Raw genomic sequence first — 55,562 nt, forward strand, 5'->3', positions numbered from 1 at the left:
GGCGACCTTGTCCTCGACCTCGGCCACCCGCTCAGGCAGCTTGTCCGCGCCGGTGGTCTCGGCCAGGTCGGGCAGCTGCGGCACCATCCGCGCCGCCTCCGGCAGCCGCTCGCCGGGGTTGCCCGGCAGGCCCGGCACGTCGGGGAACTCGGCCAGCTGGGAGACGTCGGCCAGGCCGCTGGGCACGCGGGCGGCGTTCGCCAGGCTGGTCGGCACCTCGGACGGCAGCGCCGGCGCGCCGGCGCCCGCGGCCACGCCGCCCAGGTCGGCCACGCTCAGCACCGCGCTGCTGCGCGCCAGGCCGGGCAGGCCCGCCCGCTGCGCCAGCACCTCGGCCGTACGGAACACGGGGCTGTTGGCGGGCGCCGACATCTTCCCGCCGTAGGTGCCCGCCGCGCGGACGTCGGTGACGTCCTCGCAGAGCGAGACGACCGTGGTGGGCGCCTGCAGCAGGGCCGCGCGGCCGGGCTTGCACTCGTCGGTGGCGAAGGCGGCGCCCGTGACCATGCACGTCACTCCCGCCGTCAACGTGGCAACTGCGAGAATGCTACGGATCTTCACTGCACGTCCCCCTGATCGTGTTCGGCGATCTGACGAACGTTGAAGCTAGTGACGACACACGGGGTGCGGGGCCGCCTTGCCCGAAGGCTGGGCGAGTCCTTACCGAACAGGCCGGACGGTCAACTCGTCATCACCCAGATCGACCAGAATGCGGTCGCCGTCGATGATCTCGCCGGAGAGCACCGCGCGGGCCAGCTGGTCGCCGATCGCCGACTGCACGAGCCGCCGCAGCGGGCGCGCGCCGTAGAGCGGGTCGTAGCCGGTGAGCACGAGCCAGTCGCGGGCGGCCGGGGTGACCTCCATCGTGAGCCGCCGGTCGGCCAGCCGCTTGGCCAGCCGCTCCACCTGCAGGTCGACGATCCTGGTGAGCTCCTCGGTGCCGAGCGCGTCGAAGATCAGCACGTCGTCGAGCCGGTTGAGGAACTCGGGCTTGAAGGTCTTGCGCACCACGCCCATCACCGCGTCGCGGTCGGGCAGGAGCTGCGAGCCCAAGTTGGAGGTGAGGATCAGGATCGTGTTGCGGAAGTCGACCGTACGGCCCTGCCCGTCGGTCAGCCGCCCGTCGTCGAGCACCTGGAGCAGGATGTCGAAGACCTCAGGATGGGCCTTCTCCACCTCGTCCAGCAGCACCACGGTGTACGGCCGGCGGCGCACGGCCTCGGTGAGCTGGCCGCCCTCCTCGTAGCCGACGTAGCCGGGAGGCGCGCCGACCAGCCGGGCGACGCTGTGCTTCTCGGAGTACTCGCTCATGTCGATGCGGGTCATCGCCCGCTCGTCGTCGAACAGGAACTCCGCCAGCGCCTTGGCCAGCTCGGTCTTGCCGACACCGGTGGGGCCGAGGAACAGGAACGAGCCGGTGGGGCGGTCGGGGTCGGCGATGCCGGCGCGGCTGCGCCGTACCGCGTCGGAGACCGCGCGCACGGCCTCGCGCTGCCCGATGAGGCGGCGGCCCAGCTCGTCCTCCATGCGGAGCAGCTTGGTCGTCTCGGCCTCCAGCAGCCGGCCGGCCGGGATGCCGGTCCAGGAGGAGATGACCTCGGCGATGTCGTCGGCGCCGACCTCCTCCTTGACCATCGGCGCGGACTCGGCCTCCTGGGCGGCGCGGGTGGCCGCCTCCAGCTCCTTCTCCAGGCGCGGGACCTCGTCGTAGAGCAGCCGGGAGGCCTCGCCGTAGTTGCCGTCGCGCTGGAAGCGCTCGGCGGTGCTGCGCGCCTCGTCGAGCTGCTTCTTCAGGTCGCCGACCCGGTTGAGGCCGGCCTTCTCCCGCTCCCAGCGGCCGACCAGGCCGTTGAGCTCCTCCTGGCGGTCGGCCAGCTCCTTGCGCAGGCGCTCCAGCCGGTGCAGGGAGCCCTCGTCGGTCTCCTTGGCGAGCGCGAGCTCCTCCATCTTGAGCCGGTCGACGTTCCGCTGGAGCTGGTCGATCTCGACCGGGCGGGAGTCGATCTCCATGCGCAGCCGGCTGGCCGCCTCGTCGACGAGGTCGATGGCCTTGTCCGGCAGGAAGCGGTTGGTGATGTAGCGGTCGGACAGCGCTGCGGCGGCCACCAGCGCGCTGTCGGCGATCTGGACCTGGTGGTGCGCCTCGTAGCGGCCCTTGAGGCCACGCAGGATCGCGATGGTGTCCTCGACCGTCGGCTCGCCCACGTACACCTGCTGGAAGCGGCGCTCCAGCGCCGGGTCCTTCTCGATGCGCTCGCGGTACTCGTCGAGCGTGGTCGCGCCGATCATGCGCAGCTCGCCGCGGGCCAGCATCGGCTTGAGCATGTTGCCCGCGTCCATCGCGCCCTCGGCCGCGCCGGCGCCCACGACGGTGTGGAGCTCGTCGATGAAGGTGACGATCTGGCCGTTGCTCTCCTTGATCTCGGAGAGCACCGCCTTGAGCCGCTCCTCGAACTCGCCGCGGTATTTCGCGCCCGCGACCATCGCGCCCAGGTCGAGCGACATCAGCCGCTTGCCGCGCAGCGACTCGGGCACGTCACCGGCCACGATCCGCTGGGCCAGGCCCTCGACCACGGCGGTCTTGCCCACGCCGGGCTCACCGATCAGGACCGGGTTGTTCTTGGTACGGCGGGACAGAACCTGCACCACGCGGCGGATCTCGCCGTCCCGGCCGATCACCGGATCGAGCTTGCCGGACCTGGCCCGCTCGGTCAGGTCGACGGCGAACTTCTCCAGCGCCTTGTAGGTGTCCTCGGGGGTCTCGCTGGTCACCCGGGCGTTGCCGCGGACCTTCTCGAAGGCGTCGAGCAGCGCGTCACGGGTGGCGCCGACGCCCTTCAGCAGGTCGGCCACCTGGCCGCCGTCCGTGGCCAGGCCGACCAGCAGGTGCTCGGTGGAGACGTACTCGTCCTCCAGGCGCTTGGCGGTGTGGGCCGCGGTGTTGAGCACCGTCAGGAGCTGGCGGGAGCTGCTCGGCGCGGCGACGGTGGCGCCCTGCGCCTTCGGCAGCGCGGCCAGGAGCTGCTCGCTGCGGGAGCGGACGGCCTTCCAGTCGGCGCCCACCGCGTCGAGCAGGGGCACCGCCGTACCGCCGGTCTGGGTCAGCAGCGTGGAGAGCAGGTGCGCCGGTGAGATCTCGGGATTGCCCTCGGCCGCGGCCCGGCGCATCGCGCCGGACAGGGCTTCCTGGCTCTTCTGGGTGAGCTTGTAGTCCATATGTCTATGCCCCCGGAGGCAGCTCGTATCTGATCAAAGCCTTGATCATCGAGATCTCGGCGCGCAGGCGATGCACCTCCTCGCGCAGGCGCAACCCCTCGTTCTCCAGCTCCAGGATGCGCTTGATCCCGGCGAGGTTGATGCCCTCCTCCTGGGACAGGCGCTGCACCTCGCGGAGCTGGAGGATGTCGCGAGTGGAGTACAGGCGCCCGCGGCCGGCGGCCCGCCCGGGGCTGACCAGCCCCAGGCGGTCGTACTGCCGCAGCGTCTGCGGGTGCAGACCGGAGAGCTGGGCCGCCACCGAGATCACGTAGACGGGTGTGTCGTCGGAGAGATCGAAGTATCTGGCGTCCATGGCTCTGGGTTCCTTCGGTTGGCAGGCAGGCGGGCCTGCACTTACTCGCTTCTGGCCTTCTCGATGAGATCTGCCCGCGGGTCGTCGCCCGCGGTCGCCTCGCGGAACTCGGTCAGGAGCTCGCGAGCCTTGTCGTCCAGTTGCTTCGGCACGACGACCTCGAAGGTGACCAGCAGGTCGCCCTTGGTGCCGTCCTTGCGTGCCACACCTCGCCCGCGCGCCCGCTGGACCTGGCCGTTGCGCGTGCCCGGCGCGATGCGCACGGTCACCGGCATGCCCTTGAGCGTCGGCACCTTGATCTCCGCGCCCAGCGCCGCCTCGGTGAAGGTGACGGGGACGGTGATCGTCAGGTTGTCACCCGACCGGCCGAACACCGGGTGCGGCTTGACGTGGGTCAGGATGTACAGATCGCCGGCCGGCCCGCCGTTCTCGCCCGGCGCGCCCTTGGCCTTCAGCTTGACCCGCTTGCCGTCGTCGACCCCGGCCGGGATGCGCGCCTGGATCGTCCGGGTGCTCTTGGCCCGCCCGCTGCCCTCGCACACCGGGCACGGGTCGTCCACCAGCAGCCCGCGGCCCTTGCAGTCGCGGCACGGCTCGGAGAAGGCGAAGTTGCCCAGGTTGCGGCTGGCCGCGCCGGTCCCCTCGCACGTGGGGCAGACCCGCGGCGTGGTGCCGGCCTTCGCCCCGGTGCCCGAGCAGGCCCCGCAGGCGTTGGAACTGGTCAGCCGGAGCGAGACCGTGGTGCCCAGCACCGCCTCGGTGAAGGACAGGCTCACCTCGGACTCGATGTCCTGCCCGCGCCGCGCGCGGGTCGTGCCCGTGCCCGTGGTACGGCCGGCGCCGCCGCCCCGGTTGAACAACCCGCCGAACAGGTCGCCGAACCGGTCGGAGGCGCTGCCGCCCTGCTGCTGTCCCGAGCCGCCGAACAGGTCACCGAGGTCGAAGGGGAAGCCCCCGCCGGCCGCACCGCCCGGCCGGGCGCCACCCACGCCCGAGCCGAACAACGTGCGAGCCTCGTCGTACTCCTTGCGCCGCTTGGTGTCGGAGAGCACGTCGTACGCCTCGGAGATCTCCTTGAACTTGGCCTCTTTCTCCGTGCTGCCCTGGTTGGCGTCGGGGTGGTTCTCCCGGGCCAGCTTCCGGTAGGCCTTCTTGATCTCTTCGGCGGTGGCGGACTTGGGCACACCAAGGACCTTGTAGTAGTCCTTTTCCAGGTAGTCCTTGGTGCTCATAACCTCATTCCTCGGTTTCTGGCTCTGCCACGGCGACCCGCGCCGGGCGCAGCACGCGCTCGCCCATCCGGTAGCCCGGCTGGAGGACCTCGATGCAGGTCGGCTCGGTGACGTCCGGCGAGTAGCTGTGCATCAGCGCCTCGTGGACGGTTGGGTCGAAGGGGTCGCCCTTCTGCCCGAAGGAGCTCAGCCCCAGCTTGGCGACGGCGGCCTCCAGCGACTCGGCGACCTTGGCGAAACCGCCGGTCAGCTCGCCGTGGTCGCGGGCGCGGCCGATGTCGTCGAGCACGGGCAGCAGTTCGGTGAGCGCGCCGGCCACGGCCTGCTCCTTCACCACCACCCGGTCACGCTCGACGCGCCGCCGGTAGTTGGTGTACTCCGCCTGGACCCGCTGCAGGTCGGCGGTCCGCTCCAGCAGGAGGTCCGCCTCGGCGCCGCTGAGGATCTGGCTCACCTGCTCCTGCTCCTCCTGCGCCTGCTGCGGCTCCTCCGGCTCGGGGCGCCGGACCTCGCCCGTCTCCGGGTCGATCTTGCGGTTGTCTCGGATCACTGGTTCCTCAGCGTTTTCCGCCACGGTCAGGAGTCCTTCTTCGGCTGCTCGTCGTCCACGATCTCGGCCTCGACGACGTCGTCGTCCGCCTTGGCCTGCTGCTGGCCGTCACCCGCGGGGCCGCCGTCCTCCGGCTGCTGGGCCGCGCCCTGCGACTGGGCGTAGATCGCGGAACCCATCTGCTGGCTGACCGTGGCGAGCTTCTCCGCGCTGTTGCGGATGGCGTCGGTGTCGGTGCCCTCCAGGGCCTTGCGCACGTCGGCGACCGCGTCGTTGACCTGCTGCTTGATGTCGTCCGGGATCTTGTCCTCGTTCTCGCGGACGAACTTCTCGGTCTGGTACACCAGGCCGTCGGCGTTGTTGCGGACCTCGGCCTCGTCGCGGCGCTTGCGGTCCTCCTCGGCGTAGGACTCGGCTTCGCGCATCATGCGCTCGATGTCGTCCTTGCCCAGCGCGGAGCCGCCGGTGATGGTCATCGTCTGCTCCTTGCCGGTGCCGAGGTCCTTGGCGGAGACGTTGACGATGCCGTTGGCGTCGATGTCGAAGGTGACCTCGATCTGCGGGATGCCGCGCGGCGCCGGCGCGATGCCGGTCAGCTCGAAGGTGGCCAGCTTCTTGTTGTAGGCCGCGATCTCGCGCTCGCCCTGGTAGACCTGGATCTGCACCGACGGCTGGTTGTCCTCGGCCGTGGTGAAGACCTCGGAGCGCTTGGTCGGGATCGTGGTGTTGCGCTCGATGATCTTGGTGAAGATGCCGCCCTTGGTCTCGATGCCCAGCGACAGCGGGGTCACGTCGAGCAGCAGGACGTCCTTGACCTCGCCCTTGAGCACGCCGGCCTGGAGCGCCGCGCCGATGGCGACGACCTCGTCCGGGTTCACGCCCTTGTTGGGCTCCTGGCCGCCGGTGAGCTCCTTGACCAGCTCGGAGACGGCGGGCATCCGGGTCGAGCCGCCGACGAGCACCACGTGGGCGATGTCGGAGACCTTGATGCCGGCGTCCTTGATGACCTGGTTGAACGGGCCCTTGGTCCGCTCGAGCAGGTCGGCGGTCAGCCGCTGGAACTCGCTGCGGGTGAGCTTCTCGTCCAGGTGGAGCGGGCCCTCGGAGGAGGCGGTGATGTAGGGCAGGTTGATGGAGGTCTCCATCTGGCTGGAGAGCTCGATCTTGGCCTTCTCGGCCGCCTCGCGCAGGCGCTGCAGGGCCATCTTGTCCTTGGCCAGGTCGACGCCGTGCGCGTTCTGGAAGCGCTTGACCAGCTCGTCCACGACGCGCTGGTCCCAGTCGTCGCCGCCGAGGTGGTTGTCACCGGAGGTCGCCTTGACCTCGACGAAGCCGTGGCCGTCCTCCTGGCCGACGTCGAGCAGGGACACGTCGAAGGTGCCGCCGCCGAGGTCGAAGACCAGGATCGTCTGGTCCTTGTCCTTGTCGAGGCCGTAGGCCAGGGCGGCCGCGGTCGGCTCGTTGATGATCCGGAGCACGTTGAGGCCCGCGATGGTGCCGGCTTCCTTGGTGGCCTGACGCTGGGCGTCGTTGAAGTAGGCCGGGACGGTGATCACCGCGTCGGTGATCTTCTCACCCAGGTACGCCTCGGCGTCCTGCTTGAGCTTCTGCAGGACGAAGGCGCTGATCTGCTGCGGCGAGAACTTCTTGCCGTCGATCTCCTGCGACCAGTTGGTGCCCATCTCGCGCTTGACCGAGCGGATCGTCCGGTCCACGTTGGTGACGGCCTGCCGCTTGGCGACCTCACCGACGAGAACCTCGCCGTTCTTCGCGAAGGCCACCACGGACGGGGTCGTCCGCGAGCCCTGCGCGTTGGCGATGACCGTGGGCTCGCCGCCCTCGAGAATCGAGACGACAGAGTTGGTCGTCCCCAGGTCGATACCTACCGCACGTGCCATGAGTTCGTCCTTGTGGTCAAAGTTGAGTTGGCTTGACTCAACCTATGAATGCCTGGCGTCTTTGTCAAACGTCTTGAGCCTACCCCACTCAACCTTCTTTGCTCGGGGAGCATTCCCGGCTCCGCGCGAGCGACGGCGTGGAGACCGCCGGGGTGGGCGGCGTCGGGCGTTGCGCTCCTTCGAGAGGCCCGCACATGGGTGTGTCACCGAGGTCCGGGGTGGACCTCGGTGACACGGTGGAGTCTCGTCGGCCGGTTCACGCGGCGTCGAGCGCTCCGGTGATCTTGCGGATCATGTCGGCCACGACGGGGCCGGGGCGGTTGTGGTGGGTGCCGGCGGCGGCCTCGACGGCGGTCAGGACGGTGGCCCGGTAGTCGGCGGCCAGGGTCGGGTCCTGGGTGTCGAGGAGGCGGACGGCCTGGGTGAGGGCGGGCAGGACGTGGTCGGCGAGGGCGGCGGCCGATCGGCCGGACAGGTCGAGGTCGTTGGTCTTCGCGGCGAGCACGTGCCCGATCGGGCCGGTGGCGGCGGCCAGGGTGAGCGAGCCGCGGGTGGCGGCCTTGTGCGGCTTGCCCGCAGCGTCCGCGGCGGCGATCAGGGAGACGGCGCCGTAGGCGGCGCTGCGGAGGGTGCTCTTGTCCTGGGCGGTGAGGGCGAGGGTGACGGACATGGTGGTGGCTCCTGTCGGGTTCAAGGGGGTCTGAAGGGAGGAGGGAAGGGGCTGAACGGAGTGGGGCAGGACGAAAGGGGTCTGAAGGCGGTCTGAGGGAGTGGGGTCAGGCGTCGAGGGACTGGTAGACGGTGGTCCAGAAGTCGTGGATCAGGCGGGTCGAGTCCGGCACGGTCATGCCGACCTGGGTGAGCAGGAAGCCGGTGAGCTGGTTGGCGGGGTCGGCGTGGGCGGTGGTGCCGCTGCCGCCGTCCCAGCCGAACTGGCCGACCGGGGCGTAGTCGCCGCGGTAGGTGCGGACGGCCATGCCCAGGCCCCAGCCGCCGTGCTGGCCCTGGCCGAAGGACAGGTGGACGTTCTGGGTGGCCATGGCGTTGCGGGCGGCGTTCTGCTCGGGGGTGAGGCGGTTGGTGGTCATGAGCTCGACGGCCGGCCGGGAGAGGATCCGCTCGCCCTGGTGCACCCCGCCGTTGAGCAGCATGCGGAAGTAGGCGTTGAAGTCGTCCACGGTCGAGACCAGCCCGCCGCCACCGCCCTGGAACGCCGGGGGCTTGCTGTGCCGTCCGCCCTCGGCCTCGTCCCAGATGTGGAACTCGCCGGTCGCGGCGTCGGGGGCGTAGAGCGGGGGCAGCCGGTCGATCTTGTCGGCGGGCACGTCGAAGCCGGTGTCCCGCATGCCCAGCGGCTCGAAGAGGCGCTCGCGCAGGAAGGACTCGAACGACTGCCCGGTCACCCGGGCGACCAGCACGCCGAGCAGGTCGTTGCTGATGTGGTACTGCCAGCGCTCGCCCGGCTGGGCCATCAGCGGCAGCTCGCCGAGGCGGCGCATCCACTCGTCGGGCTCGGGCATCGGCGTCGGCCCGTCGGGGGTGAGGCCGCGCTCGAAGATCGCGCCCATGATCGGGGCGCCCAGCGAGGTGATGTCCATGCCGAGGCCGAAAGTGGAGGTCAGCACGTCCCGGACGGTGATCGGCCGGCGGGCCGGGACGGTGTCGTCCAGCGGGCTGTCGATCCGGCGCAGCACCTGGCGGTCGGCGAGCTCGGGCAGCCACGGGTCGACCGGGTCGTCCAGGCGCAGCCGGCACTCGTCGAGCAGGATCATCCCCGCCGCCATCGTCACCGGCTTGGAGGTCGAGGCCATACGGAAGATGGTGTCGCGGCTCATCGGGGCGCCGCCCTCGTGGCGCATGGTGCCGAGCGCCGCCACGTGGGTCTGGTCACCGCGGCCGACCAGGGCGACCACTCCGGGGATCCTGCCGGAGTCGACGGCCCGGGCCAGCACGTCGTACACCTTGTCGAGGCCGTTGCCGGTGAAGTCGTTCACGTTCTGTCGCATGAGGAAAGCTCCTGAGTAGTCGGTTCGCCGGCCGTTTGCCGTCGGCCGGTGCTGCATGTCGACTACTGTCGCCGCCCGTCCTGACACCGGGCCGTCGCCGGGCTGACACGGCGCCTGATACGGGGCCTGACTCGGGATCAGGCGGGGCGGGCGGTGCTTCCGCGGGAGGTCAGGCGGGCGGCGGGGGCCTCGACGTGCGTGGCGTGCTCGCCGGAGACGAGGGCCAGGAGGGTGCGGGCGGCTTGCATGCCGTACGCGGGGATGTCGCGGCTGAGGGCGGTCAGCGGCGGGCGGACGACCCGGCACAGCGGCGAGTCGTCCCAGGCGACGAGGGACAGCTCGCCGGGCACGTCGAGCGGGATCTCCTGGGCCACGGAGAGCCCGGCGACGGCCATGATGTCGTTGTCGTACACGATGGCGGTCGGCCGCCGGGGCGTGGTGAGCAGGCGGCGGGTGGCGCGCGCGCCTTCCTCGCCGGTGTAGTCGGTGTGGACGACGACGGGCTCGTCGAGGCCCAGCGCCGCGCAGGTCTCGGCGAAGGCGCGGTCGCGCTGCCGGGTGTGGACGAGCAGGGGCAGCCCGGCCACCCGGCCGAGGCGGCGATGGCCGAGGGCGGCGAGATGGTGGACGGTCTCGCGGATGGCGGCGCGGTCGTCGGACCAGACGGCGGTGAGGGAGCCGGAGGCCGACGGGTGGCCGATGACGACCGCGGGCAGGTGCAGCGCCTCGACGACCGGGACGCGCGGGTCGTCCGCGCTGAGGTCGACGAGGATCGCGCCGTCGATGCGGCCCTCGCCCCACCAGCGGCGATACAGCTCGATCTCCTCGTCGTGGTCGCGGGCGACCTGGAGGAGCAGCGCGTGGGAGCGGGCGGAGAGCTCGTCCTCGATGCCGCTGATCAGCTCCATGAAGAACGGCTCCACGCCGAGCGTGCGCGCCGGGCGGCGCAGGACCAGGCCGAGGGCGCCGGCGCGGTTGTCGTTGAGCGCGCGGGCGGCGCTGTTGGGCCGCCAGCCGATCTCGCCGGCGATGGCGAGGATGCGGGCGCGGGTCGACGCGGAGACGCCCGGCCGCCCGTTGAGCGCGTAGGAGACCGCCACCTTGGACACGCCGGCGTGCCGGGCGATGTCGGCGATCGTGGGTCGCTTCACCTGGCCCCTCCGTCGAGTCGAGCGTGGCCTTATCGTAGGGGCTACTCGCTTATCCGGTTAAGTAACGTAGGAGAGCCACGTTGAGCACTCACCGTCCGCTGCACGACGGCTGGACCCTCTCGGCCGTCTCGGAGGACGTCCGGATCACCGGCGTGCCCGCCGCCGTACCCGGCTGCGTGCACACCGACCTGCTGGCCGCGGGGCTGATCGAGGACCCCTACCTCGACGACAACGAGAGCCGGCTGGGCTGGATCGGCCGCACGGACTGGCTCTACCGGACCGAGTTCACCTGGACCGGCGACGAGCACGAGCACACCGACCTGGTCTGCGCCGGGCTCGACACCGTGGCCACGATCACGCTCAACGGCGTCAAGGTGGGCGGCACGGCCAACCAGCACCGCTCCTACCGCTTCCCGGTGCGGCACCTGCTCGCCGAGGGGGTCAACACGCTTGAGGTGCGGTTCGCCTCGCCGTACGGCTATGCCGAGGCGAGGCGGGCCGAGCTGGGCGAGCGGCCGGGTGCGTATGCCGAGCCGTACCAGTTCATCAGGAAGATGGCCTGCAACTTCGGCTGGGACTGGGGACCCACGCTGGTCACCTCGGGCATCTGGCAGCCGATCGGGCTGGAGAGCTGGAGCGGGGCGCGGCTGGCGCAGGTCCGGCCGCTGGTGCACGGCGACGGCCGGGTCGAGGTGCACGTCGTCGTGGCGGGCGCGGGCACGGTCACCGCCGAGGTGGCCGGGGTCACGGTCTCCGCCGAGGTCGCGGGGGAGGGCGTGCTCCGGCTCCAGGTGCCCGAGCCGCGGCTGTGGTGGCCCCGCGGGTACGGCGAGCCGTACCGCTACGACCTGACCGTGCGCCTGGGCGAGCAGGTCGAGCACCGGCGGATCGGCTTCCGCGACGTGCGCCTCGACCAGACCGGCGGCGCGTTCACGATCGTGGTCAACGGCACGCCGGTCGCGGTGCGCGGCGTCAACTGGATCCCCGACGACTGCTTCCCCTCCCGGCTGACCCGCGAGCGGCTGGCGACCCGGCTGTCCCAGGCCACCGAGGCCAACGTCAACCTGGTGCGCGTCTGGGGCGGCGGCCGTTACGAGAGCGACGACTTCTACGACCTGACCGACGAGCTCGGCCTGCTGGTCTGGCAGGACTTCCCGTTCGCCTGCGCGGCCTACCCGGAGGAGGAGCCGTTCGCGAGCGAGGTCGAGGCCGAGGCGCGCGAGCAGGTGGCGCGGCTCAGCGCCCGGCCCAGCCTGGTGCTGTGGTGCGGCAACAACGAGAACATCGAGGGCCACGCGGACTGGGGCTGGAAGGAGACGCTGGGCGAGCGGTCCTGGGGCGCAGGCTTCTACTTCGACCTGCTGCCCAAGGTGGTCGCCGAGCTCGACCCGACCCGCCCGTACTGGCCGGGCAGCCCCTACTCGGGTGCGCCGGACCTGCCGCCGAACGACCCGGCTCGCGGAACGATCCACATCTGGGACGTCTGGAACCGCGAGGACTACACCCGCTACGCCGCCTACCGGCCGCGCTTCGTCGCCGAGTTCGGCTTCCAGGGCCCGCCCACGCACGCGACCCTGCGCGAGGGCAGCTCGCAGGAGCCGCCGGTAGGACACCAGAAGGCGGTCGACGGCGAGCAGAAGTTGCTGCGCGGCCTGGGCGAGCACCTGCCGCAGCCGCGCGACTTCGACGACTGGCACTACCTCACCCAGGTCAACCAGGCGCGTGCGGTCGCCTTCGGCATCGAGCACTTCCGCGCCCAACTGCCCGCGTGCACGGGCACGATCGTGTGGCAGCTCAACGACTGCTGGCCGGTCGTGTCGTGGGCGGCGGTGGACGGGGGCGGGCGGCGCAAGCCGCTGTGGTACGCGTTGCGCCGCGTCTACGCCGACCGGCTGCTCACCGTGCGTGAGGGCGAGGTCGTCGTGGTCAACGACTCGCCCGAGGTGTGGTCCGGCGAGCTGGAGCAGCGAAGGCTGACCGTCGGCGGCGAGACGCTGGCCGAGGGCAGGGTGGCCGTCGAGGTGCCGGCGCGCTCCACGGCCGTGGTCCCGCTGCTCGACGGGCCGGACGCCGGCCTGGTGGCGATCACCCTGGGTGAGCACCGCCGGCTGCACTTCCTCGCCGAGGACCCCCAGGCGGGCCTGCCGGTCGCCGCCTACGACACGCGCGTGACGGCGGAGCCGGGCGGGGTGGCGGTCACCGTCACCGCCCGGACCCTGCTGCGGGAGCTGGCGCTCTTCCCCGACCGGCTCGACCCGGCGGCCACCGTGGACGAGCAGCTCGTCACGCTGCTACCCGGCGAGTCGGTCACCTTCCACGTGGCCACAGAACGCGAGCTGGACCCGGCCGCCCTGATCGGCCACCCGGTCCTGCGCTGCGTCAACGAAGCCAGGCCGTGACGGGGCTCAGGGCTTGGCGCCGTCCACGATCTTCCGGTTCCCGAGCGGCTTCTTGAGCTTCACGGTGTAGGTCTTCTCCACCGCGATCATGATGCAGCTCGTGTTCTTCGCCTTGCGGGCCGGTCCCTCGTAGAGGGTGATCGTCACCCGCTTGGCCGTCTCCTTGACCGTCACCCGGTCGAGCACGGAACAGGGCGCGACGCCCGACCACCACACCAGCCGCACCGCCTTGCCGCCCGAGACGGGCTTGGCGGTGGTGAAGGGGATCTTGCGGGGGTTGATCGTGTCGCCCACGGGCTTGACCGGTTCGGGTTTGCCGGTCGGGACCTGGCCGCTGGCCCCGGCGGTGGTGCTCACCGCGGTGTCGGGCGAGGTGGGCGATCCGGTGTCGGCGGCGGAGGTGGCCGGCGCCGCGGAGGAGGCGCCCCCGGGCGTCGTGCCGCATCCGACGGCCAGCATCAGACATCCGGCGAGAAGCGTTGCTCTGCGCATATCTCCTAGGACGGATCCGGATGTCGCCCGGTTCATCGGCCAGAACCGCCGGTTATGGTGAGCCTGTGTCCTCTGTGCTGCGGCAGGTCCTGCTGGCCGTCTCGCGCGACGAGCGGGCCGAGCGGATGCTCAAGAGTTCGCCCCTGACCCGCGGCGTGGTGCGCCGCTACGTGGCCGACGACGTCGGCGCCGTGGTGCGCGAGCTGATGGACCGCGGCCTGGAGGTCACCGTCGACCACCTGGGCGAGGAGGTGCGCGACCGGGTCGAGGCCGAGCGCGAGGTCCGCGCCTACCTGACCCTGCTGGAGCGGCTGGAGCCCGGCTCCGACGTGTCGGTCAAGCTCACCGCCCTCGGCCTGCGGCTGTCCGAGCAGCTCTCGCTCGACAACGCCGCCTCCGTGTGCGAGGCCGCCGCCGCGCACGGCATCACCGTCACCCTCGACGCCGAGGAGCACGACACGATCGAGGCCCAGGCGTCGGTGCACTCGACCCTGCGCAAGGAGCACCCGTCGGTCGGCATCGTCGTCCAGGCGTACCTGCCGGGCGCGGCCGAGCTGTGCGCGCGGGTCGAAGGGGCGCGGGTAAGGCTCTGCAAGGGCGCCTACGAGGCCCCCGGCGGCCTCCGCAGGCCCGCCGACATCGACCGCTCCTTCGTGCGCTGCATGCGCGTGCTCATGGCCGGGTCCGGCTACCCCATGATCGCCACGCACGACCCGCGCCTCATCGAACTGGCCGCGACGCTCGCCGTCCTGCACGGCCGCGACCAGACCGGCTTCGAGTACCAGATGTTGTACGGCGTGCGTCCCGACGAGCAGGTACGGCTCGCGCGCCAGGGCACGAAGATGCGCGTCTACGTCCCCTACGGCGACGACTGGTACGCCTACCTCATGCGCAGGATCGCCGAACGCCCCGCCAACCTGCGCTTCTTCCTCCGCTCCCTGCTGACGCGCGGCTGAGCGCCGCACACGCCGCCGCTATGCTGCGGACATGATTGCGATCCTCGGAACCGGCAAGATGGGCGAGGCCCTGCTCTCCGGTCTGCTGCGCGCGGGGTTCAAGCCGGGCGACATCCTGGCCACGGCCCGCCGGCAGGAACGGGCGCAGGCGCTGCACGAGACGTACGGCGTGCGCGTGGTGCCCAACACCGAGGCGGCCAAGAGCGCCGACACGCTGATCCTGGCGGTCAAGCCGCAGGACATGGCGGCCCTGCTGGCCGAGATCGCGCCCTACGTCCCCGCCGGCCGGCTGGTCGTCTCCGCGGCGGCGGGCATCACCACCGCCTTCGTCGAGCAGGCGCTCGGCGCGGAGGTGCCGGTGGTGCGGGTCATGTCGAACACGCCGATCCGCTTCGACGAGGCGATGAGCGTCATCTCGGCGGGGGCGCACGCCGGGGAGGAGCACCTGCGGCTCACCGAGGCGCTGCTCAAGCCGGTGGGCAAGGTGCTGCGGATCCCCGAGTCGCAGCAGGATGCGGCGACGGCGTTGTCGGGGAGTGGGCCGGCGTACTTCTTCTACCTGGTCGAGGCGATGGTCGACGCGGGGATCCTGTTGGGGATGCCGCGGGCGGCGGCGTTGGACATGGTCACGCAGTCGATCGTGGGGGCGGCGATCATGCTTCGGGACTCGGGGGAGCATCCGGTCATCCTTCGGGAGGCGGTCACCTCGCCTGGGGGGACGACCATCGCGGCCATTGCCGAGCTTGAGCGGCACAGTGTTCGGGCGGCGTTTCTGGCGGCCATCGAGGCGGCTCGGGATCGGGGGCGGGAGCTCGCCAGCGGGTGAGCCGGCGTCTGGGCAGGGGCATGGTCCGCCGTACGGGGTGCTCGCCGCATGGATGAGGGGGGCGCTGTCCACCGTGGCTCCCGCCGGCCGGTGGTACGGGCGGGACTTTTAGTAAGGTTTACTATCAGTCCCCATGTGGACCAGGGATTTCCGGCTGTTCTTCGCCGCCCGGACCGTCTCCATGCTGGGCAGTGCGATGGTCCCGGTGGCGACGGCGCTGGGGATGGACGCGGCGGGGTACGGCGCGACCGGGGTGGGGCTGGCGCTGGCGGCGTGGATGCTGCCGGTGGCCGGGCTGATCCTGTTCGGCGGGGTCTTCGCCGACCGGTTCACCCCGCGCAGGATGATGGTCGGCGCGGACGTGGCCCGGACGCTGACCCAGGCGGCGATCGCCACCCTGTTCCTGACCGGCCACCCGGTGCTGTGGCAGGTCCTGGTGCTCACCGCGATCTCGGGAGCCGCCGCCGCGATGTACACCCCGGGCGTGGCTGGAACGATCCCGCGCATCACCGGCGACGTGCAACGCGCCAACGCCGCGCTCAAGGTCGCCGAGTCGATCATGCAGCTCGCCGGACCGGGTCTGGCCGGGTTGCTGGTGAGCCTGGCGGGCGCGGGCGTGGTGTTCGGCATCGAGGCGGCCGGGTTCGCGGCCAGCGCGCTGTGCCTGCTGCTCATGCGCGCCCGCGTGCGGGTCACCGGCGAGGAGCCGGTGCTGGTACGGCTGCGCGAGGGCTGGCAGGAGTTCAAGTCACGCACCTGGATGTGGGCCGTCATCCTGATCTGGGCGATCTTCGGGATCACCCTGTTCGGCCCGCTCATCCCGCTCGGCGTCGAGCTGGTCAAGGGCGCCTACGGGCAGACGGCCTACGGCCTGGTGCTGTCCGCGGGCGGCGCCGGGACGATCATCGGCGGCCTGATCGCGCTCCGGGTGCGGCCGGCCCGGCCCCTGGCGGCGGGGGCCGCCGGGATGTTGCTGTTCGCGCTGCAACCGCTGAGCATGGCCGTGCAGGCGCCGCTGTGGGTCATCATGGCCGGGCACGTGCTCGGCGGGGTGGGCTTGGCGTTCTGGTCGGTGATGTGGGCGACCAGCATCCAGACGCAGGTGCCGCCTGAGGCGCTCAACCGGGTCAGCGCCTTCGAGATCGCCGGCTCGATCGTGTCGATGCCGATCGGGCAGGCGCTGGCGGGTCCGGTGGGCGGGATCTTCGGGGCCGCGCAGGTCATGGCCTTCTCCTCGGCCGTGGCGCTCGTGGGGTGCGTGGTGCTGCTGGCCGTACCGCAGATCCGGCGGCTGGCGCGAGTGCCCGCCTGAACGGGCGACCGGCGAACCGGGCTCCTACGATGAGGTCGTGATCCGACGCCGGGTGTTGACCGCCGTGTTGTTAGCCGCGCTGGCCGGTTGCTCCGCGGAGGAGCAGCCGCAGATCCAGGTGGCGGAGGTGGGCCGGGGCGACGTGCTGGAGGTGGTCGAGGCGCCGGCCACCATCGGCGCCCGGGCGACGGCGGCCTTACGCTCGCCGGCGCAGGGCACGCTCACCAAGCTGTACGTCCAGGAGGGCGACCGGGTCCGCAAGGGCCAGATCCTGGCGAAGATCAGCTCTCCGCAGGCCACCGAGCAGCTCAAGCAGGCCCGCCGCGCGGCCAGGCCGCCCCGCGTGCCGTCCGTGGCCGCACCCGCGGCGATCAAGGTGCCTTCCTTCGGCGGGCACGTCTCCCGGCACTTCGCCAAGGCCCGCGCCGAGGCGGGCAAGATCAAGGACACCCGGGTGCGCCGCCAGCTCCTGGCCGCGATCCGGCTGGCCGAGGCGCAGCACCGGGCCCAGACCCGGGCGCTCGACCGCATCATGGCCGATCTCAACCGCAGCATCGGCGGCCTCGTCACCCAGGTCAGCGGCGGGTTCGCCACCTCGATGCGCTCGTTGCAGGCCGCCTCGACCGCGCAGGCCAGGTCCGCGGTGAAGCTGGCCGAGCAGACCGTCGCGGGGCTGACCATCAAGGCGCCCTTCTCCGGCGTGGTCACGCTGGGCAGCAGCTCCGGTGGCTCGTCGGGGGCGCCGAGCGCGCTCAGCAGCCTGCTCGGCCAGCAACTGCCCGCCGTACCGTCCAGCGGGGGCGGCGGGGCGCCGGTGGCGACCGGGGTCCCGGTGTCGGCGGGCGACACGATCGTCACGGTCACCGACATCTCCGAGCTGACCCTGGCCGCCGACATCGACGAGACCGACGTGCTGCTGGTGAAGCCGGGCGTGCGGGCCGAGGTCGAGCTCGACGCGGTGCAGGGGGCGACCTACACCGCGCAGGTGCAGGCCGTGGGGGTCACGCCCGAGCAGAACACCACCGGCGGGGTGAGCTACCCGGTCCGGCTCGCCCTGGGTGAGGGCGTCTTCGACGACGGCTCGGCCGCGCCGGTCCCCAAGCCGGGGATGAGCGCGGTGACGCAGATCCCGGTGCGGGAGGCGCGCGGCGCGGTCGCCGTCCCGGCCTCCGCGATCGTCACCAGCGGGCGGGACAGCGTGGTCTGGGCCGTGCGCGACGGCCGGGCCGAGCGCCGGGTCGTCAAGCTGGGCGCGCAGGGGGACACCCTGGTCGAGGTGATCAGCGGGCTGACCGCGGGCGAGCGCGTGGTGGTCAAGGGCGCGGACTCGGTACGGCAAGGCCAGACCCTCTCATGACCCCCGACCCCGAGCCCACCCCGGCGCCCGCGGTTCCGGCACCTGACGAGGCCGGTCTGGCGGCGATCGAGGCGGTGGATCTCGCCCGCTCCTACCAACTGGACGGCGTCTCGGTGGAAGCCCTGCGCGGGGTGAGCCTGCGCATCGCCCGGGGCGAGTTCGTGGCGATCGTCGGCCCCTCGGGCTCGGGCAAATCCACCCTGATGCACCTGCTGGGCTGCCTGGACCGCCCGACCACGGGCTCGCTGCGGATCAACGGGGTCGAGGTGGCCGCCCTGACCGACACCGAGATGGCCGAGCTCCGCAACCGGACCATCGGCTTCGTCTTCCAGTCCTTCCATCTGCTGGGCCGTACCTCCGCCCTGGAGAACGTGGCCCTGCCACTGGTCTACCGAGGCGTCCCCAAGGCCGAGCGGCTGCGGCGCTCACGGGCGGCGCTGGAGTCGGTGGGGCTGGGACACCGGCTGGAGCACCGCCCCTCGCAGATGTCCGGCGGCGAGCAACAGCGCGTGGCCATCGCCCGCGCCCTGGTGGGGGAGCCCGCCGTCCTGCTGGCCGACGAACCGACCGGCAACCTGGACACCCGCAACGGCGCCGAGGTGATGCGCATCCTCGACGAGCTCAACGGCGAGCGCGGCGTCGCCGTCGTCCTGGTGACGCACGAGGCCGAGGTGGCCGCGCACGCCCGCCGCCAGATCCACGTGCGCGACGGGCTGATCGAGCTCGACACCGGGGAGCCGGCGTGAGGTCGCGCGAGGCGTTCCTGATGGCGCTGGAGGCGCTGCGGGTCAACCGGATGCGCTCGCTGCTGACCATGCTCGGCGTGATCATCGGCGTGTTGTCGGTGGTGATCCTGGTCTCCATCGGCACGGGCGCGAAGAACGCCGTCGAGCGGGAGATCGCCGGGCTGGGCAGCAACATCATCCTGGTCGTGCCCGGCCAGCTCACCACCGGCGCCGCGCCCACGCAGAGCCGGCTCGACCTGACCGACGTGGCCTACGTGCGCCGCGTCGTGGGCAATCCGGCCAAGGTCACCGTCTCCCTGCAGTCCGGGGAGACCGTGCGGGCCGGCCGCGCCGAGCGGTTCGCCACCGTGGTGGGCACCGACGAGAACCTGCCGAACATCTTCGACCGCCCGCTCGCCCGTGGCCGCCACCTGAGCGGGACCGACGTGGACACCAGGCGGCGGGTGACCGTCCTCGGCTCGGAGGTGGCCGACAGGCTCTTCGGCGACCTCGACCCGATCGGCCGCCAGGTCTCGATCTCGGGGGCGCGCTTTCGCGTGGTGGGCGTCTACGCCACCGTCGGCGCGACCTTCGGGGTGGCCCGCGACGCCGAGGTGCACATGCCGGTGACCACCGCCCAGCGGCTGCTGGGGCTGTCCAGGATCAACGGCATGGCGGTCGGCGCCAGCGGCCCGGACGAGATCGCGCCGCTGCAGGAGCGGGTTTTGAGCGCGCTGCGCGAGCGGCATCCGGGCGAGCAGTTCTCGGCGGTCACCCAGACCCAGTTGCTCGGCACCATCGGCAGCATCCTCGGCATGCTCACCGGGGTGCTGGCCGCCATCGCCGGGATCTCCCTGCTGGTGGGCGGGGTCGGGGTGTCGAACATCATGCTGGTCAGCGTCCGGGAGCGCACCCGCGAGATCGGGTTGCGCAAGGCGCTGGGCGCCCGGCAGCGGGACATCCTGGCGCAGTTCCTGATCGAGGCGGTGTTGCTGACCACGATCGGCGGGCTGGCGGGGATCGCGCTCGGGGTGGGCGGCTCGCTGGCCATCCAGGCGCTCACCCCGGTGCCCGCCTCGATCACCTGGTGGTCGATCGTGCTCGCCTTCGGGGTGTCGGCGGCGGTCGGCGTCTTCTTCGGGGTCGCCCCCGCCCGCCGCGCCGGCCGCCTCGACCCCGTGGTCGCGCTCAGGGCCGAGTGACGCCCGTGATCCACCTGAGGCTCACGCGTCGCGCTTCTTGAGCAGGACCGCCCCGGCGATGGCGACCGCCGCGATCCAGGCCAGGTAGACGGCGAACCCCTCCCACGGCCCCATCGCGCCGGCCCGCGGCTCCACGAGCGCGACCAGGTTGCCGGCGTTGGTCGTCATGTACTCGTTGACCGTGCGCCCCCACTCGCCGGGCAGCAGGTTGGTGAGCTGCGGCACGATGAGGATCATGCTGATCGCGGTGACGATGGCACCGGGGCTGTGCCGGATGAGCGAGCCGAGCGCCAGCCCGAACAGGCCGCTGGCGGTGAGCAGCAGCGCCGTGCCGATCAGCGCGCGCAGCACGCCCGGAGCGCCGAGCGTGGTCTCCATGTTCTCCCGCGCCAGGATCGCCATGCCGGTGAAGAAGCTGGCGAAGCTGAGGATCACGCTGTAGACCAGGGTGACCGCGGTGAACACGAGCACCTTGCCCGCCAGCAGGCTGAGCCGCTGCGGCACCGCCTGGAGCGAGGTGCGGATCATCCCGGTGCGGTACTCGCTGGAGACGCTCAGCACGCCCAGCGTCGCCAGCGCGATCGAGGCGAACACCGAGCCGCCCATGCTGGAGTCGAAGGCGTCGAAACCGTCCAGGGGCTCGTTCGTGGACAGCGCGGCGATGGAGATCAGCACGCAGAACCCGATCATGAGCACGGCCGCCACGATGAAGGTCCACATGGTGGAGCGCACCGAGCGCAGCTTGGTCCATTCGGAACGCAGGATGTCGATCATGACGTGAACTCCAGACTGTCCTTGGTCAGCTCCATGTAGGCCGCCTCCAGCGTGGGCTGCACGAAGGTCAGCTCCTCCAGCTCCAAGCCGCGTTGCGCGGCCAGGCGGCCGATCTCCAGCGCCGGCGTGCCGGTCACCCGCAGGTGGTCGTGGTACGGCTCGGCCTGCGGCAGCAACGCGGCGAACTCCGCCAGCCGGGGCGACCGCACCCGCACGTACCCCTGCGAGCTGCGCCCGATGAACTCCTCGACGCTGGTGTCGGCGATCAGCGACCCGCGGCCGATCACGATCAGATGGTCGGCGGTCTGCGCCATCTCGCTCATCAGGTGCGAGGAGACGAACACCGCCCGCCCCTCGGCGGCCAGCTTCCGCATCAGCGTGCGGATCCACAGGATGCCGTCGGGGTCGAGCCCGTTGACCGGCTCGTCGAAGATGAGGATCTCCGGGTCGCCCAGCAGCGCGGCGGCGATGCCGAGCCGCTGCGACATGCCCAGCGAGAAGCCGCCCACGCGCCGCTTGGCGACCTCGGTGAGGCCGACGACGCCCAGCACCTCCTCGACCCGCTGCCTCGGCAGGCCGTTGCTCTGGGCCAGCGCCAGCAGGTGGTTGCGGGCGGTCCGGCCGCCGTGCACCGCCTTGGCGTCCAGGAGCGCGCCCACCTTGCGCAGCGGGTGCCTCAGCTTCTCGTACGGCCGGCCGTCGACCACGACGGAGCCCTCGCTGGGGCGGTCGAGGCCGAGGATCATGCGCATGGTGGTGGACTTGCCCGCGCCGTTCGGTCCGAGGAACCCGGTGACCTGACCGGGTTCGACGCTGAACGACAGGCCGTTCACCGCGGTGGTCTGACCGTACCTTTTGGTCAGGTTGGTTGCCTGGATCGACGTCATGGCACCAGGTTCGCGGTTTCGCGGCGTTCGCGACTCCTGCCGGGGAACTGTTCCGCGCGCCGATTCCTGGGACCGTGCTCCTACTCCAGGGGCAGGAGCGCGTGCACGCGGAAGCCGCCTTTGGACGCGCGCGGCCCCGCCTCCAGGCGGCCCCCGCACAGGCTGACCCGCTCGGCCATGCCGTCCAGCCCGTAGCCCTCCGCTCCCGGGCTGCTGCCCGGCCCGTCGTCGAGCACCTCGACCTCGACCTCGCCGGCGCGGTACTCCAGCCGCACGCTGACCCGCGCGCCGGGCGCGTGCTTGCGCGTGTTGGTGAGCGCCTCCTGCACGATCCGGTAGACCGCGTGGTCGACCTCGGCCGGCAGCGGCACCGGTTCGCCGTGCTGTTCCAGCGAGGCGTTGCCGGACTGGGCGACCAGCGCGGGCAGGTCGCCGGCCCCGATGCCGGACAGGTCCGACTCGGTCTGCCCGTCGGCGCGCAGGACGTGCAGCAGCTTGCGCATCTCGGCCAGCGCCTGCCGCGAGGTCTGCTCGGCCGCCAGGAGCGCCTCACGCGCCTCGCCGGGGTCGGGCGGAAGGACGGCCCGCGCCCCGCCCACGAGCGCGTTGATGACGCTGATGTGGTGCGCCACGACGTCGTGCAGCTCCCGCGCGATCCGCCTGCGCTCGGTGCGCACCGCGTTGTCGAGGAGTTCGCGCTTGCGCCGGGCGGTGAGCTCGGCCCGTACCCGGACGAGCTGCCCCAGGCCGGTCAGCGCGAACAGGACGATCACGCTCAGCAGGTCCTCGACCCTGAGGATGACGATGAACTGCACCACCGCGGTCAGCACGGTGGCGATCAGCGTGGTCCGGCCGGAGGTGTAGCGGCCCACGCTGTAGAGCGCGATGAGGAGCTGGATGCTGGTCGCGCCGGTGCCCAGCCACACCTGCGCGGCCAGGTCGAGGGCGACGCTGAGGGCGAGCACCACGAGCGGGTGGCTGCGCCGTACCAGCAGCGGGATCGAGGCCGCGGCCATCATCGCGGCGATCGGCACCGCGTCGCGCACGCCCACCTGCGAGCCGACCACGCCCAGCCCCACCGCCATGGCCACGAGCAGGCCGGTGAGGACGGCGTCCTGGATCCTGCGGTCAATCGCCAGGGCTGATCAGTCCCGCCTCGTAGGCCACGATCACGGCCTGCGCCCGGTCCCGCACTTCGATCTTGGCGAACAGGCTGGTCACGTGGTTCTTGACGGTGCTGGGGGAGACGTCGAGCGCGCCGGCGATCTCGGTGTTGGACAGGCCGCGCCCGATCAGCACGAGCACCTCCTGCTCCCGGCCGGTGAGGCCGTGCACGTCGGCGCGCGGGCGGCTGCCGCGCACGTAGGTGCCGATCAGCCGGGTGAGCAACCGCGGCGCAACGGCGGCCTCACCGCGGTGCACGATGCGGACCGCCTCGATGAGCTCCTCGGGGGAGATGTCCTTGGGCAGGAAGCCGTCGGCCCCGGCGCGCAGCGCGGCGACCACGTTCTCGTCGAGGTCGAAGGTGCTCAGCGCGAGCACCCGGATCTCGGGGAAGTCCGCGGTGATGCGCTCGGTGGCGGCGACGCCGTCCAGTCGCGGCATGTGCAAGTCCATGATCACGATGGTCGGGCGCAGCTCGCCGCAGAGCGCGTGGGCCTCCTCGCCGTCGCCCGCCTCGCCCACCACGGTGATGTCCGGCTGGGCGTTCAGCATCAGCCGGTAGCCCGTGCGCACCAGGGCGTGGTCGTCGGCCAGCAGTACTCTGATCATGTCAGGGGCAGCCTAGCGAGCACCCGGAAGCCGCCCGACGCCGGAGAGCCGGTCTCGAGGCTGCCGCCGCACAGCGCCACCCGCTCGGCCATGCCGCGCAGCCCGTAGCCGGACACGCCCGGCTCGGCTCCGCGCCCGTCGTCGAGCACCTCGACCTCCACCGCGTCCTCCAGGTAGCTCAGCCGCACCCGCGCGCGGGCGCCGGGGGCGTGCTTGCGCGTGTTGGTGAGCGCCTCCTGCACGATGCGGTAGACCGCCAGGTCCACCGGGGCGGGCAGCGGCACCGGCTCGCCGCGGACCTCCACGCCGGCGCTCAGCCCGGCCGCCCGCGCCTGCTCGACCAGCGTACCGAGCCCGGCGGCGCCGGCGGGGGGCCCGTTCTCGTCGGCCCGCAGCACGTGCAGCAGCTTGCGCATCTCGGCCAGTGCCTGGCGCGAGGTCTGCTCGGCGGCCCGCAGCGCGTCGAGCGCCTCGGGCTGCTCCGCCGGCCACACCGCGCGGGCGCCGCCGACCAGGACGAGCAGGACGCTCAGATGGTGGGCGACCACGTCGTGCAGCTCGCGGGCGATGCGCCGGCGCTCGGCGTGCACCGCCGCCTCGGCCTCCTCACGCTCGCGGCGCTCGCGCAGCTCGGCCAGGTTGCGGACGAGGAAGCCCGCGCCGAGCGCGAGCAGGTAGATCAGCACGACGGACAGGCCGTTCAGGCCGTGCTCGGCGACCTGCGCGGCGCCGTACGCGGCGGCGAGGGCCGATCCGGTCAGCAGCGCGGTCCGGCCGGCGGCGTAGCGGGCCAGGCTGTACAGCGCGACGACCGCCACGACGATCACCGCGGGGGTGACGGTGAGCGTGCCCGCGACGTCGAGTGCCACGGCAGTCGTCGCCGTGTACACCGGGCGGCTCCGCCGTACCAGCAGGGGGAGGGCGGCCAGCAGGAACAACGCGGCGCCGGGGGCGGTGTCGAGGGGGCCCAGCAGGGCGGCGGACAGCAGGCCGAGCCCGGGGATCAGCACCAGGACCCCGGCCAGCGCGCCGTCCACCACGCGGGCGCGGCCGGCGAATCGCCATAAGCGCACGTTCCGAGCCTAGATCACGGCGTAAGAAACCCGGATGTTTCCCTCAGGTGAACCCCCGGCCACGATGCGCGGGCCCGTGTGAACACCAGGCGTCGCGCCTGCGGTAACGTCGCCAGCAACCGAGGAGGGAGACTCATGTCCGGACCGGCGCGGGTGATCTGGGACGACGCCCTGACGTCCTACGACTTCGGACCGGGGCACCCTCTCGCCCCCATCCGGGTCGAGCTGACCATGGCACTCTCCCGCGAGCTGGGCGTCCTCGACCACGTCGAGGTCGTCGGCTGCGCCCCCGCCACCGACGACGAGCTGGCCCTGGTGCACAAGCGCGGCTACATCGAGGCGGTCAAGCGGGTCTCGGCCACCGGCGCGGCCGACCTGTCGGCGGGCCTCGGCACCTCGGACAACCCCGCCTTCGCCGGCGTGCACGAAGCCTCCGCGCTGATCGCCGGCGCCTCGCTGGCCGCCGCCCGCACGGTCCTCGAGGGTACGGCGGAGCACGCCGTCAACGTCGCCGGCGGCCTCCACCACGCGATGGCCGGCCAGGCCAGCGGCTTCTGCGTCTACAACGACCCGGCCGTGGCGATCGCCTGGCTGCTGGCGCAGGGCGTGGAGAAGGTGGCCTACGTGGACGTCGACGTCCACCACGGCGACGGCGTGCAGGCGCTGTTCTACGACGACCCGCGGGTGCTGACGATCAGCCTGCACGAGTCGCCCCGCACGCTCTTCCCGGGCACCGGGTGGGCCGCCGAGACGGGCGCCGAGGGTTCGGCGGTCAACGTGGCGCTCCCGGCCGGCTGCGGCGACTCCGGCTGGCTGCGGGCCTTCCACGCCGTGGTGCCGCCGCTGCTGCGCGAGTTCCGGCCGGACGTCCTGGTGACCCAGCACGGCTGCGACAGCCACGCCCTCGACCCGCTGGCGCACCTGATGCTCAGCCTCGACGGCCAGCGCACGGCCTACGCGGAGCTGCACCGGCTGGCGCACGAGACGGCCGGCGGGCGCTGGGTGGTCACCGGCGGCGGCGGGTACGAGCTGGTCCAGGTCGTACCGAGGGCGTGGACGCACCTCATCGCCGAGGCCTCCGGGCACCCGCTCGATCCGCGCACGCCGACCGGGGCCGGGTGGCAGGCGATGGTCCGTGAGCGCACCCGGGAGGCGCCCCCGCTGACCATGACCGACGGCCGTGTCCCGGAATTTCAGGACTTCGCCGATGGTTATGATCCAGCGGATCCCATCGACCGGGCGATCATGGCGACCCGGACCGCCGTCTTCCCCTTCCACGGGCTCGACCCGCAGCCCTAGGCCGCCCAGGTCGTCGAGAGTCGAGAGTCGAAGAAGGAGAGGACACCCGTGCTCAGCCGCGACGAACTCCGCGAGCACCTGATCCGCACCCGGATCGCCGGCGAGGTCGCGACTCCGCGGGAGAACAACCTCGACCACTACGCGTCGCTGGCCAACCGCGACCCGCACTACACCTTCGGCCTGAGCGTCGAGCAGGCGTGGTCCTTCCGCGACATCCTCGCGCTGATGGCCAAGTCGGCCGGCGTGAACGCCGATCCCAAGCACCGGCACGGCCAGGACACCATCGACCCCGACCGGACCATCGACGCGCTCGACGCGATGGCCGACCGCCTGGCCGCCGCGCTGGCCAAGCCGAACCCGAAGCTGCTGTTCGCCACCGGCCACCCGACCGGGCTGCTCGCCGTCCACCTGGAGCTGGCCCGGTTCGCCGCGGCCCGCGGTGCCACGCTGCTGACCCCGGCCGAGGGCTGGAGCTATTGGGGACAGGGTTTCGGTCGCCGGCGGGTCATCCGCTACCTCGGTGACGTGGCCATGCTCGACGACCGCGGCGGTTTCGTGCACACCCACGACCCGGCCCCCATGCAGGCCATGCTGGCCGAGCTCGGGGACGAGCGGCCGGATCTGGTCGTCGCCGACCACGGCTGGGCCGGAGCGGCCGGCGAGGCCGGGCTGGCGACCGTGGGCTTCGCCGACAGCAACGACCCCGCGCTGTTCCTCGGCGAGGCCGAAGGCAAGGTCGAGGTGGTCGTCCCGCTCGACGACAACGTGCTGCCGCGCTATTACGCGCCGTTGGCGGAGCGCCTCGTCACACGTGCCTCACGGGCCAGTTGAGTCGAATTCGGTCCTCCCTATACCGTCTTTTCGCGCCTGCATTTCGAGAGGCTCGTCGCCCCTTTGCCAACTCATGGGCGGGCTCGGGCGACTCTTATGTGTACGAAGTTGGACAGTTCCAACCTTTAGGCGAGGGGCACGGCCCGGCTGCTGGCCAGCATGTTTGCTGGTTCGGCTGACAGGTGGCTCCGATAACTGGGAAAATAGGGGGTTTGCGCACTCGGAGTCCCGACTTACGCTGACGGCAGTACACGTGCGTGAGCAATGGCACCAGTGGGGATAACCCGGAAACACGTGCGGAAGAGGCGTCCGATGGGTGCAGGCGAAAGACCTCTCAGCGAGGTGAAGTTCCTGACCGTGGCAGAAGTGGCCACTGTCATGAGGGTGTCCAAGATGACGGTGTACCGGCTGGTGCACTCGGGCGAACTGCCGGCCATCCGGGTCGGCCGCTCGTTCCGTGTGCCGGAGCAGGCGGTGCACGACTATCTGCGGGAGGCCTACATCGAGGCGGGTTGAGGCGAAAGCCCCGACCCTTCGGGTAGCGCTCGTCCGAGACCGGGCGTGAATACATGATCCAGGTGAGACGCCCGGCCGCTCCGGTGGCCGGGCTTCACCCCCCAGGGGGCGATCTACCACGGATCGCCGGTAGTCTGTGACCCGGTGTGCGCTCCGCGCACCGGTTTCACTTGTAGATAACCATCACCCTGGGGGTCCCATGGGCTCTGTCATCAAGAAGCGCCGCAAGCGGATGGCCAAGAAGAAGCACCGCAAGCTGCTCAAGAAGACGCGCATCCAGCGACGTAACAAGAAGTAGCGGACGTAGCTGTGAGGCGCCGATGACCCGCACCGTGCTCGTCACAGGGGTCTCGCGCCACATCGGCGCCCGGGTGGCGAGCGTGCTCGCCGCCGACCCCGGGATCACTCGTGTCATCGGAGTGGACACCGTGCCGCCCCCCTCGCTCACGCGAGACGGCGGCATGTCCCTGGGGAAGACCGAGTTCGTCCGCGTGGACCTGCGCAGTCCCGACATCGCGCAGGTGATCGCGGCCGCCGACATCGACACGGTCGTGCACATGAGCCTGGTCAGCGCTCCCTCGCGGGAGTCCGGCCGGGCGGCCATGAAAGAGCACAACGTGATCGGCACCATGCAGTTGCTGGGCGCCTGCCAGCGCTCTGAGACCGTGCGCCGCGTGGTGGTCCGCTCCACCACGGCGGTCTACGGCTCCTCGCCACGAGACCCCGCGGTCTTCACCGAGGACTACGAGCCGCATGACGGGCCCTCGCACGGCTACGCCAAGGACGCGGTCGAGGTGGAGGGCTATGTCCGCGGCTTCGCGCGGCGGCGGCCCGACATCTGCGTCTCCACGCTGCGCTTCGCCAACTTCATGGGCCCCGGCGTCGACTCGCCGCTGACCCGCTACTTCGCCCAGCCCGTCGTGCCGACCGTGTTCGGCTTCGACCCCCGGCTGCAGTTCGTCCACGAGGACGACGCGGTCGAGGTCCTTCGGGCCATGGCGAACGACGACCACCCCGGCACGTTCAACGTGGCCGGGGCAGGCGTGCTTCTGCTGTCGCAGTGCCTGCGGCGGGCCGGCCGGGTGCCGCTGCCGCTGCCCTCCCCGGCCTTCAGCCTGATCGGTGACGTCGCCCGGCGGGCGGGCCTGGTCGACTTCTCGCCCGAGCAGCTCCGCCTGATGAGCCACGGCCGCGCGGTGGACAGCCAGCGCGTGGCGGACGAACTGGGCCGGCCGCTGAAGTTCAGCACCGCCGCCGCCTTCGACGACTTCCTGAGGTCCCACCGGTGAGTTCCGACCCCGCCAACGGCCACGACCACGACCACGCCCGGGTGATCCCGATCACCGAGGCGCCCTCCTACGCGAAGGAGGGCGAGCCCGACCCGCTGGCCAAGGCGCTCGCCTTCGTGCGGCGCCGGCTGACGGGGGAGTACGAGGTCGACGAGTTCGGCTACGACCCCGACCTGACCGACAACCTGCTGATGGAGCTGGCCAGGCCGATCTACCGGCACTGGTTCCGGGTCGAGACGCTCGGCCTCGACCGGCTGCCGGACGACAGCGGCGCGCTGGTCGTGGCCAACCACTCCGGCACGCTCCCCATCGACGCGCTGATGATGCAGGTCGCCCTGCACGACGAGGCCGGTCGGCCCTGCCGCCTGCTCGGCGCCGACCTGGTCTACCGGCTCCCGCTGCTCGGCCACCTGTCCCGCAAGTCCGGCCACACCCTGGCCTGCCGCGAGGACGCCGACCGGCTGCTGCGCAAGGGCGAGCTCGTCGGCGTCTTCCCCGAGGGCTTCAAGGGCATCGGCAAGCCCTTCTCCGAGCGCTACAAGCTGCAGCGCTTCGGCCGGGGCGGCTTCGTCGCCTCGGCGATCCGGGCCGGCGTGCCGATCGTGCCCACCGCGATCGTGGGGGCGGAGGAGATCTATCCCAAGATCGGCGACCTCAAGACGCTCGCCCGGCTGCTGGGCCTGCCGTACCTGCCGATCACCCCGCTCTTCCCGTGGCTGGGGCCGCTCGGGCTGGTGCCGCTGCCGTCCAAGTGGATGATCGAGTTCGGCGAGCCGATCCGCACCGACGAGTTCGAGCCGGCGGCGGCCGACGACCCCATGGTGGTCTTCAACCTCACCGACCACGTCCGCGAGGCCATCCAGACGATGCTGAACGAGTTGCGGCTGAAGCGCGGTCACGCCTTCCTGTGAACCCGGCCGGGGCGAAGTGGAGAGAACCCTTCGACCGATTCCCCGACGGAAGACACGGCTCTATGACCGCACCCCCGCTCCCCGGGGTTCTGGACAGCGACGTGGTTCGCGAGTCCCTGGACCGGCCGGAGTCCTTCGCGGCGCTGTTCGACCGCTACTCCGGCATGATCTACCGCTACGTGTCGCGCCGGATCGGGCCGGAGGGCGCCGAGGACCTCGTCGGTGAGACCTTCGCCGTGGCCTTCGCCCGGCGGCACCGCTACGACCAGTCCTACCTCGACGCCCGGCCCTGGCTGTTCGGCATCGCCACCAAGCTCCTGGCCCGCCACCACCGCACCGAGCAGGCCCGCTACCGCGCCCTGCTGCGCAGCCCGGTGGACGGGCCCGCCGCGTTCCCCGCCGACGACGTCGCCGCCGGGGTGAGCGCCCGCGCCGCGCGGGGCGAGCTCGCCCGGGCGCTGGCCGTCCTGCAGAAGAGGGACCGTGACGTGCTGCTCCTGTTCGCCTGGGGCGACCTCGCCTACGAGGAGATCGCCCGGGCCCTCGACATCCCGATCGGCACCGTGCGCTCGCGACTCAATCGGGCCCGGCGCAAGGTGCGCGCCGCGCTCGGCGACACCAACCCCCTGGAGGAGGCGTGATGGACGACCTGCGGATCCTGCGAGACCTCGGGCAGGAGCTGGAGAGCGAGCCGCCCGCCACGCTGGCCCGCCGGCGCGAGACCATGTACGGCAGGCCGCGACGCCGCCGGACGGGCTGGTTCACCCTCTCCCTGGCCGCGGCGGTGACCGTCCTGGCCATCGCGGTGCCTTCCGTGCTGGTGAACTCGCAGTCCAACACCATCGACGTCCTGACGAGCCCACGTCCGGCGGCGGCGCCGGGGCCGCTGAACATCCTGGTCGTCGGCAGCGACGGCGAGCGCAGCGGCCTGCTGCTGGTCGTGCAGATCACCGCCGACCGCAAGCGGGGCCAGGTCGTCACCATCCCGGACGACACCACGGTCACGCTGCCCTCCTGCGGGGGCGGGAAGCAGGGCCTGATCACCGCCGCCCATGCTGCCGGGGGCCTGCGCTGCACCCGGGAGACCGTCGAGAAGGCGGTGGACGTGCGCGTCGACCACGCCGTCGAGCTCGGCTTCGCCGGCCTGGCGTCGATGGTCGACGCGGTCGGCGGCATCGAGGTGACCCTCGCGGAGCCGATCGACGACGCCCGGGCCAAACTGCACCTCAAGGCCGGGCGGCAGGTGCTCACCGGGGCTCAGGCGGTCGGTTACCTGCGTCTGCGCTCGGGCAGTGAGCTGACCCGCGAGCTGACCGTGCTGCGCGCGCTGGCCGCCAGTGCCCGGCGGCACCTGACGGATGCCGGCAGGCTCGCCGAGTTCCTCCGGGCCGCCGGCTCCTGGGTCAGGACCGACGACGACTTCGACCCGGAGGCCATGCAGGCGCTGGCCCTGGGGTTGGCCGGCACCCGGATCGACTACGGCTCCGTGCCGGTCAAGGCCGCTCCCGGGGATCCGGACCGGGTGCTCCTGGTCACGGAGGAAGCGCGCGCGCTGTTCCGCCGATTGGAGTGACGGTCAGCCTCGACGGTAGAGGCGGCGTAGCGCGATGGCCGCCGCGACGCCGCCCGCCACGGCCCCGAGGCCGGCGGCGATCGGCAGCGCGGTGAGCGTGGCCTTGCGGCCGGTGCGGAAGTCCTTGATCACCCAGTCGTGCGCGCGGGCGTGCTCGCGCAGCTCGGAGTCGGGGTTGATGGCCACCGCCCGGCCGACGAGCGACAGCAGCGGCAGGTCGTTGGCGGAGTCGCTGTAGGCGGTGCAGCGGGTGAGGTCGAGGCCCTCGCGCCGGGCGAGCGCCCGGACGGCCTCGGCCTTGGCCGGCCCGTGCAGCAGGTCGCCGACCAGGCGGCCGGTGTAGACGCCGTCGGCGGTCTCGGCGACCGTGCCCAGGGCGCCGGTCAGGCCGAGCCGCTGCGCGATCACCCGGGCCAGCTCGACCGGGGTCGCGGTGACCAGCCAGACCCGCTGGCCGGCGTCGAGGTGCGACTGGGCCAGCGCGCGGGTGCCGGCCCAGATGCGGTCGGCCATCGCCTCGTCGTAGATCTCCTCGCCGAGCCGTACCACGTCCTCGACCTTGCTCCCGGCCACGAAGGCCAGGGCGGTCTCGCGGGCGACCGCGATGTGCTCGGGGTTCTCGCTGCCGCGCAGCCGGAAGGCGGCCTGGCCGAGGGCGAAGCGCACCAGGTCGGAGGTGCTGAACATGCCGCGGGTGGCCAGGCCCCGGGCGAAGTGGTAGATCGACGCGCCGCGCATCATCGTGTTGTCGACGTCGAAGAAGGCGGCCGCCTCGGGGTCAGGTGGAGCGGCCTCGGGCTCGGCCGCGACGGCGGCCGCCGCCGCCACCTCGCCGGCGATCTCCGCTTCCCCCTGATGCCGTCGTCGTCGTAGAAGCCGCATCATGAAGTCAGCTTAAGGGGTCTCATTGCGGGGCAACGAGACCGTCGATGTACTGCAGGTAACCGTTGACCTTGTCCTGGTCGGCCCCGGCGACCCGCTCCAGCATGGGTTCGACCATGTCGCGCTGGTCCTCGGCGAACTCCTTGACCGTCGTCGAGCGGGGCAGCTTGCTGATGCCGGAGCGGGTGCTGGTCGCCATGTCGTCGAGGGTGGCCGCGACGTGCTGCCCGCCGTCGGGGGAGTCGAGCAGCGCGTTGAGCTCCTCGGCGCGGGTCTTGGCGGAGACGAGCTCGCGCTCGGCGCGGTCGACCGGGTCGGCGCTCAGCCGTACCAGCGTGTCCTCCGCGGCCCGCTTGAGCGGATAGAGGGCGTCGCCGGGCAGCGAGTGGTAGGTCAGCGCGGCCCAGACCATCATCGAGGCGGTCAGCCCGACCGTGGCGAGCTGGGTGAACCACGACAGCCGGCGCACCGGGCGGACCGGCCGGGCGAGCGGCTCGGCGGGGGCGGGACCGGCGGTCATGAGTTGCTCGCGCAGCTTGGCACGGAACGTCGCGTCGGGCCCGCCGCCCAGCGGAGCGTGCTGCAACTCCGCGAGCTGAGCCATGAGGCGCTCTTCCGCTTCGCGCCGCGACTTACGCATGAGACCTTCTTAGAGCGTGATCCACCCGTGTACAGGGCCTAACGAGGGCCCGCGTGGCGAGGTTACGCCGAGTCGGGGGTGAGGTCGTGCTTGAGTGCCCGCGCCAGCGCGCGGACCGCCCGGAACTGCAGCGCTTTGATCGCTCCACTCTTCTTCCCCATGATCAGCGCGGTCTCCGCCAGGGACAGCCCGTGCAGGAACCGCAGCACCACACACTCCTGCTGCTCGGGGTTGAGATCCCGTACGGCACGCAGCAGGCGGTCGTTGACCAGCGCGGTGACCACGGCGTTCTCGGGGATGTGCGCCCCGTCCAGCGGGACGTCGAGCACCTCCCCGGTCGGGATCTCCAGCCGGTAGCGCCCGGACTTGTAATGGTCGGTGACCAGGTTCCGGGCGATGGTCACGAGCCAGGCGCCGAAGTCGCGGCCCTGCCAGGTGAAGTCGGCGATGCGGCGCAGAGCGCGGAGGAAGGTCTCGCTGGTCAGGTCCTCGGCCAGGGCGTGGGAGCCGACGCGGAAGTAAATGTAGCGGTAGACCAGGTCCAGGTAGCGGTCGTAGAGCGTTCCGAAGGCGTCGCTGTCACCGGTCTTGGCGCGCAGCACCAGCGTGCGGAGGTCGTCCTCGCGCACGGCGAGCTCGCTCGGCCGGGGTGCGGTCGCGGTCATGATCCCGGCGAGCGACCATGACTGGGGGGCAGGCTCTGGCATCCGGTTTCCCTGGGGGTTCGGCGTGCTCGGAACACTCTAAGAGCTACTTCCCGACTTGGGATAGTGCGGATTGCGGCTGCTTTCGTCAATGCCTTACCCCGCGTGGCACAGGTAGTCATCCCTCCCGGATACCGTGTGGCCACACGTTTCCCCTCTTTCGGCTATCCGCCGAGCAGCATTGTCAGGCAGCATTGGAGTCATCATGGAGATCCTCGTTGCCGTCCTTGCGTTCGCCGGAGCGCTTCTCGCCGCGGTCGCCGCGGGAGCCCTGGCCAGTCGCCTCCGGGAGGAGCCGGAGGGGTGGCTGATCGCCTGGACCGTTGCAGCGGCCGGTCTCGCGCTGGCGCTGGGCGGCATCGGCTTCGGGCACCTGGTGGGCTTCGGCACCTGGACCTTCAAGATCTACCAGCTCGGCGGCTCGTTGCTGGCGCCGCTGTGGATGGGCATCGGGCTGGTGCAGTTGCTGGCCGACCGGGTGCCGCCGCGCTTCGCGGCGTGGCTGGGCGGCATCGCGGTGACGGTGGTCGTGGCCGTGGTGATCCTGTTCGACCCGGTCGCCAAGGCCGGCTCCATGGGCAAGTCGCTGCCTCTCGCCGCGACGCACTGGTCGCCGATCTTCGCCGGGTACGCCCTTTTCGGCGTGCACATAATTACCGCGCTGCTCATGGTCGGGGGCATCGTCCTGGCCGTGCTGCGCTGGCGCAGGGGCGACGAGTACGACCTGGACAACCTGCACGCCACCCTGGTGGTCGCGCCTTCCGGGCTGGCCCTGCTGGGCGCCCTGCGCTTCACCGTGCCGGGGGTCTTCACCACCGCGTTGCTGCTCGTCGCCGCGGCGGGCCTGTGGTACTGCGTGCTGCGCCCGCTGGCGCCGTACGAGGACGACGAGGAGGACGCCATCACCGCCGACCGCGACCGCGCGCACCCGAAGTCCTTCGCCGAGCCGCCGCCCCAGCAGCAGGCCCCCGCGCCCGTGCGGCCCCGGCACAGCTCCGGGCTGGGCGAGCTGGTGGCCGAGTACCGCGCCGGCGACTCGGCACCCGAGTTCCGCGGCGGCACCCTGGCGCCCGAGTACCGTCCCGAGCCGGCCTTCGACTCCGGCCCGGCCACCGGGCTGTTCCTGCCGAACGGGGCCGCGCCGCAGCAGCCGCCGGCCCCCGAGTACGGCAGGCACGGCGCCCCCCAGAACTACCCGCAGACCGGCCCGCAGCCGATCCCGCCGGGCTACGGCCGCCCGCAGGAGCCGAGCATGCCCGCGACCGGCATCATGTACCCCGGCGCGGACGTCTTCGGCGCCTCCGCCCCCGCGGCCGGCAACCGCCCCTCGCCCAAGATCTTCGGCCTGCTCACCGTCTTCACCCTGATGGACGGCTACGGCGAGGCCTTCGACCGGCTGGCCGAGGAGGCCGTCGAGGCGGTGCGCCGCAACGAGCCCGACACGCTGCTCTACGTCTGCCACGGGGTGAAGTCCGCGCCGCTCCAGCGCATCGTCTACGAGCTCTACCGCGACGACGTCGCCTACGCCGACCACCAGCGCCAGCCGCACGTCGAGCGGTTCATCGGCGAACGCCAGCCGATGGTGCTGGCCACCAACGTGATCGAGCTCACGGTCAACGCGGCGAAGGTGATGCCGCTCCCGACCGCGCTCTTCTAGGGCTCTTCCAGGGGAGCGGCTTCTAGGCGAGCGCCGCTCGCAGCCGCTCCTCCGAGACGCGCCAGAAGTCGTGCTGCACCCCGTCGACGAGCGTCACGGGGATCAGCTCCCAGTACTTCTCCTGCAGCTCGGGCGAGGAATTGATGTCGACTTCCGTCCACGACACACCGAGCTCGCCGCTCACGCGCGCGATCACTTCGCGCGCGTCGTCGCACAGGTGACAGCCGGGCTTGCCGAGCAAGGTGACGCGATGCATGGGGCCAACACTACCCAGTGACTTTGTGCATCGGTTCACAAAGGGATTAACCTGAAGGATGGTTCGATTTCATTGACGCGATGCCGGGAACCCGGATCGCCCGCACGACCTGGAGCTCCGTGTCCCGTCGCCCGTCCCCAACCCGTGACCGCGGCATTCCCGAGGCGACGGTGGCCAGGCTGCCGCTGTACCTCAGGGCGCTGAACGGCATGGCCGAGCGGGGGATAGCCACGGTCAGTTCCGAAGACCTGGCGACCGCCGCCGGGGTGAACGGCGCGAAGCTGCGCAAGGACCTGTCCCACCTCGGCTCGTACGGCACGCGCGGCGTCGGCTACGAGGTGGAGTACCTCGTCTACCAGATCTCCAGGGAGCTCGGCCTCACCCAGGACTGGGCCGTCGCCATCGTCGGAGTGGGTAACCTGGGCCGCGCGCTGGCCAATTACGGCGGTTTCGTCTCCAGGGGCTTCCGGGTGGCCGCGTTGCTCGACGCGGACCCCGAAGTGGTGGGCGACACCATCGCGGGGTTGAATGTCGTACACATCGACGAACTGGAAACCGTGATCAAACGGCGCGGGGTGTCGATCGTGGTCCTGGCGACACCGGCGGCCGCGGCCCAGGCGGTGTGCGACCGGGTGGTCAACGCGGGCGTCACCAGCATCCTGAACTTCGCCCCCGTCGTGCTTTCCGTGCCGGACACCGTCGAAGTCCGTAAGGTCGACCTATCGATCGAGCTGCAGATCCTTGCGTTCCACGAGCAGCGCAAAGCGGATCGCGAAAGTGGGGGGCCACTGATGGCCGTGGATAGTCAATGAGCGTTCTCGTCGTCGGGCTGAGCCACCGGACCGCTCCGGTGGCCCTGCTGGAGCGCGTCGCGGTCGCCGGGGAGCGGCTGGAGAAGCTGCTGTTCGACGTGCAGCAGGACGTGAGCGTGGCGGAGGCCATGGTCGTCTCCACCTGCAACCGGGTCGAGGTGTACGCGGCGGTCGACCGCTTCCACCCCGCGCTGACCGCGATCACCGATCTGCTCTCGGTGCACAGCGGCGTGGACGACCTGACCAAGAACCTCTACGTGCACTACGAGGACCGCGCGGTCGAGCACCTGTTCTCGGTCGCCTGCGGCCTCGACTCCATGGTCGTGGGCGAGGGCCAGATCCTCGGCCAGGTACGGCAGGCGCTCAAGCTGGCGCAGGAGCACGGCACCGCGGGCGCGGTCCTGAACGAGCTGGTGCAGCAGGCGCTGCGGGTGGGCAAGCGGGCGCACGCCGACACCGAGCTCGACCTGGCCGGAGCCTCCCTGGTCGGCGCGGGCCTGCAGCTCGCCGGGCCGGTGGCGGGCAAGCGGGCCCTGGTCGTGGGCGCCGGCTCGATGAGCGGCCTGGCGGTGGCCACGCTGGCGCGCGCCGGTCTGGGGGAGATCGTCGTCGCCAACCGCACCTTCGAGCGGGCCGCGCGGCTGGCCGAGTCGGTGGGCGGCCGGGCGATCGGCCTGGGCGAGATCGACCTGTCCGAGGTGGACCTGGTCGTCTCGTGCGTCGGCGCGGGCCACCACGTGATCACGCCCGACCTGGTCACCAAGCCGGTCTTCATCCTCGACCTGGCGATGCCGCACGACGTCGACCCGGCCGTGCGCGAGCTGCCCGGCGTCACCCTGGCCGACCTCGAGACGATCAGGGACTCCGGCATCGCCGTACGCGGTGAGGAGGCCGTCGCGGCCGTCCGCGCCCTGGTCGCCGAGGAGCTGGAGGCCTTCCTCCACGCCGAGCGCGCCGCCCGGGTCACCCCGACGGTGGTGGCGCTGCGCAGCAAGGCCGCCGGTGTCGTCGAGGCCGAACTGGGCCGGTTGCTGATGCGCCTGCCCGAGCTCGACGAGCACGCCCGCGAGGAGGTGACGCAGACCGTGCGGCGGGTCGTGGACAAACTCCTTCACGAGCCGACTGTGCGTGTCAAGCGGCTCGCCACCTCCCCGGGGGGCGATCATTATGCGGAGGCTCTGCGCGAGCTGTTCGATTTGGACCCGAAGATGCCCCAAGCCGTCAGGGAGGTGGAGCTGTGAGAGCACTACGACTGGGCACCCGGCGCAGCCTCATGGCGACCACGCAGTCCCAGATGGTCGCCGACGCCTACACCGCGGCCACCGGCCGCCCGGTGGAGCTGGTCGGCATCACCACCTTCGGTGACGTCACCAAGGCCCACCTGGCCCAGCTCGGCGGCACCGGCGTGTTCGTCAGCGCGCTGCGCGACAAGCTGGTCGAGGAGGAGGTCGACTTCGCGGTGCACTCGCTGAAGGACCTGCCGACCAAGCCGGACGAGCGCTTCGTGCTCGCCGCTCTCCCGGCCCGCCACGACCACCGCGACGCGCTGGTCGGCACCGCCAGGCTGGTCGAGCTGCCGGCCGGCGCCAGGGTGGGCACCGGCTCGCCGCGGCGCATCGCCATGTTGCGTGCGCTCCGCCCCGACCTGGAGTACGTGCCGATCCGCGGCAACGCCGACACCCGGATCGGGAAGGTCACCTCGGGTGAGCTCGACGCGGTCGTGCTGGCCAGCGCCGGACTCAACCGCATCGGCCGGGCCGCGGAGATCGCCCAGGTCTTCGAGGTCGAGGAGCTGCTGCCGGCCCCCGGGCAGGGCGCGCTCGCCGTGGAGTGCCTGGCCGAGAAGTCACCTCTCGTCGAGTTCCTCAGCGTGCTCGATGATGGAAGGACACGTTCCGCCGTCACGGCGGAGCGGGTCGTGCTCAACGCGCTCGAAGCGGGGTGCTCGGCGCCGGTCGGCGCCTACGCCCTCGACGACGGGCACACGCTGAACCTGACCGCCGCGGTCGTCTCCCTGGACGGCTCGCAGGCGGTACGCAAGTCCGCCGCCGGTTCCCCTTCGGACGCCGAGCGTCTCGGCCGCCTCCTGGCGGCGGAGATGCTGGCCGAAGGAGCCGACAGATTGATGGGGGAGCATTCCCATTGACCGCCGATAGTCCGACCTCAGCGTTCGTCGCCTTCGTGGGAGCGGGTCCGGGTAATCCCGACCTGCTGACCCTGCGGGGCGCCGAACTGCTGGCCAAGGCCGATGTGGTCGTCCTCGACGAGGACGCCTACGGTCCGCTGCTGCGGCACTGCCGCGAGGGCGTGGAGGTGCTCGAGGGCGATTACCTCGGGCGCGCCCAGGCCGGCCAGCTCGTGGTGCGCCTGTGTGAGGGCGACCCGATGTTGTTCTCCTCGATCGCCGAGGAGGCAGCGGCCTGTGCCGCCGCTGAGGTGGACTTCGAGGTCGTCCCGGGTGTCCCGCCGGCGACCGCCGTCCTCACCTACGCGGGCATCCCGGCGGCGACCGCCGTACCGGAGTTCCGGGTGGTGGACGCCGCGCAGGAGCAGGACTGGGCCTCGCACGCCGCCTGTCCCGGCACGCTGGTCATCTACAACGGCATCGAGCAGGCCGTGCCGATCGCCAAGGCGCTGGTCGCCAACGGCCGGTCCGACGCCACGCCGGTCGCCGTCTCCAGCGGCGGCACGACCACCGAGCAGTACACCGTGGTCACCACGCTCGGCCGGATGCAGCCCGACCTCAAGCACGCCGGCTTCGCCGAGCCCGCGCTGATCGTCGTCGGCGACGCGGTCGGCATGCGCGACCAGCTCTCCTGGTTCGAGACCCGGCCGCTGTTCGGCTGGCGGGTGCTGGTGCCCCGCACCAAGGAGCAGTCCGCGGGCCTGTCGGAGCAGCTCCGCTCCTACGGCGCGGTGCCCGAGGAGGTGCCGACCATCTCGGTCGAGCCGCCCCGCACCCCGCAGCAGATGGACCGCGCGATCAAGGGCCTGGTCACCGGCCGCTACGAGTGGGTGGCCTTCACCAGCTCGAACGCGGTCAAGGCGATCCGCGAGAAGTTCGAGGAGTACGGGCTCGACGCCCGCGCCTTCGCCGGCCTCAAGGTGGCCGCGGTGGGCGAGGCGACCGCGCGGGCGCTGATCGAGTTCGGGGTCAAGCCCGACCTCATGCCGGTCGGCGAGCAGTCGTCGGAGGGCCTGCTGGCCGAGTGGCCGCCCTACGACTCGATGCTCGACCCGATCAACCGGGTGCTGCTGCCGCGCGCCGACATCGCCACCGACACGCTCATCGCCGGGCTGACCGAGCTGGGCTGGGAGTGCGACGACGTCACCGCCTACCGCACCGTCCGGGCCGCCCCGCCGCCCGAGCCGACCCGGGTCGCCATCAAGACCGGCGGCTTCGACGCGGTGCTGTTCACCTCCTCCTCGACCGTGCGCAACCTGGTCGGCATCGCCGGCAAGCCGCACACCACGACGGTGATCGCGGTCATCGGGCCCCAGACGGCCAAGACGGCCGAGGAGTTCGGGCTGCGGGTGGACGTCATGGCGGACAAACCGTCGGCTTCGGCCCTGGCGGCCGCTCTGGCGGAGTACGGTCAGAAGCGGCGTGAGGCCGCCGTCGCCGCGGGTGACGTGCCCAAGCGTCCCTCGCAGATGCGGCGCGGAGCGCGGCGCCGCGCCAAGTAGTCCATCCACCCCCGCTCCCGGCGAGCCCGCCGGGTTCGTAGGAGTTCCCATGACAGCTCAGTTCCCCGCGGCGCGACCGCGGCGGCTCCGCCGTACTCCCGCCATGCGGCGGATGGTCACCGGGGTGCGGCTGCACCCGGCGGAGCTGATCCTCCCGCTGTTCGTCAAGGAGGGCATCAGCGAGCCGCAGCCGGTCGGCTCCATGCCCGGGGTGGTGCAGCACACCCGTGACTCGCTGCTCAAGGCGGTGCACGAGGCGGCCGAGGCGGGGGTCGGCAGCGTCATGCTGTTCGGCGTCCCGGAGGAGAAGGACGCCTACGGCTCGGCGGCCGACGACCCCGAGGGCATCACCCAGGTGGCCCTGCGCGAGGTGACGGCCGAGTTCGGCGACGCGCTGGTGGTGGGCGCCGACACCTGCCTCGACGAGGTGACCGACCACGGCCACTGCGGCGTGCTGGCGCCCGACGGCACCGTGGACAACGACCTGACGCTGGAGCGCTACGCCTCGATGGCGGTGGCGCAGGCGCGGGCCGGCTCCCAGCTCATCTCGCCCAGCGGCATGATGGACGGCCAGGTGCGCGCGATCCGCCGGGCGCTCGACGGCGCTGGATTCGCCGAGGTGCCGATCCTGGCCTACTCCGCCAAGTACGCCTCCGGCTTCTACGGCCCCTTCCGCGACGCGGTGGAGCTGCCGAAGAACTTCGGCGACCGCAAGGCCTACCAGCAGGACCCGGCCGGGCCGGTCGGCGAGTCGCTGCGCGAGGTGGCGCTCGACGTGGCCGAGGGCGCGGACATGGTGATGGTCAAGCCGGCCGGCGCCTACCTCGACGTGCTGCACCAGGTGAAGGCCATGGTCGACGTGCCCGTCGCCGCCTACCAGGTGAGCGGCGAGTACGCGATGATCGAGGCGGCCGCGGCCAACGGCTGGATCGACCGCGAGCGGGCCATCATGGAGTCGCTCATCGCGATCCGCCGCGCGGGGGCCGACCTGATCCTCACCTACTGGGCCACCGAGGTGGCGCGCCGGCTCTAAGTGGGGGTTTCCCGGTGACGCGTGCGCCCCGTGCGTTAGAGTGCGATGACAAGTGCGGGTGTGTCCTGTTGGAGAGCTTCCTGCGTGCGTCTTCGCCCGGAGCCGGACCATCCCAGGTTTTTCGACGGGAGTTGAGGCATGGTCGGCGTACCCATCGCACGGCGCACCAGGAAACGGGCCGCGCATCCCACGCGGATCGACGCTGTGCTCGGGTACGCCGCGCTCGGGTGGGCCAGTGCTCCCGGCGCGCACCCGATGCGTCAGGGCCACCGCGCCTGTTCCTGTGACCGGATCGGCTGTCCCAACCCCGGCCAGCACCCGCTCTCGCCCGCCTGGAACCTGCAGGCCACCACGGACACCGCGCTGCTCACCGCCTGGTGGCAGCGCGAGCCCGAGGCGAATGTGATTCTTCCCACGGGCCGCGTCTTCGACGTCTTCGACGTACCCGCCGCCCTCGGCCTGTCCGCGCTCACGCGCATGGACGCCGCAGCGGTCTTCACGGGCCCGGTCGCCGCCAACGGCGACCGGGTCCTGTTTTATGTGGCCACCCGGGGCAATCCCGAGGACGAGGACGAGTGGTGGTCGTGCAGCCTCGACTGCGTGCCCTCGGAGGTGGCCGAGACGCCGGGGCTGCGCTGGCACTGCCGGGACAGCTTCGTGCTCGCGCCGCCCTCGACGCTGCCGGGCGGCCAGGCCGTCTCGTGGCTGCGCCAGCCGGACGGGCGCCCGCTGCCCGACCCGCTGCGCGTCCTGGACTTCCTGGTCTGACCCCGCCGCTTCCTCTTCCGGCTAGCCCCGCTGTGCGGGCTGCCAGCCGTAGCCCCATCCGGCCTGGACCATCGTCTGGAAGGCCCAGCCCTGCTCGGTGCGGATGAGCAGGTCGGCGTAGTGCATGCGCTGCCGCTGCCCCTCGATCGTCATCTCCGCCTCGGTCTCGACGACCACGAGGTTCTCGCTCAGGAAGCGCGGCGTGCGCTTCGACGTGAGGTCGAGCCCGGCCGTGCCGCCGCCCATCGACTCCTTCATGGCCTCGACGTACTCCTCGCGGCTCCACTGCCTGACCGCCGCGTACCCGCCCGGCACGTCCGTCGCCAGGTTCATCGGGAAGACCGCCAGGTCGGCCAGGCGCTCGATCGCGCCCTCGTCGGCCAGCCGGTCGTAGTCGGCGAACCACGCCTCGATGCTCTTCAGTTCCTCAACACTCGGCTGGTACATAGTGCTCCTCTCGTTGCCGTACAACGTACCGTAGACTGTACGGCAAAGCAACCGACTACCCTGGAGCGAGTGAGCGGAACCGATAACTCCGAGGCCCTGTTCGCCCGCGCGAAGGCCGTCGTCCCAGGTGGCGTCAACTCTCCGGTGCGCGCCTTCGGCGCCGTGGGCGGCACGCCGCGCTTCATGGCCGCCGGCCAGGGCCCCTACATCACCGACGTCGACGGCAACCGCTACGTCGACCTCGTCTGCTCCTGGGGCCCGATGATCCTGGGCCACCGCCACCCGTCGGTCGTCTCCGCCGTCTCCGGCGCGCTCGACCACGGCTTCTCGTACGGCACCGCCACCCCCGGCGAGGTCGAGCTGGCCGAGGAGATCGTCGCCCGGATGGCGCCGGTGGAGAAGGTCCGCCTGGTCAGCTCCGGCACCGAGGCCACGATGAGCGCCGTGCGCCTGGCCCGCGGCTTCACCGGCCGCTCCAAGGTGGTCAAGTTCGCCGGCTGCTACCACGGCCACGTCGACGCGCTGCTCGCCTCGGCGGGCTCCGGCGTGGTCACCTTCGGCCTGCCCGACACGCCCGGCGTCACCGGCGCCTCGGCGGCCGACACGATCGTCCTGCCGTACAACTCGGTCGAGGCGGTGCGGGAGGCCTTCGCCGCCTTCGAGATCGCCTGCGTGATCACCGAGGCGTGCCCGGCCAACATGGGCGTCGTCCCGCCCGCGTCCGGCTTCAACGCCTTCCTCAAGGAGATCTGCGCGAGCAACGGCGCGCTGCTCATCGTCGATGAGGTGCTGACCGGCTTCCGCGTCTCGCCGGCCGGCTGGTACGGCCTCGACCCGGTCGACGCCGACCTGATGACCTTCGGCAAGGTGATGGGCGGCGGGCTGCCCGCGGCGGCCTTCGGCGGCCGAGCCGACGTCATGGCGCACCTCGCGCCCGAAGGCCCGGTCTACCAGGCCGGCACCCTGTCCGGTAACCCGCTGGCCTGCGCCGCCGGCCTGGCGACGCTGCGTGCCCTCGACGCCGGCGCCTACGCGAAGGTGGACGCGGCGGCGGCCGCGGTCTCGGCGGCCGCTTCCGAGGCGCTGAGCGCCGCGGGGGTGCCGCACCGGCTGCAGAGCGCGGGCAACCTGTTCTCGATCTTCTTCACCGACGCTCCGGTGAGTAACTTCGCCGAGGCCCAGACGCAGAACACCGCCGCCTACCGGGCGTTCTTCCACTCGATGCTCGACTCCGGCGTGTACCTGCCGCCGTCGGCCTACGAGGCGTGGTTCCTGTCGGCCTCGCACGACCAGGAGGCGCTGGAGCGCATCGCGCAAGCGCTCCCGGCGGCGGCGAAGGCGGCTTCGACGCAGGTGTGACACCAGGCAGGCGGGTGGGCCACTGCGGACGTGCGGTCGAGGCCCGGCTGCCGGAAGAGCCGGGCCCAGCCCGCCGGGGCTCAGCTTGCCTAGGCTCAGCCTGGCGGGGCTCAGCCTGGCGGGGCTCAGCCTGGCGGGGCCCAGCCTGGCGGGGCTCAGCTTGCCTGGGCTCAGCCTGGCGGGTGGAAGTCCGCCGGGCGCGGTGCGAGGCCCAGCAGCCAGCCGCAGGCCGCCACCGTGCGCTCGGCGGCCCGGCCGTCCCCGAACACGCACGGGCGCGGCACGCCGCCGCCGGGCGGCCGGGCGGCCAGCACGGCGTCCGCGGTCTTGAGGATCAGCTCCTCCTCCGTGCCGACCAGGTGCGCCCACCGGCCGAGCAGTGCCTCGCGCCGCTCGGTCGTCTCCCGCATCACCAGCAGCGGCAGCCGCAGGGAGGCCGCCGCCTCCTCGACCTCGCCCGAATCGGTGATCACCAGCGTGGCCGTGGCGAGCAGGTTCACGAACCCCTGGTACGGCAGCGGCGGCAGGCGTCGCAGGTTGGCCGGTCCGCGGGCGGCCTCCTCGGGACCGAGCGGGGTGGTCGTCACCACGTCGAGGCCGGGCCGCTCGGTGGCCAGCCGGGCGGCGACCCTCGCGATGCGCCGCCTCGGCTCGCCTCGCTCCGGCCGGTGCGCGATGACCAGCGCCAGCGGCCGGTCCGGGCGGCGGCGCGGCGTGACGACGTGCATGAGCGCGTCGATCGCGGTGCTGCCGGTCACGATTACGTGCGCGGGGGCGATGCGCTCGGCCACCAGGCTGTCCCTGGCCGAGCGAGTGGGAGCCAGGTAGAGGGCGGCCGGGTGCAGGCCAGCCGGGTGCGGGCCGACCAGGTGCAGGTCGGCCAGAGGCGCGAAGGGCCGCCGGTCGGCCGGGGGCAGGTCGGCCGGGGGTGCGGCGAGTCGCCGGTCGATCTCCTGGGGGAAGGGCAGCGCGTCGCGGCTGCGCAGACCCGCCTCGACGTGCACGACCCTGATCCTCACCGGCTGCGCGGCCAGCCCACTGGCCAGGGCCGACGTGGTGTCGCCCTGGACCACGACCAGGTCGGGGCGCAAGGCGGCGAAGTGCTCGCCGAGCCCGGTCACCAGGTCCCCGGCCAGGCCGGGCCGGCCGCTGCGCCGTACGTCGGCCAGCCGCCGGTCCACCCGCGCGCCGAACAGGGCCAGGGTCTCCTCGACGGCCTCGCCGCGCCGGCCGGGGCCGATGACGGCGACCTCCGCCCACGGCTGGGCCTGCAGGGCGCGGACCACCACCCCAAGCTTGACCGCCTCGGACCGGGCGCCGACGACGACCGCCACGCGGTGTCCCCGCGCCGGGCCGGGCCTCAGCGGTGCCTCCGGCGAACGGGCGCGCCGGAGGCTGCCGCCTCCAGCCCGTGGGTTCGCGAGCGGCTGAGGACGAAGGCGAGCTTCGAGTGCACGACCAAGGAGGACTCCCGGCATTTCGCAAGAGCAACTGAGGAGTCAATGTAGTGAGGCGTTAATCGGGAGTTGCCGGAAACACTCACTCTCCGGAGTGATTAATCGTTAATGGGTCACTCCCCGAAGGGGCTGGCGGACATCCGCATACCGATAAAGGTGAACAACCTTCGCTAGGTATGCGGATCGTGCTGACAACCAGCGATGCTTTCCCTACGCTCAGTCTGTGGGACCGCTGACGATGAAGAACGTCCCCGCGGAGACGACGAGCTTCGTGGGCCGCGCCGCGGATCTCGACGCGGTGCGCGACCTGCTGGCCAACGCCCGCCTGGTGACGCTGGTCGGTCCCGGCGGGGTGGGCAAGACGCGGCTGGCGGTCCGCGTGGCACGGGCGGTCGAGGCGGCCTTCCCCGACGGCGTCTGCCTGGTCGAGCTCTCCTCCCTCGAAGACCCCGGACTGCTCGCCACCACCGTGGCCGCCGCGCTCGACCTGCCCGAGCGGCCCTCGGTGCCGGCGATCGAGCTGCTCGCCGGCCACCTGCGCGACCGGCGCTTCCTGCTCCTGCTGGACACCTGCGAGCACCTGGTCGACGCCTGCGCGGCCCTGGCCGAGGTGCTGCTCTCCAACGCTCCGGGCCTGCACGTGCTGGCCACCAGCCGCCGCCCGCTGGACATCCCCGCCGAGCACACCCGCGCCATCGCCCCGTTACCGGTGCCCGAGCCGGGCGCGCCCTGGCCGCCCGACCCCGGCGGCGCGCTGAGCCTGTTCGCCGACCGTGCCGCCGCCGCGGCGCTCGGCTTCACGGTGACCGAGGACAACCGGGAGGAGGTCGGCGCGCTCTGCCGCCGCCTCGACGGCATCCCGCTGGCGATCGAGCTGGCGGTGGTCCGGCTGCGGGCCCTGCCGCTGGAGGCCATCCTCGCCCGCCTCGACGACCGCTTCCAGCTCCTGACCGGCGGCAGCAAGACCGTCATCCCCCGGCACCAGACGCTGGAGACGACGATCGGCTGGAGCCACGACCTCTGCTCGCCCGCCGAACGCCTGCTCTGGGCGCGGCTGTCGGTCTTCGCCGGGGAGTTCGACCTCGACGCGGCGGAGAAGATCTGCGCCTTCGGCGAGCTCTCCGCCGAGGCGGTGCTCACCACGCTGATCAGCCTGGTCGACCAGTCGGTGGTGCAGCGGGTGGAGGGCGCGCCCGGGGCCCGGTTCCGGCTGCTCGACACCATCAGGTTTTACGGCGCGGGCCGGCTGGCCGCCTCGGGGGAGAGCGAGATCCTGCGCGCCCGGCACCGCGATCACTACCTGGCCATGACGCGGGCCTTCGACGCCGGCTGGCTCGGTCCCGACCAGCTCTCCTGGCTGGAGTGGGCCCGGCACGAGCGGCCCAACATCCGGGTGGCGCTGGAGTTCTGCCTGAGCACTCCCGAGCAGGCCCCGCTCGGCCTCGAACTGGCCGGCAAGCTGGCCGGCCTGTGGTTGTGCGGCCTGCTGGCCGAGGGGCGGCACTGGCTGCACCGGGCGCTGGAGCTGGCCGGGGAGCCCACCACCGACCGGGTGCGCGGCCTGTGGCTGATGGTCTGGCTGATGGACGTCGGCGGCGTGCGCGGCGACACCAACCGGCTGCTGCGCGAGGGCGAGGAGCTCGCCGACCGGATCGGCGACGAGAACGGCGCGCTGTGGTGCTCGGTCTTCCGGCTGCACACCCAGTTCTTCGAGGCCACCGTCGCGCCCGACCTGGCCGGCTTCCTCGCCGTACGGCACCGCCTGGCCGAGCTCGGCGACCGGCTGGCGGTCATCTTCACCAGCCTGGTGCTCGGCTGGATGCACACCGCGATGGGCGATCCCGCGCAAGCGGTCGAGGCATGCGACGAGGCGCTGGCCGCCAACGCCGATCCCGAGGAGTGCTGGGCCCGGAGCTGGGCGCTGTGGGTGAAGTCGATGGCGTTGTGGGCGCAGGGCGAGCACGGCCACAGCGCGCGGTGCCTGCGTGAGGCGGTGCTGCTCAAGCACCGGCTGGGCGACGTCATGGGGTTCGCCCAGTGCCTGGAGGGGCTGGGCTGGGCGGCGGCCGAGCGGCGCGAGCACGACCGGGCGGCCCGGCTGCTGGGCGCGGCCGACACCCTGTGGCAGCGGGTGTCGAACGAGCCGCAGTTCGGGTTGCGGCTGCTGCAGGAGTTCCATGACAAGTCGGTGCAGGTGGTCCAGAACGGCCTGGGGCCGCACGGCTACGCCGCCGCCCGTCAGCGTGGCGGTGCGCTCGACGTCGAGCAGGCCCTGGCCCTGGCGCTGGACGAGCCGGTCGAGCCCGGCGAGGACCGGCGGCACCTGTCGCCGCGCGAGCGGCAGGTCGCCGAGCTGGTCGCCGACGGACTGACCAACCGCGAGATCGGCGAGCGGCTGGACATCTCCAAGCGCACGGTGGACGCGCACCTCGAACACATCCTGGCCAAGCTCGGCCTGGTCTCGCGGACGCAGATCTCCAAGCTGACCATGCGGCCCTGACTCAGCCGCCGGCCGGCACGCGCTCGCGCTCGCGGGCGCGCACGCTGCGGGCGGCCCACAGCGCGAAGCCGATGTAGAGCACCTGCTCGGGAATGCGCTGCCAGAGCGGGCTGGCCATCGCCGAGTCCGTGAGGGCCGCGTAGACGTTGGCCGGGAGCATCAGCACGAACAGCAGGGCGAGGCAGAGCCCGGCCGGTCGCCGCCAGCGGGTCGTCACCAGCCCGGCCGCTCCCGCCAGTTCGAGCACGCCGGTGAGGTAGATCACCGCGCTCGGGAAGGGCACGACGGGCGGCACCATCGCCACCAGGTCGTCGTGCGTGGGCATCACGGTGACCCCGCCGGGGACGAAGTGCGCGCTGGCCGTCATCACCAGCATCACGGCCAGCGCATGGGCGGCGCTGACGTCCCAGCGGGCGAACCGGCGCACGCCGAGCGCGCCGAGGCCACGGAAGACGAGCAGAGCGACGAGCAGGACCACGGTCGTCATGGAGGGCTCCAATTGGATAGGGATGCTATCTAATGACTAGATAGCGGCACTATCCGACATCTGCTCGGATCTGTCAAGCCAGGACGCGCTCCCGGGGCACGGCACGCGGGCGGGAGCCGGCGTAGAGCACGCCGGAGACGATGAGCGCGGCGGCGACCAGCTCCACGGCGGACAGGTCCTCGCCGGTGAAGAGGGCGGCCGAGCTGAGCCCGAAGACCGGGACGAGCAACGCGTAGGGAGCGACCACCGACGCGTCGTAACGCTGCAACAGCCAGCCCCAGACCCCGAACCCGCCGAGGGTCGAGATGAAGGCGACATAGCCCAGCGACAGCCAGCCCTCGGCCGGGGCCGCCAGCGACGGCAGCCCCTCGGCCAGCACCGACAGCAGCAGGAGTGGCGGCGCCGACAGCGCGCTCACCCACACCATGAACCGCAGCGGATCCGGCGGGGCGGCCTTGCGCTGGATGACGTTGCCCAGCCCCCACGCCACCGCGGCGCCGACGCAGAGCAGGAAGGGCCCGACCGGCGCGCCCAGGCCGAAGTCGTAGGCGACGAGCAGAAGGCCGGCGAAGGCCACGGCCAGCCCGGTCACGCGCCGCCTGGTGAGCCGCTCGCGCAGGAACAGCACGGCGAACAGCACGGTGAACAGGGCGGCGGACTGGAGGACGAGGGAGGAAAGGCCGGGCGGCATCCCGGCCTTCATGCCGATCAGCATGAGCCCGAACTGGGCCACGCCGATCGACGCGGCCACTCCCGCCACCCAGCGCCAGGCCACTCCCGGCCGGCCCACGAACAACAACGCGGGGAAGGCGGCCAGGGAGAACCGGAGGGCGGCGTACAACAGGGGCGGGAAGTGGCGGAGACCCACCTGCATGACGACGAAGTTGAAGCCCCACACGGCGGCGAGGCCGACGGCCATCGCCAGGTGGCGCGGCCTCACTTCTTCTTGTAACGGATGCGCTGCTCGCGGGCCTGCTCGGCGAGGGCGCGGAGGTAGGAGGGAGACTCGGTCTGCTGCTTGGTCCGCTTAATCATTCGCATGCATATATTCTCCATCGCTACACATTCGACCACAAGCGAGACTTTCTACGCTAAACCCTTTAGGCTTGCTTACATGTTGGATCTGAACCGGCTCAAGGCGCTGCACGCCGTCCACGTCTACGGTTCGGTGGGCGCGGCGGCCGACGCGCTCATGGTCACCCCCAGCGCGGTCTCCCAGCAGATCGCCAAGCTGGAGCGCGAGACCGGCGCCACGCTGGTCGAGCGCAACGGGCGCGGCGTGCGGCTGACCGACGCCGCCGGCCTGCTGGCCGAGCACGCCGAGCGCATCCTGGCCCTGGTCGAGACGGCCGAGGCCGACTTCGAGGCGCTGCGCGGGGCGGTGGTCGGGCGCATCAACGTCGGCGCCTTCCCGACCGCGGCGCGCGGGCTGCTGCCCAAGGCGCTGTCCCTGCTGAAGGAACGCCATCCCGAGCTCGACGTGCACATGTACGAGCGCGAGCCCGAGCAGACCCTGCGCGAGGTGGCGCGTGGCGAGCTCGACCTGGCGGTGGCCCAGGACTGGCTCAACCGGCCGCTGGCCGTACCGGAGGGGCTGGCCAGGAAGTCGCTGTTCGACGACTTCGCCGACGTGGCGCTGCCCGCCGGGCATCCGATGGCCGAGCGGCGCGAGATCGAGCTGCGCGAGCTGCACGCCGACCGCTGGATCAGCACCGCGCCCGGCACGGTCTGCCACGACTGGCTGGCCTTCACGCTGCGCAGCGCGGAGCTGGAGCCGGAGATCGCCTTCTGGGCCAACGAGTACGCCACCCAGCTCGCGCTGGTCGGCCAGGGGGTCGGCTGCGCGATCGTGCCGCGGCTGGGCCGCGACCACGTGCCGTCCAACGTGCGCATGGTGCCGATCCGGCCCCGGCAGACGCGCCGCATCTACGCCCTGTGGCGGGCCGACGCCGCGCGGCGGCCGGCCATCCGCGCGGCGGTGGAGGCCCTGATCGAGGCCTCTCCGACGATCGGCTGACCTAGCTCAGGGCGATGGCGACGACGCCGCCGAGGATCACCCCGGCGGCCAGCAGCCGGCGCCGCAGGTCGCCCTCGGCGAGCAGCCGCCCGCCCAGCACCACCGCGATGAGCACGCTGACCTCGCGCGCCGGGGCGACCACGCTGACCGGCGCCATGGTGAAGGCGAAGAGCACCAGCAGGTAGGAGAGCGGCACCAGCACGGCCGAGCCGAGGATCTTGCCGCGGTGCTCGCGCCAGGCGGGCAGGAGCAGGGCGCGCCGCCCGATCATCGCCGGCGCCATCGCCAGCGTGCGGCCGAGCTCGCCGAAGAAGCTGAGCAGCACCGGCGCGACCGCGAAGGCGCCGACCACCTGGGCGTCCCAGATCGTGTACCCGGCGATGAACAGCCCGGTCAGCAGGCCGTAGAACAGCCCGGGCCGGTCGGCCCGGCCGCCGCCGCTCATCAGGAAGACGCCCACGCCCACCAGCGCGATGCCGAGGCCGCCGAGCAGCCCGGGCCGCTCGTGCAGGAAGAGCACCGCGACCGCGCTGGCCAGCATCGGGCCGGTGCCGCGCGCGACCGGATAGACCACCGACAGGTCGCCCCGGCTGTAGCCGCGCTGCAGGGTCACGAAGTAGGCCAGGTGCAGCAGGCACGAGACGCCGATGACGGCGAGGTCGGGCCAGCCCGGGTAGGTGCCGGTGACGACCATGAAGCCGATCGCGACCGGCGCCCACAGGACGGTGCCGGCCGCGCCGACCATCCAGACGAACACCAGCCCGTCGAGCTTGGCGGCCTGCTTGCTCAGCAGGTTCCAGGAGGCGTGCGCCACGGCGGCGACGAGGACGAGGCCCAGGGCCAGAGGACTCATTGCGGACTCCACACGAGGTAGAGCCTCCAGGTTTTTGTCCCGTAAGCTGTACGGCCCGCCAGGGGCCGCGGCGCCGCTCGGACCTGTCTCCCGGCCGCTCCGGATCGGAGGCCGGGCCCGGAACCCTAGGCGCAATCAACGAAGATTTTACCTTTTGCCGGGTTTTCCGCCGAGACCTGGGTGCCCGATGGGGCGTATAGGCTGGGCCCACCATGGCCCAGACCACCGTCGTGCACCTGCTCCGCCACGGTGAGGTGCACAATCCGCAAGGCGTCCTGTACGGCAGGCTGCCCGGCTACCACCTGTCCGAGCGCGGCCGGCAGATGGCCGAGACGGTCGCCAAGGCGGTCGCCGGCCGCGACATCGTCGCCCTGTACAGCTCCCCGCTCGAACGCGCCCAGGAGACCGCCGCCCCGCTGGCCGCCACCCTCGGCCTCGACGTCGAGCTCGACGAGCGCCTGCTGGAGGCGGCCAACTTCCTCGAGGGCAAGGTGGTCGCCGCCTTCCTGCGCACCCCCGGCAACTACCGCTACTTCTGGAACCTCAGGCGCCCGTCGTGGGGCGAGCCGTACGTCGAGGTGGTGGCGCGCATGCGCCAGATGATCATCACGGCGCGCAAGGCGGCCGAGGGCCACGAGGCGGTGCTGGTCAGCCACCAGCTCCCGATCTGGATCAGCCGCCTGGCCGCCGAGGGCCGCCGGCTCTGGCACGACCCGAGGCGGCGGCAGTGCGAGCTGGCCAGCCTGACCAGCTTCACCTTCGAGGGCGACCGGTTGATCAGCGTCGGTTACAGCGAGCCGGCGCGCTCGCTGGTCAAGGGCCCGACCATCCCCGGGGCCTGAGATCGTGGCCCCGGTTGTCCCGGGCGGGCACCCCCGCCGGTAGAGTTGCAAGCTCTACCGCTTGTAGTACAAGGAGATCTTCCTCCCGTGCGCGCGACGTCCCTCACCCTCGCCCTGCTCGCCGTCGTCGCCACGGGCTGCGCCGGGAGCCAGGGCGGCCAGCCGCAGGCGGGCGACACCAGGTTCGTGGCCGGCGACGGCAAGATGCAGACCTTCGCCGCGGCCGACCGCAAGCCCGCCCCCGACATCAAGGGCGAGACGCTCGACGGCGGCCAGGTGGCGTTGTCGCAGTACAAGGGCAAGGTCGTCGTGCTCAATTTCTGGGCCTCCTGGTGCAACCCCTGCCGCGCCGAGGCGCCGATCCTCAAGGACGTGGCGGCCAAGACCAAGGCGAGCGGCGTGGAGTTCCTCGGCGTCGACTTCAAGGACACCAAGACCGAGGCGCTGGCCTTCGAGCGCTCCGAGCAGCCCGGCTACCCGAGCCTGTTCGACCAGCCCGGCAAGGTGGCGCTGGCCTTCCAGGGCACCGTCCCGCCCGCGGCCATCCCCTCGACGCTGATCATCGACAAGCAGGGCCGGGTCGCCGCCCGCGCGCTCGGCGCGATCAAGTACACCGACCTGATGACCACCGTGACCAAGGTGCGCGATGAATGACGTCGTCGCCACCTGGGGGCAGATCGTCGCGTCCGGCTCGCTGCTGCTCGCGATCCCGATCGCCGCGCTGGCCGGCCTCGTCTCGTTCCTGTCCCCGTGCGTGCTGCCGCTCGTGCCGGGCTACCTGTCCTACGTGACCGGCATGAGCGCCGACCCGCGGCGCGGCCGGCTGGTCGCCGGCACGCTGCTGTTCGTCGCCGGCTTCGCGCTCGTCTTCGTCGCCCAGGGCCTGCTCTTCGGGGGCCTGGGCTCGATGCTGTACGGCAGTGCGGACGTCATCACCAAGGTGATCGGCGTCCTGACGATCATCATGGGCCTCGCCTTCCTCGGCGTCATCCCCGGGCTGATGCGCGACGTGCGCATCCATCGCGCCCCCGCCGCGGGGCTGGCCGGGGCGCCGCTGCTCGGCATCGTCTTCGGCCTCGGCTGGACCCCCTGCATCGGCCCGATGCTCGCCGTGGTGCTCTCGCTCAGCGTGACCGAGGGCAGCGCGGGCCGCGGCGCGCTGCTGGCCGTGTTCTACGCGCTCGGCCTGGGCGTGCCCTTCGTCGTCGCGGCCTTCGCCTACACCAAGGCGCTCACCACCTTCCAGGCGATCCGCCGGCACTCGCGGCTGATCACCCGGATCGGCGGGGGCATGCTGGTGGTGGTCGGGGTGCTGCTCGTGAGTGGTCTGTGGGGAGAGCTGGTGGCGACCATGCAGTCGTGGATCAGCGGCTTCAAGCCGGTGATCTGATGGCGATCGACGAGATGGCCAAGAGGGAGGCGTCCTCGCCCAAGGGGCTGGGCGTGGTGGGCTGGCTGCGCTGGGGCTGGCGCACGCTCACCTCGATGAAGACCGCGCTGATCCTGCTGTTCCTGTTCGCGCTGGCCTCCATCCCGGGCTCGCTGGTGCCGCAGCGCGGCGTCGAGCCGGAGAAGGTCGCGCAGATCTACCAGAACGACCCCGGCCTGGCCGAGTGGTACGAACGCTTCTCGCTCTTCGACGTCTTCAGCTCGCCCTGGTTCGCCGCGATCTACCTGCTGCTGTTCACCTCGCTGATCGGCTGCATCATCCCGCGCACCCTGACCTTCGCCCGCGAGCTGCGCCGCAAGCCGCCGGCCGCGCCGCGCAACCTGGCGCGCCTGCCGTACCACGCGGAGCTGGACGGCGAGCTGACGACGGAGGAGGCCGCACGGCGGCTGCGCAAGCTGCGCTTCCGGGTGCAGACCGGCGACGGCTGGGTGGCGGCCGAGAAGGGCTACCTGCGCGAGGCCGGCAACCTGATGTTCCACGTCTCGCTGCTCGGCCTGCTGGTCGCCGTCGCGCTCGGCTCGCTGTACGGCTACCGCGGCAACGTCCTGGTGGTGGAGGGCGACGGGTTCGCCAACACGGTGGCCACCTACGACCGGTTCATCCCGGGCAGCCAGGTCAACGCCGAGTCGCTGGAGCCCTTCTGGTTCACCCTGAAGGACTTCCAGGCCGTGTACTCGCAGAACGGCCAGGAGCTCGACTACTCCGCCTTCCTGCGGGTCAACGACGCCTTCGACTACGAGCTGAAGGTGAACGAGCCGTTGGAGATCAACGGCACCCAGACCTACCTGCTCGGCCACGGCTACGCTCCGATCATCAAGATCACCGACGGCAAGGGCAACGTGGTCGTCGACCGGCCGGTGCCCTGCCTGATCACCGACAAGGGCACCCTGCTGTCGGAGTGCGTGGTGAAGGCGCCCGACGCGCAGCCCTCGCAGCTCGGCATCGCGCTGCTCTTCCTGCCCACCGACGACGGGCAGGGCGGCTCGCAGTTCCCGGCCGCGGTCGATCCCAAGCTGCGCGTGGTGGCCGCCTTCACCGGCGACCTGGGCGCGCGGGCGGGCATCCCGCAGTCGGTGTACCAGATCGCCTCGCCCGAGGTCATGCGCAAGCTCAAGGGCATCGTCATGGGAGCGAAGGCGCCCGCCCCGCTGGCCGTGGGGGGCTCCTACGAGCTGCCGGAGGGCGCGGGGAAGATCGAGTTCACCGGTGTCAAGAAGTGGATGACGCTGCAGATCGCCTACGACCCCGGCCGCCTGCCCGCGTTCGTCGCCTCCGCCCTGGCCGTCCTGGGCATCGTGCTCTCGCTGATGATCCGCCGCCGCCGCGTCTTCGTGCGCGTCGCGGACGGCCGGGCCGTCGCCGGGGGCCTGACCCGCACCGAAGGCTCCGCCGCGGGCTTCGAGGCGGAGTTCGCAGACATCGTCAAGGTCCTATCCGATGGAGACAGGGATGTCCGTTGACCTGATGGCCGAGCTGAGCGACACGCTCATCCTCGCCGCCGTCCTGGCCTACCTAGCCGCGATGATCGGCTTCGCGCTGGAGCTCGCCTACGGCAAGGCCCGCGCCGAGAAGCCCGCCGCCGTCCCCGTGGCCGTCGGCGGCGGCCCGGCCGAGGAGGCGAAGGCGGCCGACGCGGAGCAGACGCCGGGCACGCCCGGCTGGGCCGTGACCGCCGGGCGGCTCGGCGTGCTGCTGGCGTGGCTCGGCTGCCTGGCCAACCTCGCCGCGCTGGTCCTGCGCGGCCTGGCGGTCGGCCGGTGGCCGTGGGGCAACCTCTACGAGTTCGTCGTGGCGATCACGTTCGCCGCGGTGGCCGCGTTCCTGGTGACGCAGCTGCGGTACAACGTGAAGGTCCTCGGCACCTTCGTGATGGTCACCGCCACGCTGGGCCTGGGAGCCTCGGTGAAGTTCTTCTACACCGCGGCCGGCCCGGTGATGCCGGCGCTCAACTCCTACTGGATCGCCATCCACGTCACCGCGGCGATCGTGGCCAGCGGGCTGTTCATCGTGGCGGCGGTGGCCGGCATCCTCTACCTGGTGCGCGGCGACGGCGTCTCCCGCCTGCCGGCCCGGGCCGACCTGGAGCGCATCGCGCACCGGGCGATCGTGCTGGCCTTCCCGATCTGGACGTTCGCCGTCATCGCCGGCGCGCTCTGGGCGGACAAGGCGTGGGGCCGGTACTGGGGCTGGGACCCCAAGGAGGTCTGGGCGTTCATCACCTGGGTCGCCTACGCGGCCTACCTGCACGCCCGGGTGACCGCCGGCTGGCGGGGCAAGTCCGCCACGATCGTGCAGCTGCTCGCCTTCGCCTGCCTGCTGTTCAACCTGATCGGGGTGAACCTCTTCCTCGGCGGCCTGCACTCCTACGCGGGCGTCTGATCAGTCGTCGCCGCGCATCCGGCGCTCGAGGTCCTTCAGGAAGTCGGGGTCGTCGTCCGGCCCCTTCGGGGGCGGGGGCGCCGGCTGCTGCCGTTGCTGAGGCTGCTGGGGGCGCAGCCTGGGCGTCGCCGACTGGGGGCCCAGCGGGCGGCCGAGCAGGAACCAGAAGAGGCTGCCGATGAGCGGCAGCAGGACGATGACCAGGACCCAGAGCACCTTGGGCAGGTTCCTGATCTCCTCATCCGGGGTCGTGATCACGTCGAAGAGGGAGTAGATCCAGAGGGCCAGCACCGCGAGGCTGACAAGCACACCTGCCATGTCCGCACTGTAAGCCATTCCGGGCTCGCGTGAGACCCGGCGGGGGTCGTACCGTACTCGGGTGAGGACGCGTGCGGACGACGGTGGACGTCACCGTAGGGGCAGCTGGTGGCGGCGCGGCTCCTACTTCCTCTCCCGGCGCAAGGACGCCCCACGCGACTCCGACCGCTCCATCTGGCTCGACCGGCCGGAGAAGCCGCCGGAACGCCTGCCCGCCGCGGTCGCGGTGGACCGCCCGCAGTACACCTGGCAGGACTTCGAGCTCGTGCGGGAGAGCCCGCGGGCCCAGCCCAACCGGCCGGAGACGCCCGCGCTGGGCGACGGCTTACAACACTGCGGCAAGCTGGAGCGCATCCTGCACCGGCAGTGGGACGCCCGCAAGGGCCCGCCCTCGCCCGACACCGTGCGCGC

Annotated in this window: 55 protein-coding genes and 1 pseudogene (2 of these 56 running past the window's edge); 31 read left to right on the forward strand and 25 right to left on the reverse strand. The window is 71.9% G+C overall.

Going from position 1 to position 55,562, the window contains the following annotated elements:
• From AB0I67_RS08425 to AB0I67_RS08465, 9 genes and pseudogenes are all read right to left on the reverse strand, one after another.
• Positions 1-507: the 5' portion of a hypothetical protein gene (locus AB0I67_RS08425; RefSeq protein WP_357919674.1), read on the reverse strand. Its footprint begins 108 nt before the window's first position; 507 of the gene's 615 nt are visible here — the first part of the coding sequence; it begins with the start codon at positions 505-507; its stop codon lies off the left edge, out of view.
• Positions 508-660: 153 nt separating this feature from the next.
• The gene (gene clpB, locus AB0I67_RS08430; protein WP_357919677.1) at positions 661-3,216 is read right to left on the reverse strand and encodes an ATP-dependent chaperone ClpB; all 2,556 of its coding nucleotides are present in this window, start codon (positions 3,214-3,216) and stop codon (positions 661-663) included.
• 52 nt (positions 3,217-3,268) lie between these two features.
• Positions 3,269-3,571: pseudogene (locus tag AB0I67_RS08435) on the reverse strand (helix-turn-helix transcriptional regulator); the annotation flags it as partial.
• Between the two features lie 41 nt (positions 3,572-3,612).
• Positions 3,613-4,803 carry a molecular chaperone DnaJ gene (gene dnaJ / locus AB0I67_RS08440; RefSeq protein WP_357919679.1) on the reverse strand — a complete coding sequence of 397 codons (1,191 nt, stop codon included), beginning with the start codon at positions 4,801-4,803 and terminating at the stop codon, positions 3,613-3,615.
• A 4-nt stretch (positions 4,804-4,807) separates the two neighbouring features.
• Entirely contained in the window at positions 4,808-5,353 is a 546-nt protein-coding gene (grpE, locus tag AB0I67_RS08445; RefSeq protein WP_357919682.1) for a nucleotide exchange factor GrpE, read from the reverse strand.
• Positions 5,354-5,379: 26 nt separating this feature from the next.
• The gene (gene dnaK / locus AB0I67_RS08450; RefSeq protein WP_357919685.1) at positions 5,380-7,251 is read right to left on the reverse strand and encodes a molecular chaperone DnaK; all 1,872 of its coding nucleotides are present in this window, start codon (positions 7,249-7,251) and stop codon (positions 5,380-5,382) included.
• 256 nt (positions 7,252-7,507) lie between these two features.
• Positions 7,508-7,921: a hypothetical protein gene (locus AB0I67_RS08455; protein ID WP_357919688.1), complete on the reverse strand. Its 414-nt coding sequence runs from the start codon at positions 7,919-7,921 to the stop codon at positions 7,508-7,510.
• Positions 7,922-8,027: 106 nt separating this feature from the next.
• On the reverse strand, positions 8,028-9,257 hold the full coding sequence (locus tag AB0I67_RS08460) for a serine hydrolase domain-containing protein (protein WP_357919691.1): 1,230 nt from the start codon (positions 9,255-9,257) through the stop codon (positions 8,028-8,030).
• A 137-nt stretch (positions 9,258-9,394) separates the two neighbouring features.
• A complete protein-coding gene (locus tag AB0I67_RS08465; RefSeq protein ID WP_357919694.1) occupies positions 9,395-10,408 on the reverse strand; it encodes a LacI family DNA-binding transcriptional regulator in 1,014 nt (337 codons plus the stop codon).
• Between the two features lie 80 nt (positions 10,409-10,488).
• Here AB0I67_RS08465 and AB0I67_RS08470 point away from each other — a divergent pair, with 80 nt between their 5' ends.
• On the forward strand, positions 10,489-12,807 hold the full coding sequence (locus AB0I67_RS08470; protein ID WP_357919697.1) for a glycoside hydrolase family 2 protein: 2,319 nt from the start codon (positions 10,489-10,491) through the stop codon (positions 12,805-12,807).
• A gap of 6 nt (positions 12,808-12,813) precedes the next feature.
• Here AB0I67_RS08470 and AB0I67_RS08475 read toward each other — a convergent pair whose 3' ends face one another.
• Positions 12,814-13,299, reverse strand: a complete 486-nt coding sequence (locus tag AB0I67_RS08475) for a hypothetical protein (protein ID WP_357919700.1) — start codon at positions 13,297-13,299, stop codon at positions 12,814-12,816.
• 65 nt (positions 13,300-13,364) lie between these two features.
• Here AB0I67_RS08475 and AB0I67_RS08480 point away from each other — a divergent pair, with 65 nt between their 5' ends.
• The 6 genes from AB0I67_RS08480 (at position 13,365) to AB0I67_RS08505 (ending at position 19,677) form a co-directional block, all read left to right on the forward strand.
• Positions 13,365-14,255 (forward strand): proline dehydrogenase family protein, encoded by an 891-nt coding sequence (locus tag AB0I67_RS08480; protein ID WP_357919703.1) that lies wholly within the window; start codon positions 13,365-13,367, stop codon positions 14,253-14,255.
• Between the two features lie 31 nt (positions 14,256-14,286).
• Positions 14,287-15,081, forward strand: coding sequence for a pyrroline-5-carboxylate reductase (gene proC / locus AB0I67_RS08485; protein WP_357919706.1), 795 nt, complete (start codon positions 14,287-14,289; stop codon positions 15,079-15,081).
• 133 nt (positions 15,082-15,214) lie between these two features.
• Entirely contained in the window at positions 15,215-16,393 is a 1,179-nt protein-coding gene (locus tag AB0I67_RS08490; protein ID WP_357919708.1) for an MFS transporter, read from the forward strand.
• A 37-nt stretch (positions 16,394-16,430) separates the two neighbouring features.
• Positions 16,431-17,750 carry an efflux RND transporter periplasmic adaptor subunit gene (locus AB0I67_RS08495; RefSeq protein ID WP_357919711.1) on the forward strand — a complete coding sequence of 440 codons (1,320 nt, stop codon included), beginning with the start codon at positions 16,431-16,433 and terminating at the stop codon, positions 17,748-17,750.
• The gene (locus AB0I67_RS08500; protein WP_357919714.1) at positions 17,747-18,496 is read left to right on the forward strand and encodes an ABC transporter ATP-binding protein; all 750 of its coding nucleotides are present in this window, start codon (positions 17,747-17,749) and stop codon (positions 18,494-18,496) included. Before AB0I67_RS08495 ends, AB0I67_RS08500 begins: the two co-directional genes overlap by 4 nt.
• Positions 18,493-19,677, forward strand: a complete 1,185-nt coding sequence (locus AB0I67_RS08505; protein ID WP_357919717.1) for an ABC transporter permease — start codon at positions 18,493-18,495, stop codon at positions 19,675-19,677. Before AB0I67_RS08500 ends, AB0I67_RS08505 begins: the two co-directional genes overlap by 4 nt.
• A gap of 21 nt (positions 19,678-19,698) precedes the next feature.
• Here the strand turns inward: AB0I67_RS08505 and AB0I67_RS08510 are convergent, their stop codons facing one another.
• From AB0I67_RS08510 to AB0I67_RS08530, 5 genes are all read right to left on the reverse strand, one after another.
• Positions 19,699-20,451, reverse strand: a complete 753-nt coding sequence (locus tag AB0I67_RS08510; RefSeq protein WP_357919720.1) for an ABC transporter permease — start codon at positions 20,449-20,451, stop codon at positions 19,699-19,701.
• The gene (locus AB0I67_RS08515; protein WP_357919723.1) at positions 20,448-21,338 is read right to left on the reverse strand and encodes an ABC transporter ATP-binding protein; all 891 of its coding nucleotides are present in this window, start codon (positions 21,336-21,338) and stop codon (positions 20,448-20,450) included. Before AB0I67_RS08515 ends, AB0I67_RS08510 begins: the two co-directional genes overlap by 4 nt.
• 80 nt (positions 21,339-21,418) lie before the next feature.
• Positions 21,419-22,423 carry a sensor histidine kinase gene (locus AB0I67_RS08520; RefSeq protein WP_357919726.1) on the reverse strand — a complete coding sequence of 335 codons (1,005 nt, stop codon included), beginning with the start codon at positions 22,421-22,423 and terminating at the stop codon, positions 21,419-21,421.
• Between the two features lie 43 nt (positions 22,424-22,466).
• Complete coding sequence (locus AB0I67_RS08525; RefSeq protein ID WP_357919729.1) at positions 22,467-23,111, reverse strand: response regulator transcription factor; 645 nt, start codon at positions 23,109-23,111, stop codon at positions 22,467-22,469.
• Positions 23,108-24,184 carry a histidine kinase gene (locus AB0I67_RS08530; protein WP_357919732.1) on the reverse strand — a complete coding sequence of 359 codons (1,077 nt, stop codon included), beginning with the start codon at positions 24,182-24,184 and terminating at the stop codon, positions 23,108-23,110. Before AB0I67_RS08530 ends, AB0I67_RS08525 begins: the two co-directional genes overlap by 4 nt.
• Before the next feature lie 135 nt (positions 24,185-24,319).
• On the opposite strand from AB0I67_RS08530, the gene AB0I67_RS08535 reads away from it, so the two are divergent.
• From AB0I67_RS08535 to AB0I67_RS08570, 8 genes are all read left to right on the forward strand, one after another.
• Positions 24,320-25,483 carry an acetoin utilization protein AcuC gene (locus tag AB0I67_RS08535; protein WP_357919735.1) on the forward strand — a complete coding sequence of 388 codons (1,164 nt, stop codon included), beginning with the start codon at positions 24,320-24,322 and terminating at the stop codon, positions 25,481-25,483.
• A 48-nt stretch (positions 25,484-25,531) separates the two neighbouring features.
• Entirely contained in the window at positions 25,532-26,314 is a 783-nt protein-coding gene (locus AB0I67_RS08540) for a phosphatase (RefSeq protein WP_357919738.1), read from the forward strand.
• A gap of 312 nt (positions 26,315-26,626) precedes the next feature.
• Positions 26,627-26,830, forward strand: coding sequence for a helix-turn-helix domain-containing protein (locus tag AB0I67_RS08545; protein ID WP_026214222.1), 204 nt, complete (start codon positions 26,627-26,629; stop codon positions 26,828-26,830).
• Between the two features lie 199 nt (positions 26,831-27,029).
• The gene (locus tag AB0I67_RS08550; protein ID WP_018654693.1) at positions 27,030-27,128 is read left to right on the forward strand and encodes an AURKAIP1/COX24 domain-containing protein; all 99 of its coding nucleotides are present in this window, start codon (positions 27,030-27,032) and stop codon (positions 27,126-27,128) included.
• Positions 27,129-27,150: 22 nt separating this feature from the next.
• A complete protein-coding gene (locus tag AB0I67_RS08555; protein WP_357919741.1) occupies positions 27,151-28,119 on the forward strand; it encodes an NAD-dependent epimerase/dehydratase family protein in 969 nt (322 codons plus the stop codon).
• Entirely contained in the window at positions 28,116-29,030 is a 915-nt protein-coding gene (locus AB0I67_RS08560; RefSeq protein WP_357919744.1) for a lysophospholipid acyltransferase family protein, read from the forward strand. Before AB0I67_RS08555 ends, AB0I67_RS08560 begins: the two co-directional genes overlap by 4 nt.
• A 62-nt stretch (positions 29,031-29,092) precedes the next feature.
• Positions 29,093-29,671 (forward strand): RNA polymerase sigma factor, encoded by a 579-nt coding sequence (locus AB0I67_RS08565; RefSeq protein WP_357919747.1) that lies wholly within the window; start codon positions 29,093-29,095, stop codon positions 29,669-29,671.
• Positions 29,671-30,603 (forward strand): LCP family protein, encoded by a 933-nt coding sequence (locus AB0I67_RS08570; protein ID WP_357919750.1) that lies wholly within the window; start codon positions 29,671-29,673, stop codon positions 30,601-30,603. Before AB0I67_RS08565 ends, AB0I67_RS08570 begins: the two co-directional genes overlap by 1 nt.
• A 3-nt stretch (positions 30,604-30,606) precedes the next feature.
• Here AB0I67_RS08570 and AB0I67_RS08575 read toward each other — a convergent pair whose 3' ends face one another.
• From AB0I67_RS08575 to AB0I67_RS08585, 3 genes are all read right to left on the reverse strand, one after another.
• On the reverse strand, positions 30,607-31,485 hold the full coding sequence (locus AB0I67_RS08575) for an HAD-IB family hydrolase (RefSeq protein ID WP_357920380.1): 879 nt from the start codon (positions 31,483-31,485) through the stop codon (positions 30,607-30,609).
• Between the two features lie 22 nt (positions 31,486-31,507).
• Complete coding sequence (locus AB0I67_RS08580) at positions 31,508-32,125, reverse strand: DUF5667 domain-containing protein (RefSeq protein ID WP_357919753.1); 618 nt, start codon at positions 32,123-32,125, stop codon at positions 31,508-31,510.
• A gap of 62 nt (positions 32,126-32,187) precedes the next feature.
• Positions 32,188-32,832 carry a sigma-70 family RNA polymerase sigma factor gene (locus tag AB0I67_RS08585; RefSeq protein WP_357919756.1) on the reverse strand — a complete coding sequence of 215 codons (645 nt, stop codon included), beginning with the start codon at positions 32,830-32,832 and terminating at the stop codon, positions 32,188-32,190.
• 202 nt (positions 32,833-33,034) lie between these two features.
• Here AB0I67_RS08585 and AB0I67_RS08590 point away from each other — a divergent pair, with 202 nt between their 5' ends.
• Positions 33,035-34,486, forward strand: a complete 1,452-nt coding sequence (locus AB0I67_RS08590; RefSeq protein WP_357919759.1) for an antibiotic biosynthesis monooxygenase — start codon at positions 33,035-33,037, stop codon at positions 34,484-34,486.
• Between the two features lie 22 nt (positions 34,487-34,508).
• Here the strand turns inward: AB0I67_RS08590 and AB0I67_RS08595 are convergent, their stop codons facing one another.
• Positions 34,509-34,742 (reverse strand): glutaredoxin family protein, encoded by a 234-nt coding sequence (locus AB0I67_RS08595; protein ID WP_357919762.1) that lies wholly within the window; start codon positions 34,740-34,742, stop codon positions 34,509-34,511.
• 119 nt (positions 34,743-34,861) lie between these two features.
• Between AB0I67_RS08595 and AB0I67_RS08600 the strand changes: the two genes are divergently transcribed.
• The 6 genes from AB0I67_RS08600 (at position 34,862) to AB0I67_RS08625 (ending at position 41,042) form a co-directional block, all read left to right on the forward strand.
• Complete coding sequence (locus AB0I67_RS08600; protein ID WP_357920383.1) at positions 34,862-35,554, forward strand: redox-sensing transcriptional repressor Rex; 693 nt, start codon at positions 34,862-34,864, stop codon at positions 35,552-35,554.
• Entirely contained in the window at positions 35,551-36,795 is a 1,245-nt protein-coding gene (locus tag AB0I67_RS08605) for a glutamyl-tRNA reductase (RefSeq protein ID WP_357919765.1), read from the forward strand. The genes AB0I67_RS08600 and AB0I67_RS08605 overlap by 4 nt, the downstream gene beginning before the upstream one ends.
• Positions 36,792-37,700 (forward strand): hydroxymethylbilane synthase, encoded by a 909-nt coding sequence (hemC, locus tag AB0I67_RS08610; RefSeq protein ID WP_357919768.1) that lies wholly within the window; start codon positions 36,792-36,794, stop codon positions 37,698-37,700. Before AB0I67_RS08605 ends, hemC begins: the two co-directional genes overlap by 4 nt.
• Positions 37,697-39,241 (forward strand): bifunctional uroporphyrinogen-III C-methyltransferase/uroporphyrinogen-III synthase, encoded by a 1,545-nt coding sequence (locus AB0I67_RS08615; RefSeq protein ID WP_357919771.1) that lies wholly within the window; start codon positions 37,697-37,699, stop codon positions 39,239-39,241. Before hemC ends, AB0I67_RS08615 begins: the two co-directional genes overlap by 4 nt.
• 49 nt (positions 39,242-39,290) lie before the next feature.
• On the forward strand, positions 39,291-40,274 hold the full coding sequence (hemB, locus tag AB0I67_RS08620; RefSeq protein ID WP_357919774.1) for a porphobilinogen synthase: 984 nt from the start codon (positions 39,291-39,293) through the stop codon (positions 40,272-40,274).
• Between the two features lie 138 nt (positions 40,275-40,412).
• Positions 40,413-41,042 (forward strand): bifunctional DNA primase/polymerase, encoded by a 630-nt coding sequence (locus tag AB0I67_RS08625; protein ID WP_357919777.1) that lies wholly within the window; start codon positions 40,413-40,415, stop codon positions 41,040-41,042.
• Between the two features lie 21 nt (positions 41,043-41,063).
• Here AB0I67_RS08625 and AB0I67_RS08630 read toward each other — a convergent pair whose 3' ends face one another.
• Positions 41,064-41,489 carry a nuclear transport factor 2 family protein gene (locus tag AB0I67_RS08630; RefSeq protein ID WP_357919779.1) on the reverse strand — a complete coding sequence of 142 codons (426 nt, stop codon included), beginning with the start codon at positions 41,487-41,489 and terminating at the stop codon, positions 41,064-41,066.
• Positions 41,490-41,558: 69 nt separating this feature from the next.
• Here AB0I67_RS08630 and hemL point away from each other — a divergent pair, with 69 nt between their 5' ends.
• A complete protein-coding gene (hemL, locus tag AB0I67_RS08635) occupies positions 41,559-42,848 on the forward strand; it encodes a glutamate-1-semialdehyde 2,1-aminomutase (protein WP_357919781.1) in 1,290 nt (429 codons plus the stop codon).
• 170 nt (positions 42,849-43,018) lie between these two features.
• On the opposite strand, the gene AB0I67_RS08640 is transcribed toward hemL, so the two are convergent.
• Positions 43,019-44,182 (reverse strand): UDP-N-acetylglucosamine 2-epimerase, encoded by a 1,164-nt coding sequence (locus AB0I67_RS08640; RefSeq protein WP_357919783.1) that lies wholly within the window; start codon positions 44,180-44,182, stop codon positions 43,019-43,021.
• A gap of 346 nt (positions 44,183-44,528) precedes the next feature.
• Here AB0I67_RS08640 and AB0I67_RS08645 point away from each other — a divergent pair, with 346 nt between their 5' ends.
• Positions 44,529-46,805 (forward strand): LuxR C-terminal-related transcriptional regulator, encoded by a 2,277-nt coding sequence (locus AB0I67_RS08645; RefSeq protein ID WP_357919786.1) that lies wholly within the window; start codon positions 44,529-44,531, stop codon positions 46,803-46,805.
• A gap of 1 nt (position 46,806) precedes the next feature.
• On the opposite strand, the gene AB0I67_RS08650 is transcribed toward AB0I67_RS08645, so the two are convergent.
• Entirely contained in the window at positions 46,807-47,292 is a 486-nt protein-coding gene (locus tag AB0I67_RS08650) for a hypothetical protein (RefSeq protein ID WP_357919789.1), read from the reverse strand.
• Positions 47,293-47,365: 73 nt separating this feature from the next.
• Entirely contained in the window at positions 47,366-48,232 is an 867-nt protein-coding gene (locus tag AB0I67_RS08655) for an EamA family transporter (RefSeq protein WP_357919792.1), read from the reverse strand.
• Between the two features lie 174 nt (positions 48,233-48,406).
• On the opposite strand from AB0I67_RS08655, the gene AB0I67_RS08660 reads away from it, so the two are divergent.
• The gene (locus AB0I67_RS08660; protein ID WP_357919795.1) at positions 48,407-49,309 is read left to right on the forward strand and encodes a LysR family transcriptional regulator; all 903 of its coding nucleotides are present in this window, start codon (positions 48,407-48,409) and stop codon (positions 49,307-49,309) included.
• A gap of 1 nt (position 49,310) precedes the next feature.
• Here the strand turns inward: AB0I67_RS08660 and AB0I67_RS08665 are convergent, their stop codons facing one another.
• Positions 49,311-50,162 (reverse strand): DMT family transporter, encoded by an 852-nt coding sequence (locus AB0I67_RS08665; RefSeq protein WP_357919798.1) that lies wholly within the window; start codon positions 50,160-50,162, stop codon positions 49,311-49,313.
• A gap of 212 nt (positions 50,163-50,374) precedes the next feature.
• On the opposite strand from AB0I67_RS08665, the gene AB0I67_RS08670 reads away from it, so the two are divergent.
• The 5 genes from AB0I67_RS08670 to ccsB all read left to right on the forward strand — a co-directional run bounded on the left by AB0I67_RS08670 (position 50,375) and on the right by ccsB (position 54,833).
• A complete protein-coding gene (locus tag AB0I67_RS08670) occupies positions 50,375-51,004 on the forward strand; it encodes a histidine phosphatase family protein (RefSeq protein WP_357919800.1) in 630 nt (209 codons plus the stop codon).
• Positions 51,005-51,091: 87 nt separating this feature from the next.
• On the forward strand, positions 51,092-51,658 hold the full coding sequence (locus AB0I67_RS08675; protein ID WP_357919802.1) for a TlpA disulfide reductase family protein: 567 nt from the start codon (positions 51,092-51,094) through the stop codon (positions 51,656-51,658).
• Positions 51,651-52,394: a cytochrome c biogenesis protein CcdA gene (locus AB0I67_RS08680; protein WP_357919804.1), complete on the forward strand. Its 744-nt coding sequence runs from the start codon at positions 51,651-51,653 to the stop codon at positions 52,392-52,394. The genes AB0I67_RS08675 and AB0I67_RS08680 overlap by 8 nt, the downstream gene beginning before the upstream one ends.
• Positions 52,364-53,914 carry a cytochrome c biogenesis protein ResB gene (locus tag AB0I67_RS08685; protein ID WP_357919807.1) on the forward strand — a complete coding sequence of 517 codons (1,551 nt, stop codon included), beginning with the start codon at positions 52,364-52,366 and terminating at the stop codon, positions 53,912-53,914. The genes AB0I67_RS08680 and AB0I67_RS08685 overlap by 31 nt, the downstream gene beginning before the upstream one ends.
• A complete protein-coding gene (ccsB, locus tag AB0I67_RS08690; RefSeq protein WP_357919810.1) occupies positions 53,904-54,833 on the forward strand; it encodes a c-type cytochrome biogenesis protein CcsB in 930 nt (309 codons plus the stop codon). Before AB0I67_RS08685 ends, ccsB begins: the two co-directional genes overlap by 11 nt.
• Here the strand turns inward: ccsB and AB0I67_RS08695 are convergent, their stop codons facing one another.
• On the reverse strand, positions 54,834-55,151 hold the full coding sequence (locus tag AB0I67_RS08695; RefSeq protein ID WP_357919813.1) for a PLDc N-terminal domain-containing protein: 318 nt from the start codon (positions 55,149-55,151) through the stop codon (positions 54,834-54,836).
• A 61-nt stretch (positions 55,152-55,212) separates the two neighbouring features.
• Between AB0I67_RS08695 and AB0I67_RS08700 the strand changes: the two genes are divergently transcribed.
• Positions 55,213-55,562: the start of a hypothetical protein gene (locus AB0I67_RS08700; RefSeq protein ID WP_357919815.1), read on the forward strand. Its footprint extends 505 nt past the window's final position; only the first 350 of its 855 coding nucleotides appear in the window; the start codon lies at positions 55,213-55,215; its stop codon lies off the right edge, out of view.

The sequence above is a fragment of the Nonomuraea sp. NPDC050310 genome (genome assembly GCF_040655795.1).
In the GTDB taxonomy this organism is placed as follows: domain Bacteria; phylum Actinomycetota; class Actinomycetes; order Streptosporangiales; family Streptosporangiaceae; genus Nonomuraea.

Bases quoted from the DNA above. Each gene is read 5' to 3' on its own strand.
- clpB (WP_357919677.1), bottom strand. From the start codon at position 3,216: ATGGACTACAAGCTCACCCAGAAGAGCCAGGAAGCCCTGTCCGGCGCG.
- dnaJ (WP_357919679.1), bottom strand. From the start codon at position 4,803: ATGAGCACCAAGGACTACCTGGAAAAGGACTACTACAAGGTCCTTGGT.
- dnaK (WP_357919685.1), bottom strand. From the start codon at position 7,251: ATGGCACGTGCGGTAGGTATCGACCTGGGGACGACCAACTCTGTCGTC.
- AB0I67_RS08455 (WP_357919688.1), bottom strand. From the start codon at position 7,921: ATGTCCGTCACCCTCGCCCTCACCGCCCAGGACAAGAGCACCCTCCGC.
- AB0I67_RS08460 (WP_357919691.1), bottom strand. From the start codon at position 9,257: ATGCGACAGAACGTGAACGACTTCACCGGCAACGGCCTCGACAAGGTG.
- AB0I67_RS08475 (WP_357919700.1), bottom strand. From the start codon at position 13,299: ATGCGCAGAGCAACGCTTCTCGCCGGATGTCTGATGCTGGCCGTCGGA.
- proC (WP_357919706.1), top strand. From the start codon at position 14,287: ATGATTGCGATCCTCGGAACCGGCAAGATGGGCGAGGCCCTGCTCTCC.
- AB0I67_RS08490 (WP_357919708.1), top strand. From the start codon at position 15,215: ATGTGGACCAGGGATTTCCGGCTGTTCTTCGCCGCCCGGACCGTCTCC.
- AB0I67_RS08500 (WP_357919714.1), top strand. From the start codon at position 17,747: ATGACCCCCGACCCCGAGCCCACCCCGGCGCCCGCGGTTCCGGCACCT.
- AB0I67_RS08510 (WP_357919720.1), bottom strand. From the start codon at position 20,451: ATGATCGACATCCTGCGTTCCGAATGGACCAAGCTGCGCTCGGTGCGC.
- AB0I67_RS08515 (WP_357919723.1), bottom strand. From the start codon at position 21,338: ATGACGTCGATCCAGGCAACCAACCTGACCAAAAGGTACGGTCAGACC.
- AB0I67_RS08520 (WP_357919726.1), bottom strand. From the start codon at position 22,423: ATGGCGGTGGGGCTGGGCGTGGTCGGCTCGCAGGTGGGCGTGCGCGAC.
- AB0I67_RS08525 (WP_357919729.1), bottom strand. From the start codon at position 23,111: ATGATCAGAGTACTGCTGGCCGACGACCACGCCCTGGTGCGCACGGGC.
- AB0I67_RS08535 (WP_357919735.1), top strand. From the start codon at position 24,320: ATGTCCGGACCGGCGCGGGTGATCTGGGACGACGCCCTGACGTCCTAC.
- AB0I67_RS08545 (WP_026214222.1), top strand. From the start codon at position 26,627: ATGGGTGCAGGCGAAAGACCTCTCAGCGAGGTGAAGTTCCTGACCGTG.
- AB0I67_RS08550 (WP_018654693.1), top strand. From the start codon at position 27,030: ATGGGCTCTGTCATCAAGAAGCGCCGCAAGCGGATGGCCAAGAAGAAG.
- AB0I67_RS08555 (WP_357919741.1), top strand. From the start codon at position 27,151: ATGACCCGCACCGTGCTCGTCACAGGGGTCTCGCGCCACATCGGCGCC.
- AB0I67_RS08565 (WP_357919747.1), top strand. From the start codon at position 29,093: ATGACCGCACCCCCGCTCCCCGGGGTTCTGGACAGCGACGTGGTTCGC.
- AB0I67_RS08570 (WP_357919750.1), top strand. From the start codon at position 29,671: ATGGACGACCTGCGGATCCTGCGAGACCTCGGGCAGGAGCTGGAGAGC.
- AB0I67_RS08575 (WP_357920380.1), bottom strand. From the start codon at position 31,485: ATGCGGCTTCTACGACGACGACGGCATCAGGGGGAAGCGGAGATCGCC.
- AB0I67_RS08580 (WP_357919753.1), bottom strand. From the start codon at position 32,125: ATGCGTAAGTCGCGGCGCGAAGCGGAAGAGCGCCTCATGGCTCAGCTC.
- AB0I67_RS08585 (WP_357919756.1), bottom strand. From the start codon at position 32,832: ATGCCAGAGCCTGCCCCCCAGTCATGGTCGCTCGCCGGGATCATGACC.
- AB0I67_RS08590 (WP_357919759.1), top strand. From the start codon at position 33,035: ATGGAGATCCTCGTTGCCGTCCTTGCGTTCGCCGGAGCGCTTCTCGCC.
- AB0I67_RS08595 (WP_357919762.1), bottom strand. From the start codon at position 34,742: ATGCATCGCGTCACCTTGCTCGGCAAGCCCGGCTGTCACCTGTGCGAC.
- AB0I67_RS08605 (WP_357919765.1), top strand. From the start codon at position 35,551: ATGAGCGTTCTCGTCGTCGGGCTGAGCCACCGGACCGCTCCGGTGGCC.
- hemB (WP_357919774.1), top strand. From the start codon at position 39,291: ATGACAGCTCAGTTCCCCGCGGCGCGACCGCGGCGGCTCCGCCGTACT.
- AB0I67_RS08625 (WP_357919777.1), top strand. From the start codon at position 40,413: ATGGTCGGCGTACCCATCGCACGGCGCACCAGGAAACGGGCCGCGCAT.
- AB0I67_RS08630 (WP_357919779.1), bottom strand. From the start codon at position 41,489: ATGTACCAGCCGAGTGTTGAGGAACTGAAGAGCATCGAGGCGTGGTTC.
- AB0I67_RS08650 (WP_357919789.1), bottom strand. From the start codon at position 47,292: ATGACGACCGTGGTCCTGCTCGTCGCTCTGCTCGTCTTCCGTGGCCTC.
- AB0I67_RS08660 (WP_357919795.1), top strand. From the start codon at position 48,407: ATGTTGGATCTGAACCGGCTCAAGGCGCTGCACGCCGTCCACGTCTAC.
- AB0I67_RS08665 (WP_357919798.1), bottom strand. From the start codon at position 50,162: ATGAGTCCTCTGGCCCTGGGCCTCGTCCTCGTCGCCGCCGTGGCGCAC.
- AB0I67_RS08670 (WP_357919800.1), top strand. From the start codon at position 50,375: ATGGCCCAGACCACCGTCGTGCACCTGCTCCGCCACGGTGAGGTGCAC.
- AB0I67_RS08680 (WP_357919804.1), top strand. From the start codon at position 51,651: ATGAATGACGTCGTCGCCACCTGGGGGCAGATCGTCGCGTCCGGCTCG.
- ccsB (WP_357919810.1), top strand. From the start codon at position 53,904: ATGTCCGTTGACCTGATGGCCGAGCTGAGCGACACGCTCATCCTCGCC.
- AB0I67_RS08695 (WP_357919813.1), bottom strand. From the start codon at position 55,151: ATGGCAGGTGTGCTTGTCAGCCTCGCGGTGCTGGCCCTCTGGATCTAC.